66 protein-coding genes, 3 tRNA genes, 1 other RNA gene, 1 pseudogene and 1 riboswitch (1 of these 72 cut by a window edge) are annotated in these 53,197 nt (G+C 57.4%); of the genes and pseudogenes, 35 read left to right on the top strand and 36 right to left on the bottom strand.

Annotated elements, in window-relative coordinates; genetic code table 11:
• Positions 1–493: the 3' portion of a ceramidase domain-containing protein gene (locus tag J7394_RS20335; protein ID WP_209255810.1), read on the top strand. The gene continues 164 nt to the left of window position 1, outside the view; 493 of the gene's 657 nt are visible here — the last part of the coding sequence; the start codon falls outside the window, past its left edge; it ends in the stop codon at positions 491–493.
• Here the strand turns inward: J7394_RS20335 and J7394_RS20330 are convergent.
• On the bottom strand, positions 484–1,047 hold the full coding sequence (locus J7394_RS20330; protein WP_209255806.1) for a DUF4202 domain-containing protein: 564 nt from the start codon (positions 1,045–1,047) through the stop codon (positions 484–486). The two genes, J7394_RS20335 and J7394_RS20330, sit on opposite strands and share 10 nt — an antisense overlap.
• A 146-nt stretch (positions 1,048–1,193) precedes the next feature.
• On the bottom strand, positions 1,194–1,352 hold the full coding sequence (locus J7394_RS20325; protein ID WP_170460730.1) for a hypothetical protein: 159 nt from the start codon (positions 1,350–1,352) through the stop codon (positions 1,194–1,196).
• A 220-nt stretch (positions 1,353–1,572) separates the two neighbouring features.
• Between J7394_RS20325 and gatC the strand changes: the two genes are divergently transcribed.
• From gatC to rnpB, 5 genes are all read left to right on the top strand, one after another.
• Positions 1,573–1,860, top strand: coding sequence for an Asp-tRNA(Asn)/Glu-tRNA(Gln) amidotransferase subunit GatC (gatC, locus tag J7394_RS20320; protein WP_170325838.1), 288 nt, complete (start codon positions 1,573–1,575; stop codon positions 1,858–1,860).
• Positions 1,861–1,863: 3 nt separating this feature from the next.
• Positions 1,864–3,351 (top strand): Asp-tRNA(Asn)/Glu-tRNA(Gln) amidotransferase subunit GatA, encoded by a 1,488-nt coding sequence (gene gatA, locus J7394_RS20315; protein ID WP_209255804.1) that lies wholly within the window; start codon positions 1,864–1,866, stop codon positions 3,349–3,351.
• A gap of 38 nt (positions 3,352–3,389) precedes the next feature.
• Positions 3,390–4,091, top strand: a complete 702-nt coding sequence (locus J7394_RS20310) for a hypothetical protein (RefSeq protein WP_209255797.1) — start codon at positions 3,390–3,392, stop codon at positions 4,089–4,091.
• Positions 4,042–4,758, top strand: coding sequence for an N-acetylmuramoyl-L-alanine amidase (locus J7394_RS20305; RefSeq protein ID WP_247748330.1), 717 nt, complete (start codon positions 4,042–4,044; stop codon positions 4,756–4,758). Before J7394_RS20310 ends, J7394_RS20305 begins: the two co-directional genes overlap by 50 nt.
• Positions 4,759–4,884: 126 nt before the next feature.
• An RNA gene (rnpB, locus tag J7394_RS20300) (RNase P RNA component class A) lies at positions 4,885–5,284 on the top strand.
• A 9-nt stretch (positions 5,285–5,293) separates the two neighbouring features.
• Here the strand turns inward: rnpB and J7394_RS20295 are convergent.
• From J7394_RS20295 to J7394_RS20285, 3 genes are all read right to left on the bottom strand, one after another.
• Complete coding sequence (locus tag J7394_RS20295) at positions 5,294–5,626, bottom strand: GYD domain-containing protein (RefSeq protein ID WP_209255793.1); 333 nt, start codon at positions 5,624–5,626, stop codon at positions 5,294–5,296.
• 76 nt (positions 5,627–5,702) lie between these two features.
• A complete protein-coding gene (locus tag J7394_RS20290; protein ID WP_209255791.1) occupies positions 5,703–6,524 on the bottom strand; it encodes a DUF2182 domain-containing protein in 822 nt (273 codons plus the stop codon).
• Between the two features lie 12 nt (positions 6,525–6,536).
• Positions 6,537–7,172, bottom strand: coding sequence for a DUF1326 domain-containing protein (locus J7394_RS20285; RefSeq protein WP_170643081.1), 636 nt, complete (start codon positions 7,170–7,172; stop codon positions 6,537–6,539).
• 279 nt (positions 7,173–7,451) lie between these two features.
• Between J7394_RS20285 and rpmG the strand changes: the two genes are divergently transcribed.
• Positions 7,452–7,619 (top strand): 50S ribosomal protein L33, encoded by a 168-nt coding sequence (rpmG, locus tag J7394_RS20280; protein ID WP_037309480.1) that lies wholly within the window; start codon positions 7,452–7,454, stop codon positions 7,617–7,619.
• Between the two features lie 208 nt (positions 7,620–7,827).
• On the top strand, positions 7,828–8,334 hold the full coding sequence (locus J7394_RS20275) for a hypothetical protein (RefSeq protein WP_170374852.1): 507 nt from the start codon (positions 7,828–7,830) through the stop codon (positions 8,332–8,334).
• 131 nt (positions 8,335–8,465) lie between these two features.
• On the opposite strand, the gene nrdF is transcribed toward J7394_RS20275, so the two are convergent.
• From nrdF to J7394_RS20250, 5 genes are all read right to left on the bottom strand, one after another.
• Complete coding sequence (gene nrdF, locus J7394_RS20270) at positions 8,466–9,437, bottom strand: class 1b ribonucleoside-diphosphate reductase subunit beta (protein ID WP_209255789.1); 972 nt, start codon at positions 9,435–9,437, stop codon at positions 8,466–8,468.
• Positions 9,438–9,505: 68 nt separating this feature from the next.
• Positions 9,506–11,629: a class 1b ribonucleoside-diphosphate reductase subunit alpha gene (gene nrdE / locus J7394_RS20265; protein ID WP_209255787.1), complete on the bottom strand. Its 2,124-nt coding sequence runs from the start codon at positions 11,627–11,629 to the stop codon at positions 9,506–9,508.
• Positions 11,611–12,024 (bottom strand): class Ib ribonucleoside-diphosphate reductase assembly flavoprotein NrdI, encoded by a 414-nt coding sequence (gene nrdI / locus J7394_RS20260; protein WP_209255826.1) that lies wholly within the window; start codon positions 12,022–12,024, stop codon positions 11,611–11,613. The genes nrdE and nrdI overlap by 19 nt, the downstream gene beginning before the upstream one ends.
• 15 nt (positions 12,025–12,039) lie before the next feature.
• Positions 12,040–12,261 carry a glutaredoxin-like protein NrdH gene (gene nrdH / locus J7394_RS20255; RefSeq protein ID WP_170460749.1) on the bottom strand — a complete coding sequence of 74 codons (222 nt, stop codon included), beginning with the start codon at positions 12,259–12,261 and terminating at the stop codon, positions 12,040–12,042.
• A gap of 84 nt (positions 12,262–12,345) precedes the next feature.
• A riboswitch (cobalamin riboswitch) is annotated at positions 12,346–12,538 on the bottom strand.
• An 88-nt stretch (positions 12,539–12,626) separates the two neighbouring features.
• On the bottom strand, positions 12,627–14,504 hold the full coding sequence (locus J7394_RS20250; protein WP_209255786.1) for a DEAD/DEAH box helicase: 1,878 nt from the start codon (positions 14,502–14,504) through the stop codon (positions 12,627–12,629).
• Between the two features lie 237 nt (positions 14,505–14,741).
• Here J7394_RS20250 and J7394_RS20245 point away from each other — a divergent pair, with 237 nt between their 5' ends.
• A complete protein-coding gene (locus tag J7394_RS20245) occupies positions 14,742–15,194 on the top strand; it encodes a hypothetical protein (RefSeq protein ID WP_209255784.1) in 453 nt (150 codons plus the stop codon).
• A 1,334-nt stretch (positions 15,195–16,528) separates the two neighbouring features.
• Here the strand turns inward: J7394_RS20245 and J7394_RS20240 are convergent.
• Positions 16,529–16,666 (bottom strand): entericidin A/B family lipoprotein, encoded by a 138-nt coding sequence (locus tag J7394_RS20240; protein WP_170374868.1) that lies wholly within the window; start codon positions 16,664–16,666, stop codon positions 16,529–16,531.
• Positions 16,667–16,786: 120 nt separating this feature from the next.
• On the bottom strand, positions 16,787–17,131 hold the full coding sequence (locus tag J7394_RS20235; RefSeq protein ID WP_209255782.1) for a helix-turn-helix transcriptional regulator: 345 nt from the start codon (positions 17,129–17,131) through the stop codon (positions 16,787–16,789).
• A gap of 321 nt (positions 17,132–17,452) precedes the next feature.
• On the opposite strand from J7394_RS20235, the gene J7394_RS20230 reads away from it, so the two are divergent.
• From J7394_RS20230 to J7394_RS20205, 6 genes are all read left to right on the top strand, one after another.
• A complete protein-coding gene (locus tag J7394_RS20230; RefSeq protein ID WP_170460761.1) occupies positions 17,453–18,085 on the top strand; it encodes an ATP-dependent Clp protease proteolytic subunit in 633 nt (210 codons plus the stop codon).
• 133 nt (positions 18,086–18,218) lie between these two features.
• Positions 18,219–19,487 (top strand): ATP-dependent Clp protease ATP-binding subunit ClpX, encoded by a 1,269-nt coding sequence (gene clpX, locus J7394_RS20225; RefSeq protein WP_170374874.1) that lies wholly within the window; start codon positions 18,219–18,221, stop codon positions 19,485–19,487.
• Positions 19,488–19,651: 164 nt separating this feature from the next.
• The gene (locus J7394_RS20220) at positions 19,652–20,017 is read left to right on the top strand and encodes a RidA family protein (protein WP_170664822.1); all 366 of its coding nucleotides are present in this window, start codon (positions 19,652–19,654) and stop codon (positions 20,015–20,017) included.
• Between the two features lie 79 nt (positions 20,018–20,096).
• The gene (locus tag J7394_RS20215; protein ID WP_170374878.1) at positions 20,097–20,480 is read left to right on the top strand and encodes an NADH:ubiquinone oxidoreductase subunit NDUFA12; all 384 of its coding nucleotides are present in this window, start codon (positions 20,097–20,099) and stop codon (positions 20,478–20,480) included.
• A gap of 13 nt (positions 20,481–20,493) precedes the next feature.
• A complete protein-coding gene (gene mlaD / locus J7394_RS20210; protein WP_170468107.1) occupies positions 20,494–20,946 on the top strand; it encodes an outer membrane lipid asymmetry maintenance protein MlaD in 453 nt (150 codons plus the stop codon).
• Entirely contained in the window at positions 20,943–21,311 is a 369-nt protein-coding gene (locus tag J7394_RS20205) for a DUF2155 domain-containing protein (protein WP_209255780.1), read from the top strand. The genes mlaD and J7394_RS20205 overlap by 4 nt, the downstream gene beginning before the upstream one ends.
• Here the strand turns inward: J7394_RS20205 and aat are convergent.
• The 4 genes from aat to J7394_RS20185 form a co-directional block, all read right to left on the bottom strand.
• The gene (gene aat / locus J7394_RS20200) at positions 21,266–21,898 is read right to left on the bottom strand and encodes a leucyl/phenylalanyl-tRNA--protein transferase (protein WP_209255778.1); all 633 of its coding nucleotides are present in this window, start codon (positions 21,896–21,898) and stop codon (positions 21,266–21,268) included. The two genes, J7394_RS20205 and aat, sit on opposite strands and share 46 nt — an antisense overlap.
• A 48-nt stretch (positions 21,899–21,946) precedes the next feature.
• Positions 21,947–23,296, bottom strand: a complete 1,350-nt coding sequence (gene accC, locus J7394_RS20195; protein WP_170460778.1) for an acetyl-CoA carboxylase biotin carboxylase subunit — start codon at positions 23,294–23,296, stop codon at positions 21,947–21,949.
• Positions 23,297–23,305: 9 nt separating this feature from the next.
• Positions 23,306–23,800 (bottom strand): acetyl-CoA carboxylase biotin carboxyl carrier protein, encoded by a 495-nt coding sequence (gene accB / locus J7394_RS20190; protein ID WP_209255776.1) that lies wholly within the window; start codon positions 23,798–23,800, stop codon positions 23,306–23,308.
• Between the two features lie 151 nt (positions 23,801–23,951).
• The gene (locus J7394_RS20185) at positions 23,952–24,488 is read right to left on the bottom strand and encodes a LuxR C-terminal-related transcriptional regulator (protein ID WP_170460784.1); all 537 of its coding nucleotides are present in this window, start codon (positions 24,486–24,488) and stop codon (positions 23,952–23,954) included.
• Positions 24,489–24,677: 189 nt separating this feature from the next.
• Here J7394_RS20185 and J7394_RS20180 point away from each other — a divergent pair, with 189 nt between their 5' ends.
• The 5 genes from J7394_RS20180 (at position 24,678) to J7394_RS20160 (ending at position 30,582) form a co-directional block, all read left to right on the top strand.
• Positions 24,678–25,970: a helix-turn-helix domain-containing protein gene (locus J7394_RS20180; RefSeq protein WP_209255774.1), complete on the top strand. Its 1,293-nt coding sequence runs from the start codon at positions 24,678–24,680 to the stop codon at positions 25,968–25,970.
• Positions 25,971–26,047: 77 nt separating this feature from the next.
• Positions 26,048–26,428: a response regulator transcription factor gene (locus J7394_RS20175; protein WP_209255773.1), complete on the top strand. Its 381-nt coding sequence runs from the start codon at positions 26,048–26,050 to the stop codon at positions 26,426–26,428.
• Positions 26,425–26,733, top strand: a complete 309-nt coding sequence (locus J7394_RS20170; protein WP_209255772.1) for a hypothetical protein — start codon at positions 26,425–26,427, stop codon at positions 26,731–26,733. Before J7394_RS20175 ends, J7394_RS20170 begins: the two co-directional genes overlap by 4 nt.
• Entirely contained in the window at positions 26,733–29,411 is a 2,679-nt protein-coding gene (locus J7394_RS20165; protein ID WP_209255771.1) for an ATP-binding protein, read from the top strand. The genes J7394_RS20170 and J7394_RS20165 overlap by 1 nt, the downstream gene beginning before the upstream one ends.
• Positions 29,412–29,439: 28 nt before the next feature.
• Positions 29,440–30,582 (top strand): FliM/FliN family flagellar motor C-terminal domain-containing protein, encoded by a 1,143-nt coding sequence (locus J7394_RS20160; RefSeq protein WP_247748328.1) that lies wholly within the window; start codon positions 29,440–29,442, stop codon positions 30,580–30,582.
• A 1-nt stretch (position 30,583) separates the two neighbouring features.
• Here J7394_RS20160 and J7394_RS20155 read toward each other — a convergent pair whose 3' ends face one another.
• From J7394_RS20155 to J7394_RS20140, 4 genes are read right to left on the bottom strand one after another with little or no spacing between them, the layout of a single operon-like run.
• Positions 30,584–31,015: a TIGR01244 family sulfur transferase gene (locus J7394_RS20155; RefSeq protein WP_209255770.1), complete on the bottom strand. Its 432-nt coding sequence runs from the start codon at positions 31,013–31,015 to the stop codon at positions 30,584–30,586.
• Between the two features lie 9 nt (positions 31,016–31,024).
• The gene (locus tag J7394_RS20150) at positions 31,025–31,456 is read right to left on the bottom strand and encodes a DUF6691 family protein (protein ID WP_209255766.1); all 432 of its coding nucleotides are present in this window, start codon (positions 31,454–31,456) and stop codon (positions 31,025–31,027) included.
• On the bottom strand, positions 31,456–31,875 hold the full coding sequence (locus J7394_RS20145; protein WP_170468083.1) for a YeeE/YedE family protein: 420 nt from the start codon (positions 31,873–31,875) through the stop codon (positions 31,456–31,458). The genes J7394_RS20150 and J7394_RS20145 overlap by 1 nt, the downstream gene beginning before the upstream one ends.
• 30 nt (positions 31,876–31,905) lie before the next feature.
• The gene (locus tag J7394_RS20140; RefSeq protein WP_170678338.1) at positions 31,906–32,769 is read right to left on the bottom strand and encodes an MBL fold metallo-hydrolase; all 864 of its coding nucleotides are present in this window, start codon (positions 32,767–32,769) and stop codon (positions 31,906–31,908) included.
• A 235-nt stretch (positions 32,770–33,004) separates the two neighbouring features.
• Here J7394_RS20140 and J7394_RS20135 point away from each other — a divergent pair, with 235 nt between their 5' ends.
• The gene (locus tag J7394_RS20135) at positions 33,005–33,220 is read left to right on the top strand and encodes a hypothetical protein (protein ID WP_170468079.1); all 216 of its coding nucleotides are present in this window, start codon (positions 33,005–33,007) and stop codon (positions 33,218–33,220) included.
• Between the two features lie 9 nt (positions 33,221–33,229).
• Here the strand turns inward: J7394_RS20135 and J7394_RS20130 are convergent, their stop codons facing one another.
• The gene (locus tag J7394_RS20130) at positions 33,230–33,448 is read right to left on the bottom strand and encodes a hypothetical protein (RefSeq protein ID WP_170468076.1); all 219 of its coding nucleotides are present in this window, start codon (positions 33,446–33,448) and stop codon (positions 33,230–33,232) included.
• Positions 33,449–33,612: 164 nt separating this feature from the next.
• Here J7394_RS20130 and J7394_RS20125 point away from each other — a divergent pair, with 164 nt between their 5' ends.
• Positions 33,613–33,879, top strand: coding sequence for a DUF2312 domain-containing protein (locus J7394_RS20125; protein WP_209255764.1), 267 nt, complete (start codon positions 33,613–33,615; stop codon positions 33,877–33,879).
• A gap of 16 nt (positions 33,880–33,895) precedes the next feature.
• On the opposite strand, the gene J7394_RS20120 is transcribed toward J7394_RS20125, so the two are convergent.
• Positions 33,896–34,771 carry a hypothetical protein gene (locus J7394_RS20120; protein ID WP_209255762.1) on the bottom strand — a complete coding sequence of 292 codons (876 nt, stop codon included), beginning with the start codon at positions 34,769–34,771 and terminating at the stop codon, positions 33,896–33,898.
• A 488-nt stretch (positions 34,772–35,259) separates the two neighbouring features.
• Here J7394_RS20120 and J7394_RS20115 point away from each other — a divergent pair.
• Positions 35,260–35,334 (top strand) — tRNA-Gly (locus tag J7394_RS20115).
• Between the two features lie 37 nt (positions 35,335–35,371).
• Positions 35,372–35,446 (top strand) — tRNA-Gly (locus J7394_RS20110).
• A 119-nt stretch (positions 35,447–35,565) separates the two neighbouring features.
• On the opposite strand, the gene J7394_RS20105 is transcribed toward J7394_RS20110, so the two are convergent.
• A complete protein-coding gene (locus J7394_RS20105; protein WP_050602861.1) occupies positions 35,566–35,805 on the bottom strand; it encodes an Lrp/AsnC family transcriptional regulator in 240 nt (79 codons plus the stop codon).
• Positions 35,806–35,959: 154 nt separating this feature from the next.
• On the opposite strand from J7394_RS20105, the gene hisB reads away from it, so the two are divergent.
• Together hisB and hisH are read left to right on the top strand one after the other, a co-directional pair.
• Positions 35,960–36,547 carry an imidazoleglycerol-phosphate dehydratase HisB gene (hisB, locus tag J7394_RS20100; protein ID WP_209255760.1) on the top strand — a complete coding sequence of 196 codons (588 nt, stop codon included), beginning with the start codon at positions 35,960–35,962 and terminating at the stop codon, positions 36,545–36,547.
• Positions 36,548–37,186, top strand: coding sequence for an imidazole glycerol phosphate synthase subunit HisH (hisH, locus tag J7394_RS20095; protein ID WP_209255758.1), 639 nt, complete (start codon positions 36,548–36,550; stop codon positions 37,184–37,186).
• Between the two features lie 4 nt (positions 37,187–37,190).
• Here the strand turns inward: hisH and J7394_RS20090 are convergent, their stop codons facing one another.
• The gene (locus J7394_RS20090) at positions 37,191–37,592 is read right to left on the bottom strand and encodes a DUF2147 domain-containing protein (protein ID WP_170374923.1); all 402 of its coding nucleotides are present in this window, start codon (positions 37,590–37,592) and stop codon (positions 37,191–37,193) included.
• A gap of 123 nt (positions 37,593–37,715) precedes the next feature.
• On the opposite strand from J7394_RS20090, the gene hisA reads away from it, so the two are divergent.
• Positions 37,716–38,435 (top strand): 1-(5-phosphoribosyl)-5-[(5-phosphoribosylamino)methylideneamino]imidazole-4-carboxamide isomerase, encoded by a 720-nt coding sequence (gene hisA, locus J7394_RS20085; protein ID WP_209255756.1) that lies wholly within the window; start codon positions 37,716–37,718, stop codon positions 38,433–38,435.
• Positions 38,436–38,440: 5 nt separating this feature from the next.
• Here the strand turns inward: hisA and J7394_RS20080 are convergent, their stop codons facing one another.
• The gene (locus tag J7394_RS20080) at positions 38,441–38,887 is read right to left on the bottom strand and encodes a DUF302 domain-containing protein (RefSeq protein WP_247748327.1); all 447 of its coding nucleotides are present in this window, start codon (positions 38,885–38,887) and stop codon (positions 38,441–38,443) included.
• A 118-nt stretch (positions 38,888–39,005) separates the two neighbouring features.
• Between J7394_RS20080 and hisF the strand changes: the two genes are divergently transcribed.
• From hisF to J7394_RS20065, 3 genes are all read left to right on the top strand, one after another.
• The gene (gene hisF, locus J7394_RS20075) at positions 39,006–39,767 is read left to right on the top strand and encodes an imidazole glycerol phosphate synthase subunit HisF (RefSeq protein WP_209255754.1); all 762 of its coding nucleotides are present in this window, start codon (positions 39,006–39,008) and stop codon (positions 39,765–39,767) included.
• Positions 39,764–40,081 (top strand): phosphoribosyl-ATP diphosphatase, encoded by a 318-nt coding sequence (locus J7394_RS20070; RefSeq protein WP_209255752.1) that lies wholly within the window; start codon positions 39,764–39,766, stop codon positions 40,079–40,081. Before hisF ends, J7394_RS20070 begins: the two co-directional genes overlap by 4 nt.
• A gap of 72 nt (positions 40,082–40,153) precedes the next feature.
• Positions 40,154–40,720: a hypothetical protein gene (locus tag J7394_RS20065; RefSeq protein WP_209255750.1), complete on the top strand. Its 567-nt coding sequence runs from the start codon at positions 40,154–40,156 to the stop codon at positions 40,718–40,720.
• Positions 40,721–40,722: 2 nt separating this feature from the next.
• On the opposite strand, the gene J7394_RS20060 is transcribed toward J7394_RS20065, so the two are convergent.
• The 4 genes from J7394_RS20060 to rlmB all read right to left on the bottom strand — a co-directional run bounded on the left by J7394_RS20060 (position 40,723) and on the right by rlmB (position 43,011).
• Entirely contained in the window at positions 40,723–41,193 is a 471-nt protein-coding gene (locus J7394_RS20060; protein WP_209255748.1) for a CoA-binding protein, read from the bottom strand.
• A gap of 197 nt (positions 41,194–41,390) precedes the next feature.
• Positions 41,391–41,843 (bottom strand): YHS domain-containing (seleno)protein, encoded by a 453-nt coding sequence (locus J7394_RS20055; RefSeq protein ID WP_247748326.1) that lies wholly within the window; start codon positions 41,841–41,843, stop codon positions 41,391–41,393.
• Between the two features lie 100 nt (positions 41,844–41,943).
• A complete protein-coding gene (locus tag J7394_RS20050) occupies positions 41,944–42,225 on the bottom strand; it encodes a hypothetical protein (RefSeq protein ID WP_170480654.1) in 282 nt (93 codons plus the stop codon).
• Between the two features lie 9 nt (positions 42,226–42,234).
• Positions 42,235–43,011, bottom strand: coding sequence for a 23S rRNA (guanosine(2251)-2'-O)-methyltransferase RlmB (gene rlmB, locus J7394_RS20045; RefSeq protein ID WP_209255746.1), 777 nt, complete (start codon positions 43,009–43,011; stop codon positions 42,235–42,237).
• A gap of 116 nt (positions 43,012–43,127) precedes the next feature.
• Here rlmB and J7394_RS20040 point away from each other — a divergent pair.
• Positions 43,128–43,211: transfer RNA gene (locus J7394_RS20040), tRNA-Tyr, on the top strand.
• Positions 43,212–43,242: 31 nt separating this feature from the next.
• On the opposite strand, the gene J7394_RS20035 is transcribed toward J7394_RS20040, so the two are convergent.
• From J7394_RS20035 to J7394_RS20005, 7 genes and pseudogenes are all read right to left on the bottom strand, one after another.
• Complete coding sequence (locus tag J7394_RS20035; RefSeq protein ID WP_170664835.1) at positions 43,243–43,476, bottom strand: hypothetical protein; 234 nt, start codon at positions 43,474–43,476, stop codon at positions 43,243–43,245.
• A 615-nt stretch (positions 43,477–44,091) separates the two neighbouring features.
• Positions 44,092–44,955, bottom strand: a complete 864-nt coding sequence (locus J7394_RS20030; RefSeq protein ID WP_209255744.1) for a hypothetical protein — start codon at positions 44,953–44,955, stop codon at positions 44,092–44,094.
• Between the two features lie 51 nt (positions 44,956–45,006).
• Positions 45,007–45,162 carry a hypothetical protein gene (locus J7394_RS20025; RefSeq protein WP_209255742.1) on the bottom strand — a complete coding sequence of 52 codons (156 nt, stop codon included), beginning with the start codon at positions 45,160–45,162 and terminating at the stop codon, positions 45,007–45,009.
• Between the two features lie 283 nt (positions 45,163–45,445).
• A pseudogene (locus J7394_RS20020) lies at positions 45,446–46,018 on the bottom strand (class I SAM-dependent DNA methyltransferase); the annotation flags it as partial.
• A 78-nt stretch (positions 46,019–46,096) separates the two neighbouring features.
• Positions 46,097–46,360, bottom strand: coding sequence for a restriction endonuclease subunit S (locus J7394_RS23160; RefSeq protein WP_209255740.1), 264 nt, complete (start codon positions 46,358–46,360; stop codon positions 46,097–46,099).
• 589 nt (positions 46,361–46,949) lie between these two features.
• A complete protein-coding gene (locus J7394_RS20010; RefSeq protein WP_209255738.1) occupies positions 46,950–47,375 on the bottom strand; it encodes a hypothetical protein in 426 nt (141 codons plus the stop codon).
• On the bottom strand, positions 47,356–47,937 hold the full coding sequence (locus tag J7394_RS20005) for a hypothetical protein (RefSeq protein ID WP_209255736.1): 582 nt from the start codon (positions 47,935–47,937) through the stop codon (positions 47,356–47,358). Before J7394_RS20005 ends, J7394_RS20010 begins: the two co-directional genes overlap by 20 nt.
• Before the next feature lie 1,283 nt (positions 47,938–49,220).
• On the opposite strand from J7394_RS20005, the gene J7394_RS20000 reads away from it, so the two are divergent.
• The 4 genes from J7394_RS20000 (at position 49,221) to J7394_RS19985 (ending at position 53,110) form a co-directional block, all read left to right on the top strand.
• Positions 49,221–49,613: a hypothetical protein gene (locus J7394_RS20000; protein ID WP_209255734.1), complete on the top strand. Its 393-nt coding sequence runs from the start codon at positions 49,221–49,223 to the stop codon at positions 49,611–49,613.
• A 292-nt stretch (positions 49,614–49,905) separates the two neighbouring features.
• Complete coding sequence (locus J7394_RS22935) at positions 49,906–51,705, top strand: caspase family protein (RefSeq protein ID WP_247748325.1); 1,800 nt, start codon at positions 49,906–49,908, stop codon at positions 51,703–51,705.
• A gap of 142 nt (positions 51,706–51,847) precedes the next feature.
• A complete protein-coding gene (locus J7394_RS19990; RefSeq protein ID WP_209255732.1) occupies positions 51,848–52,279 on the top strand; it encodes a hypothetical protein in 432 nt (143 codons plus the stop codon).
• A 27-nt stretch (positions 52,280–52,306) separates the two neighbouring features.
• The gene (locus J7394_RS19985) at positions 52,307–53,110 is read left to right on the top strand and encodes a hypothetical protein (RefSeq protein ID WP_209255730.1); all 804 of its coding nucleotides are present in this window, start codon (positions 52,307–52,309) and stop codon (positions 53,108–53,110) included.
• The last annotated feature ends 87 nt before the right edge of the window (positions 53,111–53,197 follow it).

The following is a 53,197-nucleotide window of genomic DNA, read 5'->3' as shown; positions in this document are numbered from 1 at the left end:
GATTCTCGCCACGATCGGGATCGGCAGCTATCTGTTTCACACCCACGCGCAGGTCTGGGCTGCGATGGCCGATGTCGCGCCGATCCTTCTGTATATTCTGGTCTATATCTTTGCGATCAATCGGGACGTCTGGCAGATGCGTCCTCTGCCCGCCACGATGGTGACCGCGCTTTTCATTCCCTATGCCGCCGCGACCCTGCCGCTGTTTCAACTGGTTCCGGGGTTGGGGGGCTCCGCCGCATACGCTCCGGTGCCGCTGCTGATCCTGATCTATGCGTTTCTGCTGCGCAATCGCACGCCGGAAACGGCCCGAGGGCTAGCGATTGGCGCGTTTATCCTGATCGCCTCGATCACCTTCCGCGCTTTGGATGAACCACTATGCATGCAGCTTCCGCGGGGCACACATTTCATGTGGCACATCCTGAACGCAACCATGCTGGGCTGGATGATCGAGGTTTATCGTAGGCACCTAACCCGCGCGTCTCAGTCCTGAAACGCAGCAGCCAGGTTTTCGGGCAGATCGAACTCTTGAAGAACCCGCGCGCGGCCCTCGGCTGACATCTTCCGGGCGGTCTTTTCGACAATGCTCTGAATCTTTTCGGCCGAGTGTTTTGCGGCGAAAGGCGCAAAATACCATTTCAGGAATACAAAGCAGATGACATCCTCAAGCGCCTGAACCTCATCATCGCGCTTGATGCCTTGTTTGCGTAGCATGCGTCCGGTCGCGTCGACGTCGTCCGCGTCGTAACCGGCCTGTTGCATCAGGCCCATGACAACCTCGGCGTGATGGACACCCTGCGCTTTGCGCCATGCCAGATATCCGGCGCGGCCTTCGGGATATTCACTTCGCGCTAGCTTCCAGCGTTCGACATGCTGGCCACGGGCGGCAATCTGCAACATGTCCGAGGCGTCAGGGAACAGCCTGTCCATCTCGGTGCTCATGCGCTGACCATAGATCAGCTCGACCGGTTGGCCGTCTTCGATGTTGGGGTCTTGCCTGTTGGCCGCATCAATCGCGTCCAGAACGGCTTGCTTGCGCGCGCTCATCTTCTGCTCCGTTGGTTCTTGCCGAACCAACCTTGCGGTTCGGCGCATCACTCGGTCTACCGTAGCGGGTCGCGCCGAAAAGAGCAGCAGTCATTTGTTGCCGTCCGGGCCGGGCAGTTATCGCCCGACCCGGGGCAGGGGGTCTATCACTTGTTTGTCTTGACCTGATCCTGGCTGACAACCTCGGGGGCAGGTGTGGGGAAAGTCAGATCAGGTGTCAGGGTATTCATTGTCGGGCCAAACGCCTGTGCTTGCGACGCGACAACAGTGGTGGCCACTACAAATGCAATCAGGAAGGGTTTCATGTCTCTACTCCGGGTTTTGGCTGTGCCGTGAAATAGAAATGAACAGTTCAGTTCAGTTTTTCAAGGGTAAAAATGAACTAATCGGTTTACTTTTTTTGCGTGGGAGGTATGCAAAATGGAAAAGGCACCGCGTCAGATGATGCCAGGGCAGACCCTATCGCGCTCTTGCGACCCGGACCCCGGACGGGTAAATGCCCCCTAACGCATATGAGGTTTTCCGATGTCGATTGACCAAAGCACCGCCGCCAAGGTGGCCAAACTGGCCCGGATCAAGGTCGAGGATGACGCGCTGCCCGCGCTGGCGTCCGAGTTCAACACCATCCTTGGGTTCATCGAGCAACTGAACGAAGTGGATGTCGAAGGCGTCGAGCCGATGGTCTCGGTCGAGCCGATGCGCCTGAAACGTCGTGAGGATGTGGTCACCGACGGAAACCAGCAGGACAAGGTTCTGGCCAACGCCCCCGATGCGCGCGAAGGCTTTTTCGCAGTCCCCAAAGTGGTGGAGTAAGACATGAGCGACCTGAACAAACTGGGCCTGGCCGAGGCCCGCGATGCGCTGCGCAAGGGTGACGTGACCTCGGTCGAACTGACCGAATCCTGCCTGAAGGCCATTGATGACGCCGACGCGCTGAACGCTTTTGTCCACAAAACGCCCGAGATCGCGCTGGAACGCGCCAAGGCTGCAGATGAGCGGATCAAAGGTGGCGACGCGCCGTCGATGTGTGGTCTGCCGATCGGCATCAAGGATCTGTTCTGCACCAAGGGCGTGCCCTCGCAGGCGGCATCCAAAATTCTGGAAGGCTTCAAGCCCGAATATGAATCCACCGTGTCTCAGCAATTGGCTGACGCCGGCGCTGTAATGTTGGGCAAGCTGAACATGGACGAATTTGCCATGGGCTCGTCCAACGAGACATCAGTCTATGGCAATGCGGTCAGCCCGTGGCGCCGTGGCAATGATGATGCGCAACTGACGCCGGGCGGCTCGTCGGGTGGCTCGGCGTCTGCTGTGGCGGCGGACCTGTGTCTGGCCGCGACCGGCACCGATACCGGCGGTTCGATCCGTCAGCCTGCCGCTTTTGTTGGCATCACCGGTATCAAGCCGACTTATGGCCGTTGCTCGCGCTGGGGCATCGTCGCCTTTGCCTCCTCGCTGGACCAGGCCGGCCCGATGACCAAGAACGTGCGCGACGCGGCGATCATGCTGGAAACCATGTGTGGCCATGACGCCAAGGATTCCACCAGCGCCGAACTAGCTGTCCCGAATTTCGAAGCGATGCTGACCGGAGACATCAAAGGAAAGAAGATCGGTATCCCGAAAGAATACCGCATGGACGGTATGCCTGCCGAGATCGAAAAACTCTGGGCAGATGGCGCTGAGATGCTGAAGGCTGCAGGGGCCGAGATCGTCGATATCTCGCTGCCGCACACCAAATACGCGCTGCCTGCGTATTATGTGATTGCGCCTGCCGAGGCGTCCTCGAACCTCGCCCGCTATGATGGCGTGCGTTATGGTCGCCGCGCGCAGCTGTCGCAGGGCGATGGCATCACCGAGATGTACGAGAAAACCCGCGCCGAGGGCTTCGGGCACGAGGTGCAGCGCCGCGTGATGGTCGGCACCTACGTGCTGTCGGCGGGCTTCTACGACGCCTACTACAACCGCGCCCGCAAGGTCCGTACCTTGATCAAGAAGGACTTTGAGGATGTCTTCGCCGCGGGTGTCGACGCGATTCTGACCCCGGCTACCCCGTCCGCATCCTTCGGTCTAGGCGAGATGACCGAGGCCGATCCCGTTCAAATGTACTTGAACGACGTCTTCACCGTGACTGTGAACCTTGCCGGTCTGCCGGGGATCTCGGTGCCTGCAGGGCTCGATAAACAAGGGCTGCCGCTGGGTCTGCAACTGATTGGTCGGCCCTGGGAAGAAGGCGACCTGCTCAATACCGCCTTTGCGTTGGAAAACGCCGCTGGTTTTGTGGCAAAACCGTCGAAATGGTGGTAAGCCTCGGGCCTGAAAGACATCAGACACGGAGGCGCAGCATGCGCTCTTTGCCTCTCATCGCGGCGATCTCGCTGATCGCCGCCTGTGATACGGTCACACCGATTGGCGGAACCGATTTCAACACGCCCGAGTATCAGGCCCAGCGTGAGGCTCAACTGTCCGGGCAGGGCAGTGTCGTAAACCCGCTGCTTGCCCCGGTGGATGTTTCGGAACAAGCTCTGGGCGCCCCTGGTTCGGCATCGAACGCAACCGTTGCGACGGGTGCCAATGCCGATATTGCCAATCAGACTGCGGCGGCTTTGGCCAGCACTTCGGCGCAGCCAACGGTCACTTCGGTGCCCAACAATACAGGCATCTCCGACGAACAGGATTTCGGAGCCGTGTCCGAGCGCCGCAGCATCGAATCCGACGCCGCCCGTATCGAACAGAACCGCCAGACCTACGAAGTGGTCGCCCCAACAGCCGTTCCTGAACGCGGTACTGACGGGCAGCCCAACATCGTGCAATACGCGCTCAGCACATCCAACCCGGTGGGCACCCAGCTTTACAGCCGCGCGGGGTTCAACCTGCAGGCCAAAGCACAACGCAACTGCGCGCAATTCCCCTCGCCAGATCAGGCCCAGATCGCTTTCCTGTCGAACGGAGGGCCACAGCGCGACCGCAAAGGACTGGACCCGGATGGCGACGGCTATGCCTGCAGCTGGGACCCGAGCCCGTTCCGCAGTGCCATCAACAACTAAGCCTGCGCCGATCTGGCATCCTTCGCCGAATTTCGGCTCCCGCCGCGATGGCCTGACGCCGACGCTGATTGTCCTGCACTACACCGCGATGGATAGCGCTCAGGCGGCGTTGGAGCGCCTCTGCGACCCACAAGCCGAGGTCTCAGCACACTACTTGATCGGTTCTGACGGCACACTCTGGCAGATGGTGCGCGAAGAGGACCGTGCATGGCACGCGGGCGTAGGCGAGTGGCACGGTCAGACCGACATCAACTCGCGCTCCATCGGGATCGAGTTGGACAATACCGGCAAACATCCTTTCTCGGATATGCAAATGGCAACGCTGGAAACCCTCCTGCCTCAGATGATGTCGCGCTGGGCGATTCCGCCCGAGGGCGTGATCGGCCATTCTGACATGGCCCCCGGCCGAAAAAGCGACCCCGGAGCAAAGTTTGATTGGCAGCGGCTCGAACGTCAGGGGCTGGCCGCCGCAGTTGGAACCCAAACCGCCCCGGAAGACATCTCGTACGACAACTTCCGCACAATGGCCCGCGCGGCAGGTTTCACCGCAGATGTCCCGAACGAGACGCTTCTGGCCGCCATCCGCTTGCGATACCGCCCTTGGGGCACCGGTCCGCTCTCCCCAGCCGATTTCAAGGCGCTCAGCCCGGCCCCACGCGAGACCTGATCCGCTCTTCATCTGGCCAAAAATATCCAGGGGATGAATTGGCCAAAGACCAAGAAGGGGCTGGCCCCTTCCTCCACCCTATCCACCCTTGACGCGACCGGGAACACAGCATACCCACCCCTCTGCGCGGAGGGCCGGATGGCCGCTGGGGTCGCAAGACCCGAGAGGAAAGTCCGGACTCCACAAGACAACGGTGCCGGGTAACGCCCGGGCGGGGCAACCCGACGGAAAGCGCCACAGAAATCAGACCGCCTGCGGCTTCGGTCAAAGGTAAGGGTGAAACGGTGGGGTAAGAGCCCACCGCGCTGCTGGCAACAGCGGCGGCAAGGCAAGCCCCACCGGGAGCAATGCCAAATAGGGTCCCCGCGCGGGATGGTCGGCGTCTGCCGATACCACCGCTAAGCGCGTCTTGGCCGAGAGGGACCGGGTTGGCAGCTTGAGCCGTGCAGCAATGCGCGGCCTAGAGGAATGGTCATCGAAGGGGGCAACCCCGGAACAAGATCCGGCTTACAGGCCCTCCGCGCGTATCCTATTGTCAGTTGCCGGGTGGCGTATAGGCCCCGACCAGTTTCGCAGCCTTTTTCTGAACCGCCACGAAGTCCTTGGCTTTCCAAGCCCTTACGGTTTCTATGTTGGATACCGCGCCCGAGGCGGCAACCGCCATACCCACTGCAACTGCGTCCGTCTCGTCTGGTGCTTCGCTGATGACAACCACGTCGTTATCCCCCGTCGTGATGTAGAACGCCAAAAGCTTAGCACCGACCTTCTTCAACAGCGCTTTGACGGCGTCCGTCCGATCGGATGGTTTGCCAACCATCCCCTTAACGCCTTTTTGGGAATAGGATGCATAGGTGATAAAAATAGGCATGGATGCCTCCTGACTGAAGTTGAGGGACCTTTGATTGGGCCGGTCCTTAGGCCTGAAATCCGATCCGAGGCATGTGCTAAGGCACGGCCACCAGCCAGACGCCAAGAACGATCAGCACCACACCAGTTGCGGGCGCTAGCCACATGGCGCGCGGCATCAGTTTCTCCAACGCGACGTAAATGGCGATGCCGACAATCCAATAGAGGTTCATCACGCCGCCCACGAACAGCAGCAGCATCAGGGCCCAGCAGCAGCCCAGACAATAGGCTCCGTGCAGCGCGCCGGTGCGGAATGCGCCGTAGGCGTGGGGTCTGTTGTGATCGGCCAGAAAACGCGCCGGGCTGCGGCAATGGCGCAGACAGGCGGTTTTGAGGCTGGACAGTTGGTACAATCCCGCTGCGATCATAACGCACCCGGCCGCCGTCCGAGAGCGGATGGTCATCATCGGGCCATCGGACAGCCCAACCACTTCCAGCAGCCATTGTGCGCCGGTCGCCAGCACACTGAACAAGGCCCAGGCCACCAGATAGCCGGCCAGAAAAAACAGGCTCAGCGGCGCCGTATTGGCCTTGTCCGGCCCGACCCGTTTCAACGCCATGAACAGCAGAACAGTGGGGGCGGCGCTGGGCGTCATCATCGCGATCATCATCACCCACCACATTAGGAAGATCAGCACGGCATAAGGCACCGTCCAATGTACCTCGGTCGCCATCTGCATCGGATTGCCAATCGGGCGGGCCATCCGGGTCATGTCCACAGCGGTCATGTTCATGCCGATCCCGGCAATCGTGTACCACGAGGCCGCCAGAACGATCAGCGCGACACAGACCAGAACAACGCCACGGTCATGCCGAAGCACCCGATCGACCAAATGGCTCGGTGGTGGGGATTCAGTCATTGGACACCCTGCCTAAGCGCCCAGAACCCCATGTCCTGAGATGTTGAGATGCGCCAGATGCGCGTGGGTCGCATCAAAGGCCAGGCTGATCGCCGCGCCCGTGGTTTGGGCCGAGCCCGAGGCCGCCTCGGCGGTGCGATATTCGAACCCGTTAGGCAGATGGAACGCCGCACGATGCGGATCTCCCGTCACGATATTGGGGATCGGTCTGACTTTCACATCGAAAACACCGGTTACTTTCGCATAGCCGGTCCGGTCCTCGCGGCTCCAGTCCAGTTCGATCGGAACGTACAGAGTTTCGTGTTTCTTTGGTGCCATCGCGCTGAAGACGTACCACATGGTCGCCATTTCATCGGTGTCTTCGCCGGACATGATCGCCTGCAAGGCAGCGCGCTGATCGGCAGAGGCGCTTTCATCAATGATCAACTGCATTTGACCATTGCCTTCATGGATCGGGCCGGGCCAGTGATACACGCCCGCTGCCCGCACACCGGCAAGATCCGTGTCGCCGTAGTGGCCGGACTCGATATCAAAGACCACGACAGCTTCGCAATTTCCATGGGTGGGTAGAACACTGAACTGGCAAGGGCAGCCGAAGTTGCAGTTACAATTGGCCAGCTCTTCGGCCTGCAGTTTCCATTCTGTCATGATTAACCCCCAAACACGCTTAAACGTAATCTGCCATTTTAGGGTCGCGCCTGATATGGATGCCTCGAAGGCCGGGCTTGGCGCCGACTTTTGGGTCTTCCGAATTGAGCGACCATATCACGAAAGCGTGATAGCGCCAAATCCGGTGCGAGTTAGCAACTAAGCTTTTGTGCGCCTCACTTGCGGAATCCGGTTGACTCGGGCGCGCGACGGGGTAAAAGCGCACGCTCATAGGAATTCAACCGGAAGGCCCTGCCTTTTCGGACGCAGGAGATAACCATGGCGAAGCCGACGACAATCAAGATCCGCCTGAACTCGACCGCGGGCACGGGCCACTTCTACGTGACCAAGAAAAACGCGCGTACGATGACCGAGAAAATGACCATTCGTAAATACGACCCGGTCGTTCGGAAGCATGTCGAGTACAAGGAAGGCAAGATTAAGTAATCTGCCGTTCCAATTGGACATTTTGAAAAGGGCTCTGAGTTGTCAGAGCCCTTTTTCTTTCGGACGCGTACGCTGGTGCGGCCATGCGAAGGGAACAGGTCCGTTGCAGGGACGCATCAGCGCCAGGCCCCTTCGCACCTGCCGCGGCTTGCTTTTTACATCTCGCTACCGCTACGGTTTAGCAAATCGCCACAAAATGTTGACCGCCATGAAAAAAATCTTGCTACCGACAATCGCCGTTTTGACCCTCGCGGCTTGTGAAGACCCCTTCAATCGCCAAGGTGTCGGGTTCACCGGGATTGATGGTGAACCGCGCACGGTGTCCGATGTTCCGGGAGCCGTCGCCTTCTTACCGCCAGCGACCAATGTCCCGGCCGAGCTTGCGGAATTGCCGACTGTCTCAGTCCTATCCGACAAGGTCGGGATCGATAAGATTGCCGGTGTGGCGATCGAAAACGGCGGTCAGTCGCCTGCAAACGCGGTGGAACTATCGGGAAGCAGTCAGAACCTGTATCTGAGCACGGTGAATGTGAACGGCACCCTATTCGGTGTCGTTCGGACTCGCTCCAACAGCACTCGGGTCGATAACTCTGTGGGGGCGGCGTTTGGTAGAGAAACCGAACGCTTTACCGGTTGCCTGCCTGCAGGAGATGTCTACAGCAAGGGCTCATCCGATCGCAGCTCGGGCTTTGCGGTGCCGTTGAACTGCAGCTGACCGGCGGTTAGTTGACGTGAAAAAGGGCGGGGATCTCCCCGCCCTATTCATTTGAACCGATAGCCATCCGTCCCAACCAGAGCAGCGTTAGCCATGCCAGTTCCGCACGATGGTCAGAGTGTCCTTTGCCATCAGAAATCCCAGTCTTCGTCCTCGGTCGCAACCGCTTTGCCGATGACATAGGAGGAGCCGGAGCCCGAGAAGAAATCATGGTTCTCGCTATCCGGGCTGAGGGCTGCCAGAATCGCCGGGTTCACCTCGGACACTTCCGGCGGAAAAAGGGCTTCGAACCCGAGGTTCTGCAGTGCCTTGTTGGCGTTGTAGTGGAGGAATACCTTCACGTCCTCGGTCAGGCCGAGCTCGTCATAGAGTTCTTCGGTGTATTGGTTTTCGATCGCGTAGAGCTCGAACATCAAACCAAAGGCATAGTCCTTCAACTCCTGCTGTTCGGCCTCGGACAGCTTCTCGTAGCCGCGCTGGAACTTGTAGCCGATGTAGTAACCATGCACGGCCTCATCCCGAATGATCAGGCGGATCAGGTCGGCGGTATTGGTCAGCTTGGCGCGGCTGGACCAGTACATCGGCAGGTAGAAGCCGGAATAGAACAGGAAGCTTTCCAGAAACACCGACGCGATCTTGCGTTTCAGCGGATCGTTGCCCGGAGCGTATGTGTTAAGGATCGCCTCGGCCTTGGCCTGCAGATGCGGGTTTTCCTCGGACCAGCGGAACGCCTCATCGATCTCCTTGGTCGAACAGAGCGTCGAGAAGATCGAGGAATAGCTGCGCGCGTGCACTGCCTCCATAAAGGCGATGTTGGTCAGCACGGCCTCTTCATGCGGAGTGACGGCATCCGGCATCAGGGCAGGGGCACCGACCGTGTTCTGGATCGTGTCCAGCAGGGTCAGGCCAGTGAAGACGCGGATGGTCAGCTGCTTTTCATGGTCCGTCAGCGTGGCCCAGCTTTGGATATCGTTGGACAGCGGCACTTTCTCGGGCAGCCAGAAATTGACCGTCAGGCGGTTCCAGACCTCAAGGTCCTTGTCATCCTCCAGCCGGTTCCAGTTGATGGCGCGGGGGATCTTGGTTTGGATCATGTCTTTCATGTCGTTTCTCCGCTCAAGCGCAATCCGAAAAGTGGGCACCGGTTTTCGGATCAAATTGCGCGATAAATTTAGAGTGCGCAGGATACGCAGCCCTGCACCTCGGTCCCTTCAAGGGCCTCTTGGCGCAGACGCACGTAATAAATGGTTTTAATACCTTTCTTCCACGCGTAGATCTGCGCGCGGTTGATGTCGCGGGTCGTGGCCTCGGCCGGGAAGAACAGGGTCAGAGACAGGCCCTGATCGACGTGTTCGGTTGCCGCCGCATAGGTGTCGATCAGCGCCTCTGGGCCGATCTCATAGGCATCGCGGTAGTATTCGAGGTTGTCATTGCTCATGAAAGCCGCCGGATAGTAGACGCGACCGATCTTGCCCTCTTTACGGATTTCGATCTTCGAGACGATGGGGTGGATCGAAGAGGTCGAGTTGTTGATATAGCTGATGGATCCGGTTGGCGGCACCGCCTGAAGGTTGCGGTTATAGAGGCCGTGTTTCATCACATCGGCCTTTAACGCTGCCCAGTCGTCGCGCGTGGGCAGGGTCATGCCGTCGAACAGAGCCTTGACGTGCTCGCTTTCGGGCAGCCAGTCACGGGTGGTGTATTTGTCGAAGAAGGTGCCCGAGGCGTAGTCGGAGTCCTCGAAGCCCTTAAACGACGCCTTGCGTTCCTGCGCCAGATCGCAAGAGGTGCGGATCGCGTGGTAGGCTACGGTTGCGAAGTACACGGACGTGAACTCGACCCCCTCGGGCGAGCCATAGTGGATATGCTCGCGGGCAAGGAACCCGTGCAGGTTCATCTGCCCCAGACCAATCGCGTGACTTTCATCATTGCCCCGACGCACCGAGGGGACCGAGTCGATTGCCGACATCTCGGACACCGCCGTCAGCGCGCGGATCGCAGCGCCAACAGTACGACCCAGATCGCCGCCATCCATCGTCTTGGCAATGTTCAGCGAGCCGAGGTTGCAGGAGATATCCGTGCCCAGATGGGAATAGCTAAGGTCATCGTTGAACTCGGACGCTTCATTGACCTGCAAAATCTCGGAACACAGGTTCGACATGTTGATCCGGCCCGCAATGGGGTTCATCCGGTTCACCGTGTCTTCGAACATCACGTAGGGGTAACCGGATTCGAACTGAATCTCGGCGATGGTCTGGAAGAATTCACGCGCATTGACCTTGGATTTCCTGATGCGCTTGTCATCGACCATCTCGTGATATTTCTCGGTCACCGAAATTTCCGAGAACGGCACGCCGTAGACTTTCTCGACGTCATGGGGCGAGAACAGGTACATATCAGCGTTCTTTTTCGCCAGCTCGAACGTGATGTCAGGGATCACCACGCCAAGGCTCAGCGTTTTGATACGGATTTTCTCATCCGCGTTTTCGCGTTTGGTGTCGAGGAAGCGCATGATGTCCGGGTGGTGTGCGTTCAGATACACCGCACCCGCACCTTGCCGCGCACCCAGCTGGTTGGCGTAAGAGAAGCTGTCCTCCAGCAGTTTCATCACCGGGATCACGCCCGAGGATTGGTTCTCAATGCCCTTAATCGGCGCGCCGTGCTCGCGGATATTGGTCAGCAGCAGCGCCACACCTCCGCCGCGCTTGGACAGTTGCAGGGCCGAGTTGATGCCGCGTCCGATGCTCTCCATGTTGTCCTCAAGCCGCAGCAGGAAGCATGAGATCAACTCCCCGCGTGAGGCTTTGCCGGCGTTCAGGAAGGTGGGGGTGGCGGGCTGGAAGCGACCGTCGAGGATTTCCTCCATGAAGGACAGGGCCAGCGCCTCATCGCCGCGCGCCAGCGCCAGCGCGGTCATGACGACGCGGTCCTCATAGCGTTCCAGGAACCGCTGCCCGTCACGGGTTTTCAGCGTATATGAGGTGTAATATTTGAACGCGCCCAGAAAGGTCGGGAACCGGAACTTCTTGGCATAGGCCGCGTCCCAGATCTTGCGCATGAAGTTCTTGGAATACTGGTCCAGCACAGCCTCTTCATAGTAGCCCTCGGACACCAGATAGCCCAGCTTTTCATCAAGCGAGTGGAAGAACACGGTGTTCTGGTTGACATGCTGCAGGAAATACTGCCGCGCGGCCATACGATCAGCATCGAACCGAATCTTACCCTCACCATCGTAGAGGTTCAGCATCGCGTTCAACGCGTGATAGTCCTGCTCGTTTACGCTGCTGTCGAGCATAGGTGTCTCCCTAGTTTTTCCAGCCCGGCGCGGACGCGGGCGATGTCGGTCTCTGTTCCGGCCAGCTCGAATGTGTAGAGCAGCGGTACGTTGCATTTCTGGGCGATGATGCGACCGGCCAAAGCGTAGGTCGCACCGAAATTGCGGTTGCCTGTGCCGATCACCCCAACGATCCCGGCACGTCTGTCCGGGTCGTTCAGGAACCGGATCACCTGTTTCGGAACCGCCCCGCGCCCGTCGCCATCGGCATAGGTGGGGCTGATCAGCACATAAGGGTGTCCGGGGTCAGGCAGCGGGTCCATCCCGTTCGGAATGCGGAAAGAGGTCAGGCCCAGCCGCGAGACAAAGCGGTGGGTGTTTCCGGATTTCGATGAGAAATAGACCAGCGCCGGGATCGGCGCGGCCATGGGTCAGGCCAGTTGGGCGATCATGTCCGGGCGGAAACCCGACCAGTGATTACTGCCCGCCACAACGACAGGGGCCTGACGATAGCCCAGCTCGGTCACATGGGTCATGGCGCTGTCGTCCTGGGTCAGGTCGATGACGTCATAGGTGATGCCTTTTGCATCCAGCGCGCGGGTGGTGGCGGTGCATTGTACGCATGCGGGTTTGGAATATACGGTAATGCTCATGACGTCCTCTGTCCTTTTAATGAATGCCGAGGACGCTGCGGGCAAAATGACCCCTGAACACGCCCCCGAACCCTCCGTTCGCGGTTTTCTTTCTTTGCTTGCGGCAGGTCTCCTGGCTCGCGGATTGATGTTCGGACTGGCCTTCCCAAAAGCACGCTTTCAGTGGCGTATTCAGCCGAACTCTCCGCTTACAGTTGCGGGGGCAGCGCCGGTTTTTCACCGGTTTCCCTCTTAGCTTTCAACAGGAATCGAAAGAACCGAAGCAACACCATATTGGGGTTGGCGGCGGTAAGTTGTCAACATATAGCGTGGCGAAGAAAATGAATTTCTTCGCTTGCACAACCTGCCGAGGGCGCTGTGGCAGTTTATTTTTTCCGTTTGGGCACCGCGTTGCCACCCTTCATCGTAACCGCACGTGCGCGGTTTTTCTTGCTGCTTGGCTTGCCTTTGGGCGGAGGCGGGCCTTTGGGGCGGCGCGCTGGTTTCTTGTGCTGATCGCCCGAGGGGGCCTCATCCGGTTTGGGCCGCGTCTCTAGCTTGGGCTTCTCGGCCGGTTTCCGGCGCGGTTTTGCGGGCTGAGGCTCGGCCGCGCGGGCCGGACGTTCAGCGCGTTCGGGGCGCTTCTTGCCTTTGAAGTCGCGCTTGGGACCTTTGCGGCCACCACCGACAAAGGCGGGCGGCGCGTCCAGTTGCACAAGGATCTTGGAGCCTTCGACCGTCATCTCGGGGCCGATGGCCTTCAGGAAACCTGCGACACTGCTTTCGCGAATCTCGATATAGCTTTCGGTGTCAGCAATGCGGATCGCGCCGATATCGTCTTTGGTGATCTTGCCCGCCTTGCACAGCATGGGCAGCAGATAGCGTGGCGAGGCGTTTTCGTTGTGCCCCTCCGACAGCGAAAACCACACGCTTGGGCCAAAGGGCACGTTCGGCTTTGGCGCGGCATCTTGTGCGTCGCTCAGTTCCTCTGGGGCGGAGTGCTTGCGCCCGTATTGACGCAGATAGGCCGCCGCCAGTTGCTGCGGTGAAAAGCGCGAGACCAGATCATCGACCAGAGCACTTTCGCCCTCGGTCACATCCACGGTCCAATCGTCCGAGCTGAACATCCGCCGCATGTCCTGCGCCTGAACCTCATCGGCTGACGGCGCAGACCCCCAATCGGCGGTCAGCTTGGCGAATTTCAGCAGGCGTTGCGCCTTTTTGAACGATGCGGGCGGGACGATCAGCGCGCTGACGCCTTTCCGCCCGGCGCGTCCGGTTCGGCCCGAGCGGTGCAGCAGCGTTTCATGGCTGTTCGGTAGTTCCGCGTGGATCACCAGATCAAGGTTCGGCAGGTCGATGCCGCGCGCCGCCACATCGGTCGCCACACAAACGCGGGCGCGCCCGTCGCGCATGGCTTGCAGCGCGTTCGAACGTTCGCTTTGCGTCAGCTCTCCGGACAGGGCTACGACCGAGAATCCACGATTCGACAGCCGCGCCGTCAGGCGGCTGACCATGGCGCGGGTGTTGCAGAAGATGATGGCGTTGGGGGCCTCGTAGAAGCGCAGCACGTTGATGATTGCGTTCTCACCATCGCGCGGGGCCACATTCATCGCGCGGTATTCGATATCGGCATGTTGCGTGCGCTCGCTGACGGTGCTGACACGCTCGGCATCGCGCTGGTAGCGGGCGGCGAGGGAGGCGATGGCGCGGGGAACCGTAGCGGAAAACAGCAGGGTCTGACGTTCGGACGGGGTCTGTTCCAGAATGAACTCAAGATCTTCGCGGAAACCCAGATCGAGCATTTCGTCGGCTTCATCCAGAACCACGGCGCGCACGGCGGTCAGGTCTATCGACTCGCGCATGATATGGTCGCGCAGTCGGCCCGGTGTTGCGACCACGATATGCGCACCACGGGCCAACGCCCGCCGCTCGTCTCGCATATCCATGCCGCCGACACAGGACGCAATGAACGCCCCTGCATCCGCATAGAGCCACGCCAGCTCGCGTTTGACCTGCATCGCCAATTCGCGCGTTGGTGCAATGACCAGCGCCAAAGGCGCGCCAGCTTTATCAAATACATCGACGTCGCCCAGTACGGTGGGGGCGATGGCAAGGCCGAAGCCAATAGTTTTCCCTGACCCGGTCTGTGCTGAAACCAACATGTCGCGGCCCTCCAAATCGGGCGCGGATACGGCGGTTTGGACAGGGGTCAGCGTGTCATACCCTTTGCGATCAAGGGCGTCTTGAAGTGTCTGTTTCATAGCTCGGCTCTTTGGGATGCTGCGGTCACCCTCAGAGCGTCTTACACGCGGATGATCGTCGAAGGGCACTCCTTACCGAGTGGGACGCCGGATGTATAGTGCGGAAAGCGGGCTGTGCGATCAAACGCTGCATGAACGCTTGATGAAGGTTCCTTCAGGAAAGTTGTAACCCGCCGTACGCCTCCCAATCTGTTGACCACGGCCAGAGATGGCACCGATTTCAGGGAGAAAGAGACCATGACCAGATTTATGACTGCCGGAGCAGCCGCTCTGGCCACGAGCCTAGCCCTTGGCACTGCCGCTGTCGCCGAAACCACGCCTGATCTGCGCGGTATTTGGACGGCCAGTCAGACTACAGTTTCGCCGTCGAATTCGGCTACCGGCGATGCTCCGCGATTTAACCAGTCGGAATGGGTGCTCGAAATTCAGGCTCAGAACGACAATGTGTTCTGGGGACCGAGTATGTGGCGTCGCAATGCCATGGATGACTGGACGATGTACGAGGCCACCGGTTCCATCAGCCAGGATGGCTCGGGAAAGATCGGGATCGTCGAAAGCTCGGCCGAGCCGGCGATTGGCGTGAACGCCTTGATCGACGCGCGCTACGAGGATGGGCGAATTTATGCGGATTTCCGTAGCCTGCGGACTGGAACTACCTACAGCACCGTTCTGGAACGTCAGGTGAACTGAAGCGTTTCTGGCCCGGCCGGACTGTAGGGGGTACAGACTGTCGCCTGATTTTGACGACGACAGAATAGTAGGTAAACCGTCCGGGTCGGAACGCTTCTCAATATCGGAATACTCGTCTCCATAGGGAGGAGGCGGACCGGACGGTGATTTCGCCGCTCGCGACGGGATCCAGAATATAGCGGGTTTACACGCGGTGTTCCTCGGCCCGGGTTACTCGGATCTCGCGAACCTTCAGCGCGCAGTCGCGCACGGTGAAAATTCGCCGTCCGGTCCAAGCTCCATTACAGAATGGAATCCTATCCGCAGTATGCCGCAGATTCTGTTGGTAGGATTTGTCCAGTTGACCTTTTGCGAGCATATCTGCTCTGCCTCCGCGACCGACGTCAGCAGGGCTGGCGTTTTTTAAAGCGTCGGTTAAGGATCAATACCGGGCGCAAGCCTCACTCTAAATACCGTCTTGTGCATATGCTCGACAGCGCAGGTGTATAGTAGGGAACTTAGCCCTGTTTCGGTCCGAACGATTCGGCTCTGCGGAAGGTGCGGCGTTGTCAATTCCTGTAGTTTGCGATCAGTTTATCGTCTGTTGCCGTTTGCGCCTGCAGCAAATCGCAACATTCCGGTCAGAATTTGGCGAAAAGAGTTTTGCAATTCTAACCTTACGTGGTTGTCGAGAAATCCGGAGTTATCCACAGTACCTTCCCGGCAGATATCAACAACTTATCCCCGTCTGATTTCCATGCTGCAGTGCTATTTTCTTGCCCGATAACGGGTGCAATGCAAGATTGGTTTCACCGCTGGAGTTCCTCGGATCAGAAGGCGGGATGCAAAGGCCAAGGGGGTCTGCGCAGGGAAGGTGGATCTTAGGATTGACGTTCTTTTGCAAGGGCTTACCGGTGGGTGGTGTATTGAGTTGAGGCTTCGTGCCTTGGGTCGACGGATCATCTTCTCAAATGGGCTTTGTGCGTCGCGGCGACTTTCGGGTTTGTGGCGACGGCTGCGGTTCCTTCGGGGGCCGGGGCAACTGGTTCGAAGTGGTCTTAGGACAAACTTCGTCCGGGTAAGGCGTCAGGGGTTGCCCGCAAGGGCGCATGCAAAGACCGCGTCTGCGCACCTGACGCCTTTTCCCTTGCTGGCTTCATGCAGGCTACCACCCCCCCCCCCCCTCGTCAGAATGGGAACGGGGCTCTTTCGCATGTGCAAAAGAGCCCCGTGTTAACGTCAGATGATGCAATGCCGCGTCTATGCACCTGTGCTTATATAGTAGCCAGTTCAGCCCACTGCATCAACAACATATTGCGTGCGTCATCCTGCAATCCGCAAGATGAAGGCGTAAATCAGAGGTTTTCCTGCACGTCCGAGGCTGCGTTTTGGATCGCATCGCCCGCTTTTTCGATGTCTTTGCCCGCGCCTTTGGCGGTTTCACAGGCGGTCAGTGCAAACAGGCTTAGGCCAATCAGAATTGCGCGGATCATGTTTTTCTCCTTCATGCTCGATCAGGCCTTCGGTAGCAGTATCTTACTGAGGAGGCTAGCACTTTTGCGGTTTACCGGGGGTCGCGCTGCGTCTACGCCTGCGGCCTGCCGGGCGAACTGTTAGTGCCCTGTGTTTTCGCTGCAGAACAGCTCATATACGGTTTCCAGCATCCGACGGGGCTTGTCATCGGCCAGTCGGTAATAGATCGCCTTGCCGTCGCGGCGGGGCGTCACCAGCCCCTCCAGTCGCAAGCGCGACAACTGCTGCGACACTGCGGCCTGGCGGGCGGACAACAGGGTCTCAAGCTCGGTTACAGATTTCTCTCCCGACGCCAGATGGCACAGGATCATCAGACGCCCTTCGTGGCTAATCGCCTTCAGAAAATTCGCCGCCCGCGACGCGTTTTCGACCATGCGGTCAAGCTCTGCCGAAGGGGTGTCCTGAGTGATTTGGGGGAGTGCCATCTTTGCTTGTTCCTTACGATCCCTCTGAGGGTGGTGCCAGCCTTTTCCATTTATCGGATACGTGCATCCAATTTGCTTGTTTTGCACTTTTACGCCCATATGCATGAATCAAAATACTGTGATCAGAGAAGCCGTAAGCCAAAAGCACCACTTTCGGCCCCTGCGCAGGGTAGGTCCAAGGCAAAGGCCGCCGTGTCCTGCGAACAGTTTGCAAGGTCGTTCTTGTCGGCCCCCCTTGCAGCCCCCCGGTGGCGACACTAAGACTCGGGTAACTCTTGTTGGGATAAAGTCCCGATCCATAGCAAAGCAGGCAGGTTCCGAATGTTCGATCCAGTAGATACCTATATGAATACGCTCGTGCCCATGGTCGTTGAGCAGACCAGCCGGGGGGAGCGTGCCTATGACATTTTCTCGCGCCTGCTCAAAGAGCGGATCATCTTCATCAACGGTCCGATTCACGACGGGATGAGCCATCTGATCGTCGCGCAGTTGCTGCACCTAGAGGCGGAAAACCCGAACAAGGAAATCTCGATCTACATCAACTCGCCCGGCGGCGTGGTGACCAGCGGTTTGTCGATTTACGACACAATGCAGTACATCAAGCCGAAATGTTCGACATTGGTCATCGGTCAGGCGGCCTCGATGGGCTCGGTTCTGCTGGCCGGTGGCGAGGCGGGCATGCGCTTTTCGCTGCCCAACAGCCGGATCATGGTTCACCAGCCCAGCGGCGGATATCAGGGTCAGGCCAGCGATATCATGATCCACGCGGCCGAGACGCAGAAGCTGAAAGATCGCTTGTATGACATCTACGTGCGTCACACGGGTCAGACCAAGAAGGCGGTTGAAAAGGCTCTGGATCGTGACAACTTCATGAGTCCCGAAGAGGCCAAGGATTGGGGCCACATCGACGAGATCGTCGAAAACCGTGCCAAGATGGATACGGAAGAGGCCTAAGAAACGCGTCCCGCGCGCCAAGTGCGGGGCCATTTTGAGATTGTAGCCGCCAGAGCGCTGGCCTAAGCTGCACGAACATGCGCAAGCGCGCCCCAAAGGTAGGGGCGCAGAGACGAAGCCCGAAAGGTAGATCATGGCGACGAATTCAGGCGGTGACGGCAAAAACACGCTCTACTGCAGCTTTTGTGGAAAAAGCCAGCATGAGGTGCGCAAGCTGATCGCAGGCCCGACCGTTTTCATCTGTGATGAATGCGTCGAGCTGTGCATGGACATCATTCGCGAGGAAACAAAGGCCAGCGGTCTGAAGTCCTCGGACGGGGTGCCGACACCCAAGGATATCTGTGAGGTTCTGGACGACTATGTGATCGGTCAGGCCACAGCCAAGCGGGTTCTGTCGGTTGCGGTCCACAACCACTACAAACGTCTGAACCACGCCCAGAAAGCGGGCAGCGATATTGAACTGGCCAAGTCGAACATCCTGCTTATCGGCCCGACCGGTTGCGGCAAGACGCTGCTGGCCCAGACGCTGGCGCGTATTCTGGATGTGCCGTTCACCATGGCCGATGCGACGACGCTGACCGAAGCTGGTTATGTGGGTGAGGATGTTGAGAACATCATCCTGAAGCTGCTCCAGGCCAGCGAATACAATGTTGAACGCGCACAGCGCGGCATCGTCTACATCGACGAGGTCGACAAGATCACGCGCAAGTCCGAAAACCCGTCGATCACTCGGGACGTCTCGGGTGAGGGTGTTCAGCAGGCGCTGCTGAAACTGATGGAAGGCACCGTCGCCTCGGTTCCGCCTCAGGGCGGCCGTAAACATCCGCAGCAGGAGTTCCTGCAGGTGGACACCACCAATATCCTGTTCATCTGTGGCGGTGCTTTTGCTGGTCTGGATCGGATCATCGCCCAACGCGGCAAAGGCTCGGCGATGGGCTTTGGCGCTGACGTACGCGACAATGACGAGCGTGGCGTTGGCGAAATCTTCCAGGATCTTGAGCCGGAAGACCTGCTGAAATTCGGATTGATCCCTGAATTCGTTGGCCGTCTGCCGGTTCTGGCCACGTTGGAGGATCTGGATGAGGACGCTCTGGTGACCATCCTGACCAAACCCAAGAATGCACTGGTCAAACAATATCAGCGTTTGTTCGAGCTGGAGGACGCGGAACTGTCCTTTACCGATGAGGCGCTGAAATCGATCGCCAAGAAAGCAATTGAGCGTAAAACAGGCGCTCGGGGGCTGCGTTCGATCCTCGAAGATATCCTGCTGGATACGATGTTCGAACTTCCGGGCCTCAAGAATGTGACCGAAGTGGTTGTAAACGAAGAGGCCGTGACCTCTGACTCTCAGCCGTTGATCATCTATGCGGATGCAGTGCCAGAGTCGGCGTCAGCTGGCTAACGGGTTAGGGGGCGCTGCCCCCGCCGCCTTTCAGGCGACTCCCCCGGGATATTTCCAGCCAGATGAATTGAGGATCCTATACTTCATCTGGCCATAAATATCCCGGAGCGCGAGGCAGAGCCTCGCATAAATTCATGATATTCAAATTCTCGGAGAAATGAACCGTGACCGCAATCAAGCGTATCTCTTCAGGTGGTGAATTCGAGGGCAAGGTCGGCTATTGCCGCGCCGTGGTGGCCGGAGGGTGGGTTCACGTTTCCGGCACTGTTGGACAGGGTGAGAGCGTCGTCGATCAATGCAGATCAGCATTGGACGTCATCGGAAAAGCCTTGGAGGAAGCTGGTGCAGGTTTCGCCGATGTTGTTCGCGTGACCTACATGCTGCCCGACCGGACCGAATTCGAGCCGTGCTGGCCCGTGTTGTCCGAGGTTTTCGGAGCCAATCCACCGGCTGCGACGATGATTGAATGCGGTCTGATCGACCCCAAATACCGGATCGAGATCGAAGTGACCGCTTTATTGCCGCAGTGACGCAGTCACGCGGCGGGTACTGGACCTTGGCGCGCCTTTGGGTCATACCTTCTCGGGACCGAATTGGCGGAGGCGGATCATGGGCATCCTGAACACTCTTTTGCGGGCCGTAACCTGGTGGAACGGGGCAACCCTTAACACACAGATTTTCACTGCGCGTAAAGGTGTTAAAGTTGGCGAGGACAATGAAGGCAACGTCTTTTATAAAACCGCCGATGACAGCAAACGCTGGGTGATTTTCAACGGTGAGGCTGAAGCCAGCAGGGTTGATCCCGATTGGCACGGGTGGCTGCACCGTACCTGGGATGAGCCGCCGACAGACAAACCGCTGGCGCACAAGGCCTGGGAAAAACCGCATCAGGAGAACCTGACAGGCACCGCGCTTGCTTACACCCCTGCGGGGTCCTTGCGCCGGGCAGAGCCTGTTGAGCGTAAGGACTACGAGGCCTGGAGCCCGGAATAAGACGAGGCGAGCAATGTCGACCCACAACTGGACCGAAGTATTCGTCGGCGGTGCCGTCTTGGCCTGCGCCGTCGCGTTTGGTGTATATGCCAGTCAATCCACCGGCCTGTCGCAAGGCAGTGCCGGATATGAGCTGGGCGCGTCCTTCCGGTCGCTAGAAGGTGTCAACGTTGGAACCGATGTGCGCCTTGCGGGCGTCAAAATCGGGACCGTTACCGACGTGACCCTGAACCCCGAGACCTACCGCGCTGATACGACATTTTCGGTCGCGGATGGTGTTCTCGTGCCCGATGACAGTGCCATCGTGATTTCCTCCGAAGGGTTGTTGGGGGGCAATTTCGTTGAGGTAATGCCCGGCGGGTCTCCGTTCTATTTTGAGCCCGGCGATCAGATCGAAGATACGCAGGGCGCGGTCAGCCTGATCTCGTTGCTGGTGAAGTTTGTGGCCGGGGACGGCAGCGAATGATACGCGCTCTGGCATTTGCGTTGGCGCTGGCCGCGACATCCGTGACGGCTCAGCAAACGGTTCAGTCCGGGCCCGGCGCTATGTTGCGCGGCTTGGATAAGGTCAACGGTCAGACCGTGGATGTTGAGCTGCAGACTGGTGAAACACAGGCCGTCTTTGGTCTGGATGTCGCCTTGGGGGATTGCCGCTATCCGGTCGACAACCCCACCGGGGATGCGTTTGCTTTCCTGACCATCTGGGAACAGGGCAAGGCGGAGCAGTTGTTTGACGGCTGGATGATCGCGACCTCTCCGGCACTGAATGCCTTGGATCATTCGCGCTACGACGTTTGGGTGATCCGCTGTATCACTCCATCGGCGGACTGAGGCACCTCGGCGGCAAAGTCGGCGCTATCGCCAATCGCTTCTTCCAGCGCTTTTCTGTAGTCACTGCGGGGGATTTCGATCGCGCCGAGTGAGGCCAGATGGGCGGTCAGAAACTGAGTATCGAATAGCTGAAAACCGGTCTGTCGCAGGCGGTCCACCAGATAAGCCAGCGCGATTTTCGAGGCGTCTGTGCGACGTGAGAACATGCTCTCGCCAAAGAACGCAGCGCCCAAGGCCACTCCGAAAACGCCTCCGACAAGCTGGTCATCTTCCCATACTTCCAGAGAGTGTGCTTGGCCTGCGTTGTACACCTGTCGATACAGGTCGCGCAGCTCGGCGTTAATCCATGTGTCTGCACGATCGGCACACCCATCGACGACGCCTTCAAAATCCTGATTGATCGAGATGGAAAAGCCGCATCTCCGTATCCGCTTTGCAAGGCTGCGCGAGATGTGGAAACCGTCCAGCGGGAAAACCCCGCGGAATTTGGGGTCGACCCAGAACAGGTCCGGGTCATCGCGATGCTCGGCCATCGGGAAGATGCCGATCGAATAGCCATGCAGCAAGAGTTCTGGTGACAGGCTCATGAGGAACATCCAAGGGCCGGACGGCGCATGCCAACCGGCCCTGTGGGGTTAGTCGGCCATATTCTCCGCAAGCCAATGCTCCAGCCAGTGGATATTGTAGTCGCCGCTATGGATGTCCGGCTCCTGCAACAGCGCGTGGAACAGAGGCACTGTGGTGTCGATGCCGTCTACGATCAGCTCTCCCAAAGCGCGTTCCAGGCGGGCCAGAGCCTCAGCCCGGTCACGGCCCTGAACGATCAGCTTGGCAATCAGCGAGTCGTAATATGGCGGGATTGAGTAGCCGTCATAGAGCGCGGAATCCATCCGCACGCCCAAACCACCCGGTGCGTGATACGCGCTGATCTTGCCGGGGCAGGGCGAGAAGTTGGGCAGTTTTTCTGCGTTGATCCGAACCTCGATGGCGTGGCCGTTGATCTCAAGATCATCTTGTCCGAACGACATCGGCAAGCCCGAGGCCACGCGGATTTGTTCGCGCACCAGATCGACGCCGAAGATACCCTCGGTCACCGGGTGTTCAACCTGCAGGCGGGTGTTCATCTCGATGAAGTAGAACTCGCCTTTTTCGTACAGGAACTCGATGGTGCCGGCGCCGATATAGTTGATCTTGGCCACCGCGTCGGCGCAGATTTTGCCGATCTTGGCGCGTTCTTCGGGGGTGATGCAGGGACCGGGGGCCTCTTCGAACACCTTCTGGTGACGACGCTGAAGCGAGCAGTCGCGCTCACCCAGGTGGACGGCGTTGCCTTTGCCGTCACCGAAGACCTGTATTTCGATATGGCGCGGCGTGGTGAGGTACTTTTCGATATAGACCTCATCGTTGCCAAAAGCGGCCTTGCCTTCGGCGCGCGCGGTCATGAAGGCGCTTTCCATTTCATCCGCACTCATCGCGACTTTCATGCCGCGCCCGCCGCCACCGGCTGTTGCTTTGATGATGACGGGATAGCCGAATTCCTCACCGATGCGCTTTGCGTCTTCCAACGTTGGAACGCCACCGTCGGAGCCGGGAACACACGGCACACCCAGCGCCTTCATCGTGTCCTTTGCGGTGATCTTGTCGCCCATCACGCGGATATGTTCGGCGGTGGGGCCGATGAAGGTGATGTCGTGGTCTTCGACAATCTGCACGAACTCAGCGTTCTCGGATAGGAAGCCATAGCCGGGGTGGATCGCCTGCGCGCCGGTGATCTCACAGGCCGAGATGATCGCGGGGACAGACAGATAGCTTTGCGGGCTGGGCGGGGGGCCGATGCAGACCGATTCGTCCGCCATGCGCACATGCATCGCGTCGCTGTCGGCGGTGGAGTGGACGGCGACCGTCTTAATCCCCATCTCGCGCGCGGCGCGGATGACGCGCAGGGCGATCTCGCCTCGGTTGGCAATCAGGATCTTGTCGAACATGGGCCCGCCTTACTCGATGATGACCAGAGGGGTGCCGAATTCCACAGCGTCGCCATCGCCGACCAGAATGCGTTTCACGGTGCCCGATTTGGGCGCGTGGATGTGGTTCATGGTTTTCATCGCTTCGACGATCAGCAGCGTGTCTCCTTCGGAAACAGACGCACCGACCGAAACGAAAGAGGGCGCGCCGGGCTCGGGCTGCATGTATACTGTGCCGACCATGGGCGAGGTCACAGCGCCGGGATGGCTGGCCGGGTCTTCCACATCTGCGGCGGGGGCTGCTGCAGGGGCCGGCGCGGCAGCGACAGGAGCTGCGGCTGCAGCCGGAACGGCGACCTGAACCGGAGCGGCAACCGCCTGTGCTGCGCGGCTGACGCGCACGTTCAGGCTGTCTTCCTCGCCATATTCGCGTTTGACCTGCAGCTCGGTCAGGTCATTTTCGCGCAGCAATTCGGCCAAGGCTTTGATGAACGCCACATCCGCTTCGTGTTTGGTATCTGTCATGAGTATCCTCGAAGGTTCCCCTTTGGCCCGTCTGTGTTTGCGCGGGCTTCGATCTGATTACGCAGCGTTATAAGCCAAGCGAGCAGCCATGAAAAGCGCCGTTTAAGCCTGAAAACAGGGGGTTTGGACGGTTTATTGCGAGTGGTTGTACCTACAGGGGCATACCAGAGAGCTTTGCGACCAGTTCCGGCAGTTTGCGAGCGCCAAATTTTTCCAGCAGTCGGGCGCGGTAAGCCTCGATCGTACGGTAGCTCAGGCCAAGCTCCATGCCGATTTCCTTGGCCGACAGGCCGCGGCAAGACAGGATCGCCACTTCACGCTCGCGCACGGTCAGTTCCACCAGCGGCCGCTCCTCTGAAATGTCGGAAAAGCTCCAGATTCCATGGCGAAACGGGTCGTCAGGGGTCAGCGAGCGTCCGCGCGCGCGGCACCAAAACAGGTCTCCGTTCCGACGTCGCATCACCCGTTCATCGGTGTAATAGCCGGTATCGCGCATCACTTGCAGGCTGCGCTGTCCGATTCTCTCCCAATCCGCGACCGAGGGGTAGAGATGCAGCAAGGGCATGTTGTTGTATTCGGCTTCATCCCCGCCAAAGGTCCGCGCAAATTGCAAATTGCACCGTCTGATGATGCGGTTTTCCAATTCGACAAGGCCGATGGGTGCATATTCAAAAGCTGGATCGCTCATACCCATATGGTGGCGGTAAATGCAGGAAATGAGAAGGGGCGAAGCGCGTCTGGCGGTGCGGCCGAGGGCCGTACGTTGTTAATCTTGTCAATTCGCTCTGAAAACTGATGCATAACACCAAGAAAATGATAGGATAAACTGAAAATACGGCCAACCAAAGATAGCTGAACGTGACTGAGGACCTTGACCATGCGGGATTTGCTGACCGGTAGCCGGATCCGCGAAAGACGGCAGATCGCGGGTCTGAGGCAGGCAGAGCTTGCGCGACAGGTGGGGATCTCGGCCTCTTACCTAAACCTGATCGAACACAACCGCCGCCGGATCGGGGGCAAATTGCTGGTCGATATTGCAGGGGCGCTGGCAGTTGAGCCCTCCGTTTTGACGCAAGGGATCGAAGCGACCTTGATATCGGCTTTACGCGAGGCGGCGGCTGATGCGGTGGGCCAGCAGGCCGAGATTGAAACGCTTGAGGAATTTGCAGGCCGCTTTCCCGGCTGGTCGGGGGTTTTGGCGCAGATGCACCGGCGTGTCGTGTCGCTGGAACGGACGGTTGCAACGCTTTCGGACCGATTGACCCATGACCCGCATCTGGCAGCCTCGATGCACGAGGTGCTGTCCACCGCAGCGGCGATTCGGTCGACCGCAGCGATTCTGGCCGACCCTCAGGATATCGACGCCGAGTGGCAGGACCGGTTCCACCAGAACCTTCATCAGGATGCCGAACGACTGGCCGACAGTTCAAAGGCGCTGGTGACCTACCTAGACGAAAGCGATACGGCGAAAGACCCGCGTGGCGCACCGCTGGAAGAGGTCGAGGTGTTTCTTGAGGCGCGCGGCTACAGCTTTCCCGAACTCGACGCTGGTCAGGGGGCAGATGTCATTGATCTAGGCGGTCTGAATACCTCCGCTGCACGTAACCTTGCAGGGGAATGGCTTAGGCAGAGTGAGGCTGACGCCAAGGCCATGCCGCTTGATGCCCTCAAAACCACGCTGGCAGATGGTGATCCGAACCCTCTGGAACTGGCGCGGCGATTCTCGGTCGATCTGCCGACAGTGTTCCGACGCTTGGCTGGCCTGCCTGAAGGGGTGTTGAGCCGACCGGTGGGGCTGGTGATCTGCGACGGCTCGGGCAGTATCCTGTTTCTAAAGCCTGTCCCCGGCCTGTCACTGCCACGCCACGGCGAGGCCTGCCCGCATTGGCCGCTGTTTTCTGCGCTGAACCGGCCTCTGGTTCCGATCAGACGGCAGGTCGCGCAGCAGGGGCGTGCTGCTGCAATGTTCGAATGTCATGCTTATGCCTGGCCGCACGGCGTGTCCGGATATGAACAGGAACCATCGTATCGCGCGGCCATGCTGATACGGCCACTAGTTGATGCCGAACCGAACGCAGAGACGACACGGGTCGGTCCAAGCTGCCGGATTTGCCCAAGCGGCGATTGCGGTTCTCGTCGCGAGCCGTCAATTCTCAGCGAAGGCTTTTGACAGGTTCCCGAACAACCGCTTAATCTGGCCAAGACCGGTTCCGGGGTGGAGGCCAGTCATCGGGAGGATATACACAAATGAGCCGTAAGGTTCTGTTGATTGAGGATGAGCCCAACATCGCCGAGGCCATCCGGTTCTTGCTGACTCGTGAGGGGTGGCAGGTCGAGACACACGGCGATGGTGCGGATGCGCTTCAGGTGATTCAGGGCGCGCAGCCCGATCTGGTGATTCTGGACGTGATGCTACCCGGCAAGAGCGGGATGGACATTCTGCGCGATCTGCGCGCCTTGGACGACATGAAGGACCTGCCGGTTCTGATGCTGACCGCGCGCGGGCAGTCCAGAGATCGTGAGATGGCCGAGAATGCGGGTGTCAGCCGCTTTATGACCAAACCGTTTTCCAACGCCGAGGTGCTGACCGCCGTGCGCGATCTGCATGCGCAGGCGACGCAGTTATGACGTCGTCCGAGGGTCAGGACCGCACGTCGCGCGGTGCGCGGCCCTCTTTGTTTCTGGAACGGCAAAGCTATCGTCGGCGTAGGCTGGCGGATTCGGCTCGGTTACTGCCATTTCTGGGTGGAGCACTACTGGTGCTACCGCTGCTGTGGCCGGATGCCGAGTCTGAATCCGGTGGTGTGCCGCTGTCGTCGGCGATCTTCTATATTTTCGCCTGCTGGATTGGTCTGATTCTGATCAGCCTGTTTTTTGGCTTCGTTGCCCGGCGCTCTGGCGTGGATGACAGCCACGGGTCGGACGCGGGCTGATGGCAACGCTGAACGTCCTGATTCTGGTCTGTCTGGGCTATGTCGTTCTTTTGTTCGGCGTCGCCTTTGCCGCAGACAGGATGGCGGTGGCCGGGCGGGGCAAATGGCTGCGCTCCCCTTTGATTTACACGCTGTCGCTGTCGATCTACTGCACAGCCTGGACTTTTTACGGCGCGGTCGGCAACGCGGCGCGGTCGGGGTTGGAGTTCGTGACTATCTACCTCGGGCCGACTCTGGTGATGATCAGCTGGTGGTGGGGACTGCGCAAACTGGTGCGTGTGGGGCGCAGCCAGCGCGTGACATCAATCGCGGACCTGTTGTCCTCGCGCTATGGCAAGTCGAACACGCTGGCGGTGTGTGTCACGATTTTGGCCGTGATTGGTGGCACGCCCTATATCGCGCTGCAATTGCAGTCGATTACCCTGTCTTTCTCGATCTTTGCCGAGGCCGACCCCTCGGGTCTCTACCGCGAAGGCTCAAGCGTGTTTTGGGTGGCGGCTGGGCTGGCGATGTTTGCGATCCTGTTCGGCACCCGCAATCTGGATGCCAATGAACGCCACCATGGCGTGGTCACTGCCATTGCGGTCGAGTCGGTGGTCAAACTGTTTGCGCTGGTGGCTGTCGGCATCTTCGTCGTCTGGGGCGTTGCCGGTGGCTTTGGTCCAATGATGGAGCGGATTGACGCCTCGGAGATTGGCAAATGGCAAGTGGATGCTGGTCGCTGGACGACCTTTATTTTCCTGTCCGCTGCCGCCTTTGTGTGCTTGCCGCGCATGTTCCAGGTGATGGTGGTTGAGAATGATGACGAGGGCCATCTGCGCACCGCCGCCTGGGCCTTTCCCTTATACTTGCTGCTGATGAGCCTGTTTGTTGTCCCCATCGCCGTTGTCGGGCTCGATATGTTGTCGGAAGGGTCCAACCCGGATCTGTTCGTTCTGACCGTGCCGTTGTCGCAGGGCAAGGACGGGCTGGCGATGCTGTCCTTTATCGGGGGATTCTCGTCGGCGACCTCGATGGTGATCGTAACGGCAATGGCCCTGTCGACGATGGTGTCGAACCACGTCGTGATGCCGATCTGGCTGAACACGCACGAGCGGGTCGGGTCCGTGCCCGGAGACGTGCGCAACATCGTATTGATGGCGCGACGTATCTCGATCGCTGCGATAATGGCGCTGGGCTATTTCTACTACAGCCTGTCGGGCGGCGGCGCGGCGCTGGCTTCGATCGGGTTGGTAGCCTTTAGCGGTATTTCGCAAATCCTGCCCGCGATGGTCGGCGGATTGTTCTGGCGCGGAGCCACCAGAACCGGTGCCCTGGCAGGTTTGACCGTGGGTTTTGTTCTATGGATCTACACGCTGCTTCTTCCCGGAATGGGGGCGGCATGGATGCCCGAGAGTGTGCTGCTGAACGGACCATTTGGTATTGCATGGCTGCGACCTCAGGCCCTGTTCGGGATCGAAGGTATCGACCCAATGGTGCATTCGGTCATGTGGTCGATTTCCCTGAATACGGTGGTGTTCTGCGTCGCATCCCTGCTGAGCTTTCCCAGCCCGTTGGAGCGGCTTCAGGGCGCGCAATTTGTCAATGTCTTTGACCACTCGGTCGCGCCGCGCGGTTGGACCGGGTCGGTTGCGCAAAGCGAAGACCTGATGATCATGACCCAGCGCATTCTGGGCACGTCGCCCGCTCAGGAATTGTTCCAGCGCGAGGCCGAGCTTCAGGGCGGGCGCTCACCATTGCCCGAGCCGACACCCGGGTTTCTGGCCCGACTTGAGAGGGAGCTCAGCGGCTCAGTAGGGGCGGCCACCGCGCATGCGATGATCGGGCAGATCGTGGGAGGAGCCTCGGTTTCGGTCGAGGACCTCCTGGCCGTCGCTGACGAATCTGCGCAATTGTTGGAGTATTCCAGCCAGTTGGAAGAGAAATCGGCCGAACTTAGCCGCACGGCACGCCAATTGCGCGATGCCAACGCCAAGCTCACCCAAATATCTGAGCAGAAAGACAGTTTCCTCAGCCAGGTCAGTCATGAATTGCGCACGCCCATGACCTCGATCCGGGCGTTTTCCGAGATTATGCGCGACACCGAAGGGCTGAGCGGTGAAGAACAGACCCGCTATGCCGCCATCATTCACGACGAGGCGCTTCGCCTGACACGTCTGCTGGACGATCTACTCGACCTCAGCGTTCTTGAGAATGGGCAGGTCAGGTTGAACCTCGGCGACGATACGTTGCGTTCGGTTCTGGATCGGTCGATCTCCAGCGCGCTGGCGGGCACGGATCAGCGGTTGGTTGTGCGGCGCAGCAAGGCATCCGAGCGTATCCCCTTGCAAACTGATCTCGACCGCTTGGGGCAGGTGTTTATCAACCTCATCTCCAATGCGCGGAAATACTGTGATGCCGATGAACCCGTTCTGACGATCTCGGCGCATGATGTGGGCGGGCAGCTGGTTGTGGATTTCATCGACAACGGCAGCGGAGTGCCGCCAGATGCGCGGTCAATGATTTTTGAGAAATTCGCCCGGGTCGGAGGGGACAAGGCCGGCGGTGCCGGGCTGGGTCTGGCGATTTGCCGCGAGATCATGCACCGTTTGGGCGGCGATATCACATATCTGCCGGGGCAGGGCGGTGCGGCGTTCCGCGTCAGCCTGCCTTTGGCCTACCGGCAGGCCGCGCAATAGTTCGGTTTAAAGAAGTTCGTAACCTCTGATGGGTTACACCAAGATTCACGACAAGAAATCGGATGGTACCGAAGCCATGGCACACACGGCCGGCGCCGCTTTGGCGCGCAAATTGTCAGTGGGGCAGGGGGATCTGGGGGATCGGCCCCGCTCGATCCTGCGGGCGTTGCGCTTGGGCTTTGCGCGGGCCGCAGGTGAGCGTTTGAACCTTCCGCTGGCTGTTATCGGGGCAAAACAGGCAGATCGGGCGCAGGCCGGGCTTGCGGCCACATTGGCCGAGGATTGGTTGCTGCTGAAATTTACGGGGCCAGAGGGGGTTGCTGCGGCCTGTCTGGATTTGAACTGCGTCTCGGCCATCGTTCAGACCCAAACCATTGGTGAGGTTACACCGGACGCGCCCGCCGAGCGGGGCTTTACGGATACGGACGCCGCCATGGCCGCACCACTGGTCGAGGATGCATTGCGCCGAGCTGTCGGTCTGGTCGATCCGGCAGATCAGCAGGGTTTGACCGGGTATGAGTATGCCTCAAGGGCGGCGGATTTGCGTGGCCTGATCTTGTCGCTGGTGGCAGATAGCTACCGCGTTTTTGACCTGACTGTGGAACTTGGAGGCGGGTTGCGTCAGGGCCAGATCACGATTGTGCTGCCTGATCCGCCCGCGCCCGACGAAGCCGAGATAGAGCTGGATATCGACACGGGCCGTCGGCTGGAGCAGTCATCAGGCGTTGTCCGGGCCGAACTGAACGCCGTGGTGTGCCGGATGAGGTTGCCTTTGGCGCATCTGTCCGCGCTTGAGGTGGGCAGCCTGTTGCCTCTGACCGGCGCGCGGTTGGACCGGACTGAGGTTCTGACCATCGAACGTACTCGCGCCTCAGTCGGTCGTCTGGGGCAATCGGGCGGGATGCGCGCGGTTCGGCTGAATGAAAACGTACCGCTTCCAGCGCTGGATGCGTTGGAGACCGCTGAATTCATAGAAAGTCGACCGGCCAGTGTCCGGGGCGATATGGCTGACACAGGCGTAGATATCCTGTCCGATCCTCTCGATCTGGTCGCGAGCCCCTCCGTTGCCGATCCGGTCGACGAAGACCTGAGTCTTGTTGAGCCCGATCGAATGGTCGCGGAAATCTCGCAACTGGCGGGTCTCGATGGCCCGGAGGATAGGGAGGTCTGATCTAGTCCGACGTGTTACGCAACTGATCCAGTGTGGGACGTAGTTGCTCCAGTTGATACCCAGCATTGGTTGTAGCTGTCAGAATCTCATCCGTACTCATCTGGTCGCATTGACCCAGAGCCCAAACAACCGAACAACGCGTGCCGGACGCGCAATATGCCAGAACCGGGCCAGAGCAATTTTCGGCCATATCGCGTTGCTTGGCGACATTTTCGGGTGTCATGGTCTGGTGGGTCAGCTCCAGCACCTCGTATTCCAGCCCTGCTGCGCGGACCGCGTCTCCGATCGCATCGGATTGCATGATCTCGGGGACCTCAGCATTGGGTCGGTTGCAGATAACCTTGACAAAGCCGGCCTCGGCAATGGCGGGCACGTCCTCGACAGTGATCTGCGGGGACACGGCGTAGCGGGGGGTTATTGGTCGAATCTCCATGCCAATTGATTAGGCTGGGTTGGCCGCCCTGTCCAGTTGCGCGCGCAGCCCCGGCGCCAACCGCATCCCAGCCGCCATCGCTACCAGAAAGACGGCGCTGCTGGTCCCGCCATAGGACAGCGCCGCCATTGCCGGACCGGGACATAGACCGACCAATCCCCAGCCTGCGCCAAACAGGATTGAGCCGAGGATCAACCCTCGGTCAAGTTTGGGCCGAGCAGGTGCGGGAAATGTGCCGCCAGTCAACGGTTGGCGGGTCTTGGTCATGCGCCACGCGACCAACATGGGCAGAATCGCGCCTCCCATGACGAAGGCCAGCGTCGGGTCCCATGCGCCGAAGATATCCAGCCAACCCTGAACCTTTTGGGTGTCCGTCATCCCCGACAGCAACAGTCCCGCGCCAAACAGCGCGCCCGAAATGAAAGCGATCAACAATCGCATCAGATCACCCCCAAGCCGTGGCGGAACAGGGCCAAAACCACCGCTCCGGCAGCGATATAGATTAGGGTCGCAACAATCCCGCGCAGAGAAAACCGAGAGATGCCGCAGACCCCATGACCCGATGTGCACCCGTTGGCCAGCCGCGTGCCAATGCCAACGAGCAATCCGGCGACGACCAGAAGGCCCAGATTTTCTGTCAGGTGAGTTTGAGGCTGTTCGCTCATCAGACGGCTCATGATCAGCGGCATACCGATCAGCCCCAAGACAAATACCAGTTTCTCGCGCCTTGCCGGGCCGTCGATCAAACCTCCCAGAATGCCACTGGCCCCCATAATCCGGCCATTGCCCAGCAGGTAAAGCGCAGCGCCGCAGCCGATCAGGATGCCGCCACAAAGGCCCCATATCCAGTCCGGGTTCATTCTATGTCCATCCTATAGTGTTGGCGCAGGTCACAGCTTGTTGATCGGCAACTTCAGGAAAACATCGCCCTGTTCGTCGGCCGGGGGCATCTGGCCCGCGCGCATATTGACCTGAAGCGACGGCAGAATCAGCCGGGGTTTGGAGAGGGTCGCATCGCGTGCGTCCCGCATTTCAACAAACTCTTCGATGCTGCGACCTTGCCCGATATGGATGTTCAGCGCCTTTTGCTCACCCACCGTGGTCTCCCACGCATACTCATCGCGGCCCGGGGCCTTGTAGTCGTGCCCCACAAAAATGCGGGTCTCATCGGGCAGAGACAGGATTTTCTGGATTGAAGCAAAAAGCACCTCGGACGAGCCGCCCGGGAAATCGCACCGTGCGGTTCCGAAATCGGGCATGAACAAGGTGTCGCCGACAAAAGCGGCATCGCCGATCACATAGGTCAGGCAGGCCGGCGTATGACCGGGTGTGTGCAGCACATCGCCTCGCATCTGTCCGATGTGGAAACTGTCGCCCTCGCGGAAGAGGGCATCAAACTGGCTGCCATCTCGCTGGAACTCGGTCCCTTCATTGAAGATTTTGCCAAAGGTCTCCTGCACCTCGACGATGTGATGTCCGATCCCGATTTTGCCGTCCAGTTCCTGCTGCAGATATGGCGCAGCCGAGAGGTGGTCTGCATGCACATGGCTTTCCAAAATCCACTCGGTCTTAAGGTCTTTGGCGTGTACATAAGCGATGATCTGGTCGGCAGAGCTTGTCCCCGTCCGGCCCGAGGCATGATCGAAATCCAGAACGCTATCGATAATCGCACAAGCGCGGCTGCTGTCTTCGTGGACGACGTACGAGACCGTAAAGGTCTGGTCGTCGAAGAACGCTTTCACTTTTGGCTTCATGGTTTCCTCCACTTAGACGACATATAATAAAAACAGAATATGATACAAGAGCCAGTTCGGTTTTTGATGTCCGTCAAGGCACGACATATGAAATTTGCCTAAACTTTAACCCAGACGCGCAGATTTGCCGAACAGGCTATTTTAGCGGGCAATAAATCGCCATCGTTTCCGGTAGCATCTTCGTGTCGTATCCGCGTTACCTATATCGGGGATACTGACAATTGGGAGGATCACAATGACGACAGATAACCTCTATTTCGAAGCGCAAGAGCTAGAGCAAAAACTTCAGAACGCGTGTCTGGATACCCGATTGGCGCTGCAGCCCAGTTTCAGCAAAATTGTAGATCGCATGCGTCAGCAGGGAATGCATGTTCCGTCGCGCATGCGCCGACTGGATGCGGCCCTGTGCGAGGACGCGATGGAAGCGCGGTTTGACAATTTGCCGATCTGATCGGTTGGGTTATCCCAGCGATATACCCAAGATGACCAGCATCAGTCCCATGACCGACAGAAACAACGCCCCCAGGTTCCAGGGCAGAACACCCTGAACAACAGCGCGTAATTCGTCATCTGAAAGGCCCGCTTTGCGGGCCTTCATGACACGCAGAATACACCAGATCAAACCGACAAGACCGGCCACTGACAGGGCGGCGCCGCCCCAGGTGATGATTTCGAACATGGTTGCCTGCCTTTGCTGGTGCCGTGTTTTTGCGCTTAGCGGATCAGCGCCCTGCCGACAAGCCCGCCCATGGGATTGGGTGCTTGCGACCCGCGCACCGGCGATGTATCCGGCACCATGCCCGATGTCTCAGCATCGCAATTCAGCCTCTGGGAGAGACCTACATGGAAGACATGACCGAAGATCAGGCCGCCGCCAACTACCGCGTGACAGCAGGCGAGTTGCGCCAGTTCATCGAACGGATCGAGCGTCTGGATGCCGAAAAGAAGGATCTGGCCGAGCAGCAGAAAGAGGTCATGGCCGAAGCGAAAGCGCGCGGTTACGACACCAAGATCATGCGCAAATTGGTCGCTCTGCGCAAGCGCGACAAGGACGATATCGCCGAAGAAGAAGCGGTTCTCGAAATGTATAAGGAAGCTCTGGGTATGTAGTGCGATGCAGCCCGTTTCAGGGCTGCAACACCCTTACGCCCGGCATGGTGCGTAGTGCCGCAAGATCCTGTTCGTAGATCTCGGAAAACGCGCTGACCACGTCTGAAGTCCAGCCCGGAATCTCCAGCTCTTCCTCGATCTTCGCGGGATCGGCATGTTCATCAAACAGATGGGTCAGGCTTTCCCGCAGCATGTCCCGATCCTGCCAGGCAATTTGTTCCAACAGTTGTGTCAGCTCTGCGCGGCCCGCGTCCGTCAGCACTGAAGCAAGGAACGCGTATTCATGTTGCAGGGCGGCCTTGTCCGGCAGTCTGGCAAGCGTTCTAAGGATATCGCCCCAGATAAGCGGAGTATCCTCGTTGGCCCAGAGCGTGATCTGAACGTTCGGAGCCATTTCCCGCAACTCGTGGACCATGGTCAGCCAGTTCAGGCTGCTCAGGTCGGTGTTCCCCAGGACGGCTTTCCGCCGCTCTTCGGGCAGTGACATCAGCAATTTCGAGATGAAGCTCGCCGGGTTGACCAGCGCGAAACTCAGCTCGATCTGATCCGCCCCTAGAACACGGTCCAGGAATGCAATCCGCTCGGCCGCGTTTGGATAGAATTGCCCGTGTAGAATCGCGGCTCGTCTGGGGCCAAGAACCTTGTCGCTGGACAGGATAACGCGATCACAGGTGGTGCGGTCGGGAAGAACCTCATTCAAGCCCATCAGGACATCTGGCAGGGGCACTCCGGTCGTCATGGAATCCGAGGCGACTTTCACGAATTGCCGCCCCTGCGCCAAGTCCAGAGGGATGACCCGCTGCTGGTTCAGAACCGATGCGTTCGCCATAAGGGTTTCGATCAACCGGTCGTTGTCGGAAAAGGCTACGCCTGCGTGGATAACAACCTGCATCTTCGTCCTGTTTTTGCCGGGCTCCTTTCTCCGGTGTTACATCCTGCGCCTTCATCGGTAAATGCCGTAACTAGGAAGCAGTTGGTTAGCTGCTAGAGTCGTTATGGATAAAACGAATTTTGGCGCCCGTCTGCACAGGTCAGCTTGGACCACGCCTGCTTCGAATGCGGTGCCTTCTGTTGGCAGATCCCGGCGAGATTGCCTATCCAGTCAAAACCTGCCACTCATACATAGGGGAGGGGGCCTCGGCCAATGGATCATCCTCGGGCGGGCAGAGCAATCCCGCGAAAACAATCAGCGCCGCCAACAGTGCCGTCTTCATTTCTGCCAAAGCCCTTGATTTCATCACGCGTCCCTTCGCCTTGTAAGCCTCATTAGTCCTTCAACGCATTAGCTCCGAAATTCCGTCGAAAGATTTTTGCAGGTTTTTGTCTTTTTCCGCTTGCAGGCTCGCGCGGGAATTTATACATCCCTCCTCACTCAACGGCGCGGGCGTAGCTCAGGGGTAGAGCATAACCTTGCCAAGGTTAGGGTCGGGCGTTCGAATCGCCTCGCCCGCTCCATTGAGTTAAGGTCTTCGGACCAACATATGTATCTGATGCGGGCGTAGCTCAGGGGTAGAGCATAACCTTGCCAAGGTTAGGGTCGGGCGTTCGAATCGCCTCGCCCGCTCCAGATGCAAACCTTCCCAACTGGTCGATTTCGATATGAACGCGGCGCGTCAGCGTTTGGCGCTGGCCCGGATATCTTTCGTGACCGGGCCGATTCTGGCGCGCTATGAGGCCAAGTTCAGATTAGAACGCCTTGAACGTCATCGTGGTCAAGGATCGTTCGATGTTTGGAATTACCAGAAGATGTTCGTTGATGAAGTGGCCCACATCCTCAGTCTCTGGGATATAGAGCTTCAGCAGCAGGTCGTATTCGCCGCTTGTGGAATAGAGTTCCGAGTGAATCTCGCGCAGGGCGATCTCTTCGGCGACCTTATAGGTGGTGCCGGGTTTGCAGCGGATCTGGATGAAAACGCAGGTGGACATGTGCCGGGCCTTTTGACTTGAGTTTCCGGCAGGCTGGCACGGCCCGGACCTGTGTGCAATCCCCTGCAACAGTTTGAAGCGATCGCGACACGGCCTCTGGATCAACCCGCCCAACCCCGTCTATAAGCTCCCTCGAAGCAAAAGGAATTCGCCCATGCGCAGCGCAAAGATCAGCCGTCAGACCGCCGAGACCGAGATCTCGGTCGAGATCAGTCTGGACGGCACCGGCCAGTATGACAACCAGACCGGCGTTGGCTTCTTTGACCACATGCTGGATCAGTTGGCGCGTCATTCGCTGATCGACATGACGATCCGCGCCAAGGGCGACTATCACATCGACGACCACCACACGGTCGAAGACACCGGCATCGCGCTGGGTCAGGCTCTGACGCAGGCACTGGGCGACAAGAAAGGCATCCGCCGCTACGGCGAGTGCCACTTGCCCATGGACGACGCGCAGGTGCGTTGTGCGCTGGACCTGTCCGCGCGCCCGTTCCTGATCTGGAACGTGGACCTGCCAACCCAGAAGATCGGCACCTTCGACACTGAGCTGGTGCGCGAGTTCTTTCAGGCGCTCAGCACCCATGGCGGCATCACGCTGCACATTGATCAACTGCACGGTTTCAACAGCCACCACATCGCGGAGGCTGCCTTTAAGGCCGTTGCCCGCGCCCTGCGGGATGCGGTCGAAACCGACCCGCGCAAGGCGGATGCGATTCCGTCAACGAAGGGTGCGCTTTAAATGCTCACCGCGATCATCGACTACGAGAGCGGCAATCTGCACTCGGCCGAAAAAGCCTTTCAGCGTATGGCGAAGGAACTTGATGCGGGTGAGGTCGTTGTGACCTCGGACGCGGATGTCGTCGCGCGCGCGGACCGGCTGGTGCTACCCGGGGACGGAGCTTTTCCGGCCTGCGCCGCCGAGCTGCGTGGCCACAAGGGCATCTATGACGCGATGGTTGAGGCGGTCGAACAGAAAGGTCGCCCCTTCCTCGGTATCTGCGTCGGGATGCAGTTGATGGCCTCAAAAGGCCATGAATATACCGAAACCGATGGTCTGAATTGGGTCGCTGGGGACGTGCTGCGGATCGAGCCTTCGGACGCTTCGCTCAAGGTGCCGCATATGGGCTGGAACGATCTGGTTTTGGATAGCGATCACCCGGTGTTTAATGGTGTGAAATCCGGCGATCATGTCTATTTCGTCCACTCCTACCATTTCCGTGTCACGGATCCGGCGCAAAGGCTGGCTTATGTGGACTATGGGCAGGACGTCACAGCCGTGATCGGCCGCGACACGATGCTTGGGATGCAATTCCACCCCGAGAAAAGCCAGGATGTTGGCCTGCGTATGATCGGCAACTTCCTGACTTGGGCGCCCTAGGGCGTTACTGAATGCGGGTCCAGGTCTGCCCGCGGCAGACCAATCCGCCTGCGACGCAGCCTTTGACCGTCAGCTGGTTCTGGCTGTCCAGCGTCATTTTGGAGTTGTAGGTCTTGTCGCGATCCGGGGCCCAGATCTTGCCGTTATCATAGCTGCCGCTGCCTTCTGCGACCATGTCCCAGATGATCTGTTTGCCCAGGTTTTCATAGTCCAGAATCTGATCGCCATTGCCATCAAAGGCGCTGTCGATTGTACCGCAAATTGCGCTGCCGCATTCGCTGATCGACACGTGCAGGTACCCACCTGTGTCGCCGGGTTGCGTTTTCCACAGCCCATCCGCCGGATCTGCCGCCATCGCGCCTGTGGCCAGCGATGCAAAAGCAATCGAAAGTGCAAGTTTCTTCATGATAACCTCCCTGATTTGGGTTCACTCTGGCCCGGTACCGGGCTTCGGGCAAGATTGACTTTACGTCGCTAACCCGCTTGTGCGATACGCCGCCCGTGTAACATTCAGATAAGGCCGCCCGACATGATCCTGTATCCCGCCATCGACCTGAAAGACGGCAACGCTGTTCGCCTGCTGCGCGGAGAAATGGACAAAGCCACCGTTTTCAACGAGGACCCGGCCGCGCAAGCCCGTGCCTTTGTTGAAGCGGGATGTGAGTGGCTGCACCTTGTCGACCTGAACGGCGCCTTCGCGGGCGAGCCGGTCAACGCCGCTCCGGTCGAGGCGATCCTGAAGGCCTGCAACGTGCCCGCTCAGTTGGGTGGCGGTATCCGGGACATGGCCACCATCGAGACTTGGATTGAAAAGGGTTTGGCGCGGGTTATTCTGGGCACCGTTGCGGTCGAAAACCCCGATCTGGTGCGCGAGGCCGCAAAAGCCTTCCCCGGCAAGGTCGCAGTGGGCATCGACGCCCGCAACGGCATGGTTGCCACCAAAGGCTGGGCCGAGGAAACCGATGTGCAGGTCACCGATCTGGCCCGCAGCTTCGAAGATGCTGGCGTTGCGGCAATCATCTATACCGACATCAACCGCGACGGCGCGATGCAGGGCCCGAATATCGAAGCCACAGCCGCGCTGGCCCAAACCGTCTCCATTCCGGTCATTGCCTCGGGCGGCGTCAGCTCATTGGACGATTTGATCGCCCTGCGCGATTGCGGAGTTGAGCTGAACGGCGCGATCTCGGGAAGGGCGCTGTATGATGGCGCGATTGACCTGGCTGAGGCCATTCGCGCCCTGAGCTAAACGCCTTACTGCGCGGCAGCCGAGGTCAATTTCTTCAACGCGCCGCGCATTTTCTCGATCACGGGCGAGTTTTCGACCTCGTCGAGCTCATCCATCGTCTCTTTCGGGTCTTCATAGGCCAGCCAGACCTGCCCGTTCGCGTCCTCATAGGCCTGCACTTTTAGTGGCAGGAACAGGCCTGCACGCGGGTCGATCTGCATGGCCGGCGTCCCCAGCGCGGGGTTGCCGAAGATCAGCACCTGATTGGGCGGGATTGGCGTGCCGACCTTTTCGGCCCCTGCGGCGTGGTCAATGCGTGCAAAGACGGTCGCGCCCGCGTTGCCCACAGCGGCTTCGAGGGCGTCCAGCGCCTCGGGCACAGATTTTGCGGTTTCTACTTTGATGATATCGTCAGCCATTGCGGCAACTGCTCCTGCAAAAAGGAAGGTGGTGGTCAGAAAGAGGTTTCGCATCTTATTGATCTCCTGATGAATTTGGGGACAGTTTTCACAGGTTTGAGAGGGGTGGCAATCACAAGTCTGGCATCGGCGGGGCTTTGCCGGTAAGGGTGCGGGCAACAAAGGAAAGCGCATGCTGAAAACCCGTATCATTCCCTGTCTGGATGTCGCCGATGGCCGCGTGGTCAAAGGTGTGAATTTCGTGGGCCTGCGCGATGCAGGCGACCCGGTGGAATCGGCCAAGGCCTATGACGCCGCCGGCGCGGATGAGATCTGTTTTCTGGACATTCACGCCACGCATGAAAACCGCGGCACCATGTTCGACGTGGTTCAGCGCACGGCCGAGCAGTGCTTTGTTCCTCTGACAGTAGGTGGTGGCGTGCGTACCAAGGATGACGTGCGTGCCCTGCTGCTGGCTGGGGCTGACAAGGTCAGCTTCAACTCGGCCGCTGTCGCCAACCCGGATGTGATTGCCGAGGCGGCAGACCAGTTCGGCAGCCAGTGTATCGTCTGCGCGATCGACGCCAAAACCGTCAGCCCCAGCAAGTGGGAGATCTTCACCCATGGCGGCCGCAAACCCACCGGCATCGACGCGGTTGAGTTCGCGAAAACAGTGGTTGCTAAAGGTGCCGGAGAAATCCTGCTGACCTCGATGGATCGGGACGGAACCAAGTCAGGGTTCAACCTGCCGCTGACCCGCGCAATCAGCGATGCGGTGGATGTGCCTGTGATCGCATCGGGCGGGGTTGGCAATCTGGACCATCTCGTCGAAGGCGTAACCGAAGGTGGGGCGAGCGCCGTACTGGCGGCCTCGATCTTCCATTTTGGTGAATACACCATCCGCGAGGCCAAGGAACACATGGCCGCCGCCGGTATCCCGATGAGGCTGACATGAGCATCCTGCACGATCTGGCCGCCACAATCGAGGCGCGCAAAGGGGCAGACCCGGAGAGCAGCTGGACGGCAAAGCTGCTGGCCAAGGGTCCAGAGAAATGCGCTGAGAAATTCGGCGAAGAGGCCGTTGAAGCCATCATCGAAGCCGTCAAGAACGACAAGGACGGGCTGACGGCCGAGGCCGCCGACGTGCTGTATCACCTGCTGGTCATGCTGGCCGCGCGCGACGTTGCGCTGGACGATGTGCTGGAGGAGCTAGCGCGGCGTCAGGGCCTGAGCGGTATCGCCGAAAAGGCCGCACGCCCAAAAAGTTAAGCTCAGTCTTCCGTCTGCGCCGAAGCGGTTCTATGATCATGTTTCACGGTCTATCGGTCGAGGGACATCACAATGATCAGAGCTTTGGCCTGCGTTCTGGCCCTCGTGACTTTGGGCGCCTGTGCGGCCCCGCCACCGTCTACCGGAGATGAGGTGCAGAGGCTTGCTTCGGAAATCCAAAACCTCGGCCCCGATATCGACCCGGCTGAGGCCAACCGGGCCGCCCGCATTGCATATTCCTACACCGCGCAACTGGTGCAGGAATACGAGATCACCGACCCTCCGTTGATCCACAATGCCAAGGTCAATAAGGGCCTGCGCCCGCGTGGCTTATGCTGGCACTGGGCCGAAGATATTGAGCGGCGGCTGAAGCAAGAAAACTTCCAAACGCTGGACATGCATCGCGCCATCGCCAATGCCGACAATCCGCTGCGAATCGACCACAGCACAGCCATTATTAGCGCGCGGGGCGAGTCGCTCTATGACGGCGTGGTTTTGGACCCGTGGCGTTATGGCGGGGTTCTTTTCTGGTCTCCGCTGCAGGAAGACACAAGATATGACTGGGTCCCGCGTGAAGTTGTTCTGGAAAAGCGCAGGCAAGAACAGGTGGCCCGTCTCAAACCCTACCAGGCGCAGTGACGTTATAGTTTGGATGAAATGATGCCGGTGCTGAAGCCACCCATGCGCAGCTCTCCGAACAGGCGTTGATATTCGATCTTCGGGCAGCGATTCATCACTACATCCACGCCGCGCGCCTCAGCCTTGGCGGCGGCCTCGATATGTTCAACACCGATTTGCATCCAGATGGTGCGCAAGGATGGGAACGCCTCCAGCGCCTCATCCACGATCGGAGGCACAGCCTCAGAGCGGCGGAAGATATCCACCATATCAACATCTTCCGTGATGTCTGACAGGCTGGCGCGCACGGTTTGACCGAAAAGCTGCTTTCCCGAATGGCCGGGATTGACCGGGATCACGGTAAAACCTTTCAGCGACAGATAGCGGGCCACGTAGAAACTCGGCCGCACCTCGTTCATGGACACCCCGACCACGGCAACGGTCTTGTTGCGCTTCAGAATGGATCTCAGGAACTCATCAGAATAGTCAGCCATATCGCTACCCTATGCGAGGGCCGGAAAAGAAAAAAGCGCCCAAGAAACCTTGGGCGCCAGTTGTTGGAACGAGGGACAGTGAAATGACCCGCGGCAGTTCCGTTCCGCGGTCACTGTGACATTTAGGCATGTTTTGGTTAAAAAAAAGAGGGTGCGCTCATTTTTGTGATGACTTTTCACAAGCGGCGGAGGATCGCCTATTCCCGATACAGAATCTCAGGCCAGTTCCCTTCGGCCTGATGGATGTATTCCACCTGATCTTCACGCCATTTCCGCTCAATTTCAGGCGAATACGTCAAGTAAAGGCGACCATCCACAACCTGCCAGGCCCCGGGATCGGTTCCCTTGAGGAGACCCTGCGCCATCGCATAGGAACAATACCCCCCGAATTGAGGGGCAAAGGCCCGCGGATTCGCCTCAAACAGCGCGCGGTTTGCGAGAGACGCGAAATGCCATTCGGCTCCCTTCCACGTCACTGAAATCTCGGGACGGCCCTGCACGGGTATGTCACCCTGAAAATAGGACACGGGATCGTATCCCGCCATCGCAGCCCCCTCGGGCGCGAAATACACGGGCACGGGCTGCGCAACAGCGGCAGAAGCGATAAGAGTGGCGCTTAGCGCGCCAATGAGAGCGTGGCGGATTGGCATAGGTATAACGGAATCATGGACTCAGCGTCTCAATCTGCAACGTTTTGCGCTGCGAGACACCCCAGATGACGTGGTTGTGAACACCCCGAAAGCGCGAAGGTCAGTCAAAGATATCCTCGATCACATCCCAGGCCTCATCCATCACGCGCGAAAACAGGGTTTTCTTCTTTTTCTTGCGCTTGGATTTCGGCGGGGCGGTGTGGGATACCGCATGTTTTCTAGGTGCGCTTTCGGTAACCTTGCGCTTGGGCAGCATTTTGAGGTCATGCAACGGCGCGCCGCAGCTGGAACAGCTCAGCTCATGCCGCTGCTTTCCCTTCAGGACAAGGGCCGCTCGGGTCCCACAATAGCAGCAGGTGGCGATTTTCGATGGGCCAGAGATGACGCGCTCCTATCCTGTGTACCGTGAGGCATATAGGGCGATCGCCGCCGCATTTGAGACGTTCAAAGATCCAAAACCACCGGCTGCGTCAATTTTCACCAATTTGTCCACGGTTTCCTTGGTCTTTTGCCGCAATCCGGGGCCTTCTGCACCCAGCACCAGCGCCACCGGACGATCACGGTGATCGCCTATCGCAGCCTCGATCGTATCCTCGGCCTCGCCATCGAGACCCAGCACCAGATAGCCCATGCCCTGCAACTCGACAATCGCCTCGGCCAGATTGCGGACCCGCAAATAGGGCTGACGCTCCAAAGCGCCGCTTGCGGTTTTGGCCAGCGCCCCAGTCTCAGGCGCGGAATGGTGCCGAGTCCCGATCACAGCACTGGCGCCCAGCACCTCGGCCGAGCGCAGAATCGCCCCGACATTGTGCGGGTCTGTCACCCGATCCAGCAAAATCACGCGAGGGTGTTCGCGCCCGATACAGTTTTCGGTCAACCCGCCCCATTCCAGCGGCTTGACCTCAAGGGCGGCACCCTGATGGACTGATCCCTGATCAATCGGAGCGTTGAACTTTCTTGGATCGACCATCTCGGCCTCGGTGCCCGCAAAATCAATGGCTTCTGCCAGCTTGTCACGGGCGTTTCGGGTCACAATCAGGCGCAATTTCTGCCGTTTCGGGTTCATCAACGCATCGCGCACGGCGTGCAGGCCAAACAGCCAAACCGTTTCCGAAGCCGCTGCTTTGCGCGCCTGTTCCTTTTCCACGACCCACTTGGGTTTCTTCATTTTATTGGCCTCCGGGCCGGGCGTTCGATTTCCTGCGTCAAAGCGGTATTTTCCTGTTGACGCTCCTTTGGTGCGCTAGTAATCACGCCTCCACGTCAGGTGCAACGCCTGACAGTGGGCGACAGGCCGCAAGGTGTGGCAGGGGACTGTAACTCCCTCGCGGAGACGCACGCCTGGTTCGATTCCAGGGTCGCCCACCACTTTCTCTAGCAGAAAATTTCGGCAAATCTATCAGTGTAGACTGAGAAGCACTTCGATATCGCGGCGGCTCAACCGACGTAGAAGCGCCCTGTCTTCAGCCAGAAGAGACTCACCGCTTTCGATCTGTTTCTCAAGAAACGCGGCGATTTCGCTTGTGGGCTGATAGTAGAGGTCGATCTGCTGTTTACTCAGATCTTCAACCAACTTCCGGAGGAGTTGTTTTTGCTTCTCCGAATCAAGATCTTTGCGCTTTTCTTCCAGCATGGCCGTTCGCTTCGTTTGTTCACACCCAAATTGTAGGGCGGTGAGAGCGTTTGGCAAAGGCGTGCCTAGCGACTCCTATTGAAGTCTTTATTAGATCGGTGAGCATGACACAGAGCCCAAAAGAAGACGGGGCGCGCTGGAAACAAAACGCGCCCCTATCTCAGGGAGGAGAAACCGATCTCGCGTTCGAAACACACCATGAACGCTAACTCGTTACAATTCTGACTATGGCGGCTTTCGGTTTTGTGTTCAGTGATGCTGTTCACACAGCGCATAGAGTTTTCAGTTTTTTCGAACGCGCCAAGCTTTGTTGTCACCAAGCGCGCTTGATCTTTGTTTCAACAGGTTGGCATGAATCGACTATTTACGCAGGGCAACATACTGTTTTTGCTTGAAAGTGGTGCCCCCACACTTTCCCGAACTTCTCGGAGTACCGTAAAAAGTATATTATTATCATATAGATAGTTCGGCATTGCGAGTCTGGAGTTGGTCCGGGTGTGCTTTTCGGGCCACTGTTGGTGTGCTGCGAGAAAGTCACAAAATACCCCGACCTGTAACTTCACGACCATCACAAAAAGCATTGCAAAGTAGATGACGCCGTCAGCCTAAAGGCTGCTAAGGGTTTTTCGCGCTGACCGCTTTATCTCCATGCCACCAAGCAAGCAGCTTCTCTTTCAAGCTGTCCGCGCCGTCCTTGGTTCCGTCCCATAGGTAAATGACGCCATCGCGACCGTTGTCGTATATTCGATCTATGTGCGTCTCAGCCCAAGCGTAGTTTCCCGCCCAGTCTATGTCTGGGATTTCTATGCTATTGAGTTCTTCAAGAGTAGGCATACTGGACTTCGCGGTGTCGAGCGCATTTCTTGGGGCCTCTTTAACTTCGGTCCATACCTCGCTTGTAGAGGGAACCTCGATTGAGCAAACGGTGTTTTGGTTTTCGTCGGCTTGAAAAGTCGGATCGAAGGCCTCGCTTAGCGCGTTCAAGTCCTTGATGGTCTCGCACAGGTCGTAAATCTCTAATGCAGTAACGGACACGACAACGGCAGTGCCGACATAGGGTATGGATTGTCCTGCGACCGAGCCTGCGCTTCGACCCGCTGCAACCGCAGCCCGTTTTGTAACTGAAGCGCTTGTAGCGAGAACCGCGGCCTTAGCAGTAGTTCGCTTGCCTTTATGTGTAACCATTGCCTGCGCAGAGGCCCCTTTGTTTGCCAACTGGCTTGAAAGGGAACTCACGTCTGACCTCAGTTTTCTGTTTAGTTGTTTTTGCTTGGCTACGTCGGCCTTGAGTTTTTTGGTTTCGGTGAGGTGGCGTGATGCGACGGACTGTTTTCCGGTGATCGCCTCAAACGCGTTAGATGCCAAGTTGAAGACCGCGCCTCCAGCCATGATTAGTACACTAAATGCTAGAGATGCGGCGAATAGCAATGGCGAGAGCAGCAGCCATGTGTTTCTAATAATCCTGAAAGTTTTTTTCATTTCTCTAACGATTGATGGCTTCGTTTGTTTCTCTCAAAGCGGGGCGAAATACTAGGAGAGCATCGCAATGAGAACCGCGAGAAATATACCGCCCAGTATCGTCAGCTTTATCGCAGCGACTGCCCCATCAGCCCGTGCTTCCCATTTTGTCTTGGGGCGGTTCACGGCGTGGTTCCATCCTAGGTCGTTGTCATCTTGGTCAGACATTTTTCGTGTCCTTCGCGTAGGTTTTGGGGGAGATTTCCTGCAACAACAATATCCCGATGATTGCGATAATCGGTGTGAAAAATATGCTTATCAAAGGCCATAGCCCAAGAGGCTTGCCGCTCGACTATCCGGTCGCTCAAGTTTGATGATGCTACCCCATGGGGGGCTTGCGGGAGCCTCTCTATCCATCTTGCAGCCACTGGATTTTGTAGCGAAAATAAAATTGAAATGGTAGATGCGGTGCGAAGAAAACACTATGGGTTTCCCAGCGTATTCAACCAATTCACTTAGTAACCCCGTCCAATTCACTGGCGACGCTTCGGAACTGGTCGAGCGCGGCCTCAAGGTTTTCGACTATCTCTGCCGCCAAGATGTTTGGTTCGGGCAAGTTGTCGATGTCTTCAAGGCTGTCGTCTTTCAACCAGAATAAGTCGAGGTTAAGTTTGTCTCGGGCCGCGAGTTCCCCATAGTCGAATTTGCGGAACCGCTCGCATCCTTTGCGGTCGCGGTAACACTGCACGAACTCATCGAAATCACTCTCCGACAAGCGTTTGGTCTTCAGCGTTTTGTGGATGTTCATCCGGTAGTCGTAGACCCAGAGGGCCTTGGTTTGGACTTCGCGAGATGCTGGGCGTTTGTCGAAGAACAGGACGTTCGCCTTCACCCCAGGACTATACCAGATGCCCGTAGGGAGCCTTAGCAGCGTGTGGAAACTGAACCCCTCAAGCAGCCGCTTGCGTATACCTTCGCCGGCCTTTCCAGCCTCGAAAAGGACATTGTCAGGGAACACCACACCGGCTCGGCCATTGGTGTCCATGACGGTCATGATGTGCTGCAGGAAGTTGAACTGCTTGTTTGAGGTGGTGAATTTGAAGTCGTCGCGTTCGTAGTTTTCGCGCTCGGTCGAGACCTGACCATCTTCTCCGACAACAGTTTAACTGGACTTCTTGCCGAAAGGCGGGTTCGTGAGGATTACATCGTAGCGGTGGCCACTGTCACCCGATAGGGCAGGCAAGGGCGCTATGCGAATTGGTAGCTCTTTCATGCTAGCCTGCGTGAGCTTGAGGCGAGTCGTTCCAGATACTCGACCTCTGTAGTCCACTACATTTAGTTGATGGCAGAGAAAGGCATTTTCGATTGCGGCGTTGCCTCTGAGAATGTGAGCATGGTTGTTCACCCAATACTTGCCAGAAACCAAGTAGGCTTTGTCTTTATAGGGGTCCTAAAACGGGGCTGCGTCTTCCCCCAAAAGCACGGCGGGGCCATCGAAAATGAAGTCGTCAATTTCGCCAACCTGACCAGTGGCTCCATAATATGGGAAACGTGCTTCAGATGCAGCCAGTCGCTGACTTCGTTCCACCCCCGCTGACCAATATCCATTTTGATCAATCTAATTAGCAGTTTACATTGATGACTGAATTGAGACCAAACAAAAGTTTCGCACTAAATCTCAAGCTCTCGATCCAGAATCTGCTGCCTGTGGTGGCTCCCGACATCTCAGTAAAGCGCCAAGTCTTCCCTAGGCACACTCGCCAAAAACTCAAGCTCCCCGCTCTCCCAACCGTCCTCAAACGCTTGGTTCAACCGCCATTTCTCGGAGTCCGACTTGGTGCAAGGATAACAAAGCCCGACAATACTCTTGTAGATATGCCGCGCCCTATTCACCGGGCTCACCAAACTAGTCCAACAACAGATTGCCGACCGTCGTCAATTTCAGATGATTGCGACAAGGATGTTGCTGATCGCAAACGGAATACCGTACGTACTCTTAAATCGGTTCAGTGGCCTTAATCCTTTGGCTTGGGTCCGCTTCCAAGTAGCCTGCGCAACAAGTCATTGGAGGCATCTGGATCAATTTGCATCGCTGTTTCAAAGTAATAGCGTGCTTCCCGGGTCAACCTGTCCGATCGCTGAGCAGGCGTTTCGCCGCCAGCACTATGCGATCTGGTCTGCTCATTTTGTTCGGGCTCATCAAATGGAACAATACCCAAAGCTGCGCAATGCCGGTAGATAGCTTCGGCAATGAACGAGTAGCTGGTTTCTTCTGTGAGTTCTGGAGCCAATTGGCCGAGCGCTAACTTCGCGTCTGGAAGCAACGAAGCACATGCGGCCTCCGTTACATCTGCAATGGTCAGCGTTTCATCTGCGAAAACCGGCGCAGACATCAAAAGACAAGCAATGAATGGACAAACTCTAACTTGATCGTACCGCATCCACGATTTCCTCAAGATGCGCTCTGTATAATCCCTCGAGCGTACCGTCTGAACCTATCAAAACCAAATTAAAGTCCCAACGACGCAGTAGACCAAATTGAGCAAGCACCAACAAAACGTTTCTACACGTTTCGAATGACATAATCTGCGTGAAAATCCGTTGGAGAGATTGTTGGTCGAAGCGCGGTTCACCACTCTCCGATTCATGAAGCACATAGTTTATCTGTGGATCGCTGAACTTTGCGCGTTTCAACCTTTGCAACGAAAGCCCACCCACGGTGTATCCATTGCGACACGATGCTTCCATGGCGGCCATATCGTCATTGTGTCTTCTTAAGAAACCTTCCAAATCACCCGGAATCTTCATTTTGCTGTACTTCAAAACGTAAAAGAACTCGGCGATTTGCGCGACTGCATCACTTCTCAGCGTCTTGCGATCCTCTCGATCAAGTAAGGCAACATCATCAAGGCCACAGTGCGCAGCGGCGTGTGCCTCTACACCAGCATAAAACTTTGCTCGAGCTTCGCGCATTGCCGAAAGGCAAACGAGTCCTGGTTCCATGGTTCACAGTCGCTATTGTTGGGATTCGACACTAACCAAAAATTGGTAAGCTTACCAGAAACTTGTAATCGCCCAGATCGGTGCAACATCTTGGTTTTCCATATAGTGGGCGGGAGCGGTCCCTAAATCTATGGTGCGTAGTCAATTCGCACATTTTCCAGCGCAACTGAACGAAAAAAACGACAGATGCTCGCATAGAAGTCTTCAGATGATTTCGGCTTACCAAATTTTGGGACGGTTTCCGAAAACCGAAACTGCTTACCAGAACTAATGAGTACTACCATCCAATAGCTCTCGGATCTTGAGATTACAAGATCAGCGCATTGCTGTTCTTTTAAGATGAGGGAAAAAGGCAATGTTCAAGATTACGACAGCACTTATCAACTTGGCCAAGATTGCAGCCCTATCCGCGACCATATTCGCAGCGGAGATGAGTCCCAACGCAAACGCATGGTACAATCCCTATGAGACAAACAGTTTAGCTATCACATCTCGGTACTCGACTGAAATGGAGCTTCCTTTCATCGACGCTGCCAAGCCCGATTGGGGTCCCGAACTGATGGGCTGGTATCCCCTATATTGGGTTCTACGAGTTGTTTCCTTCTAGCCGCAATGGGGTTGTCGCGGCTTCAACGAGTGTGGTGTGTTCGACACTTGTTCGGTAGACAAGCTTTGGAACTTCAAACAATGTGACACCTCTAAGATCGAAGTATACGGTTTAATGCCCCTGAGCGCCCCTGTGCTCAGGGGCATTCCGTTTTGGGAATAGGGTCAAGGGTTTTCTTTGAATACTCTCAGCAAATTCGGTTCAGTTAGTTTCTCAATCTCCGCCGAATGCAATTTCATTCCCGCCAATTTCCATCAGCAAACGAGTTTTGGAAGAAGACAGCCTTAGATATCGCGAAGGCCATCTATGCGAAACCCAACACCATAACTAGCGATAAATGAAAAACTCAGAATGCTCCGTCCTCGATCGCAGTTTAGGCGCTGCGAAAGTTCAACAATCTGTGGCAAACTCGTGTCCCGTACATCAATGAAAATCTGCATTGGCTTCACGCCCTCAGGAGTTTAAGCAGCTGATTTTCAGCATCTTTCGTGCTTTCGGTCTCAAACACCGACTTCATTAAGGCTTTCAGGTGACTTGGGCTTACCAAAATTTGGGATGGTTGCTGAAAACCAAAATCACTCACCAGAACTTATGATTCGTACCATCCAATAGCTCTCGCATCTTGAGGATACGAGATCAGCGCGGTGCTGATCTCTTAGACAAAAGGAAAAAGACAATGTTCAAGATGATGAGAGCACTTATGGACCCGGCAACGCTTACGGTCGTTTCTACAACCATCTTTGCAGCGGTGATGAGTTCTGCAGCAAATGCTGGAGATGGGCTTGACCGAGAATTCGACCTCATCAATGATTCACGGTTCACAAGTGTGACGGAGCTTTACATCTCCAATATTAATGACCCGATTTGGGGCCGCAACTTGATGGGCGAGTATCCTCTGCATGCAGGGTACTATGGTGAATTCGAGCCAGACTTTCCCAATGGTTATTGTCGGTTCGACTTGCTGGTAGTGTTTGACACTGGTTATGTGGATAAGCTGTGGGACATCAACTTGTGCGAAGTGCCAGTGATTCATGTGGACGGCTATGGGTTTTCCATCGTCTATGCGTGAATCAATTTGCCCGTAAAGCCTCCGAGCGCCCCTGCGCTCGGGGGTATTTCATTTTTTGAGACCAACTGAGCTTAGTTCCTTGATAATTGACAAGAACTCAAACCAACTATTTCTTTTCCTGTCGCGACTAGAAATGGCAACGGATTGCTCAACACCCTCGCAATCCCCTTGACCAATATTGCTCGAAACAGAGACGTAAATAGTCGCTTTTGACAGATTTCGGCTAAACTGCGATCATCGTAAAAACCAAAGTTCACTATTGAAGCCAGATATTTGCAAGCGCAACAAGACTATGAGACGAGTTGTTTTAGTCAACGGCATTAAGGATTGCCGCATTTATCTGCGAGTGATAATCGCTGTGTGTCTTTTGCTTACAACAGCGTTCTCGGCCAATGCCAAACGTGTGGCCCTTGTAATTGGTAACTCCAAATATGAACAAGTTGCGAAACTCGCAAATCCTGAAAATGATGCTCGGGATATTGCTTCGGCGCTTAGACGAATAGGGTTTGACGTCACCGAACAGTACGACCTTGACTACCGACAATTGCGGCTTAGTTTGCGCGACTTTTCAGAAACTGCAGCAGATGCCGACGTTGTTTTGATCTATTTCGCGGGTCATGGCATCGAGATCGACAACACCAATTACCTGATTCCGGTCAATGCTGAACTGAGAAGTGATAGGGACATTGAGTTCGAGGCTGTAAGGCTTGAGACAGTAGTGAATGCAGTCTCGCCAGCAAAAGGCCTGAACATTGTTCTTGTGGATGCATGCCGCAACAACCCGTTCCTCACCCGTATGGCTCGAAGCACCGCATCCCGCTCAATCGGGAAAGGCTTGGCTCGGATCGATCCAAGTGGCGTTCTTGTTGGGTATTCCGCCCGTGGAGGTACATTAGCGCTTGATGGCAAGGGGCGTAATAGTCCCTACGCAACTGCGTTACTTGAGCATATCGAAGTCCCAGGGCTGGAGCTTGGCAAGCTATTTCGAAAGGTAAGAGATTCGGTTTTCAACCAAACCAAAGGTTACCAAGAGCCATTCACCTACGGTTCGTTGCCTGGATCCGATATATTTCTAGTTCCAGCGGCTTCGTCAGTAAATCAAAGTGACCTCATACCCAGACTACAAGAAAGCGAGAAAAATCAACTCGACAAGCGTGAAGCTTCTGCTGAGCGCGTCTTGAGCGAAGCGTTAAAGCTTGAGGACGAGAAAGTACGGCTTAACGCACTTGATGTGATCGCCCGGTTATACCCGAAAACACAAGCCGGACTTGCGGCAAAGTCAGCTGTGGCAGCACTTACTCCAGAAATAGAAACTGTGGAAAACCCGATTGTTCAATCCGATACTTCGGTCACGGACAAAGCAGTCTCCGACGATCGCGAAAATGAAACTGCGTCAACTATTGCTCAAAACTCTGAACAGAAAGCCGAGCTAGATCTTAATTTGGGGCCGAATGAATATCGGGCAGTGCAAAGCGGCTTGAGATTTCTTGGTTTCTCAGTGGGCCCGGTTGATGGAATTTTTGGCACCCGTTCACGCGCTGCCTTACGGGAATTTCAGAGTGAAAATGGTGAAGCACAAACTGGTTACCTGACGGAGGAGTCCTATGCCGTTCTGAAACGCAATGCGCAATCTGAAACACGAAACTCGGAGGGCCAAGAAAATCCCAATACAACATCGCCTTCTTCACCTCAGGTGCAACCACATGAAGAAGCAGCAAGCGGTTACAACGGTGAGTACATAATTGACATTCGAAGGCGTCCGGACCCTCTGGGAACTGATGCTGGCTCAAGTGTTACTACTATGTTGTGGCTGCAGTACCGAAAAACCAGTAATGGCTTCCAGCTGATTAGGGCCGTTGACCGATCGTTGGGGGGCGACCAGAGATCAAAGAAATACCGAGCTTCCCTGAATGAAAGCGGTCAACTGCGGATCTCAGGCAAAACAAATTATCTGTTTAACAGTGTAATTGTTGTTCCCTTTTCAATCTCTCTAAATCTGCCGACGGATTTCAGCCGCGGCCGATCGCTTCAAACAACGCAGGGCCGTTTCGACAAAAACTATTTTGTCGATGTCAGAATAACCAGACAGTAGTTCAGCAGACGGATCTGAGTCGGTTGCGACTGTCGATGTTACACTGAATGGCATACCGCCTGGAACACAGTATTCCATCAACAACGGAGTGTCGTTCCTTGCGGCGCTGCCGGGTCCGGATCTTACTCTCACGGGTCTCAGCTTGGCCGACTATGAAAATCTGGTTGTCCGGCTGCCCGATGATTTTTCAACCACAACCCCAATCACCGGCAGTGCGACCTTCACTACGGATGAGGCTTTGCTGGCCGGTGAAACGGATACTGGCCCAGATGACGGGATCGAAACGGGAACCTTCACGGTCACAGTAAACTCTGAGCAAGACGTTGAAATCACCGCTCAAGACATCACTGTAATTGAGGATCTAGGCGCGCCGATCCCGCTCAATCTCGACGTTGATATTACGGATATCGACGGGTCTGAATCGATCACCTCTTTGACACTGGATTTCGCCAATCTGCCCACCGGAGATACTGTGCTCAGCGATAGCACGGTTCTGAATGCGGGCAACACTCAGTGGACCGGAACAGTGGCCGAGCTGCAGAGCTTGGCCGTAGCCAGCTTGCCGACGCATTAGTCCGGCGTCATCGACATAACTGTCACCGTGGACACCGACGAAGGTGATCCCAACGTCACGACCGAAAGCTTCCAACTGAACGTGACGCCCGTTGCCGAGCCGACAATCATCCTGTTGGTCGACGACAGCACGCCGAACGTGGACGAGCTTGGGCCGGATAATTTCATCGTTGATGAGGACAGCTCGTTCCTTCTTTTGATCGACGCGGAAACGCCAGACCAAGACGGCTCCGAGGCGCTGACTCAGATCGTGATCGAAAACATGCCTGCGGGGTGGGTTGCTGACACCGGAGGGGTGGTCGATCTTGCGTTGTTCGAACAGGGTGCGGCCCAGATCACCTCGGCTACGCTGTCGGGGACGACGCTGACAATAGCGCTGGCACCGGGCATTACAGATTTCGATGGGGCCTTGCGGGTCACTCCATTGGAGAATGACGACAGAGATGTCGAAACCATCGTCGGAGGGGAGTTGACAGCTACGGTAACGTCCGTGGATCAGGCGGCGACACTGCCAACAGATACACAAACGGCAACAGACAGCGTTGACGTAGACGTAGACGCAATTGTTGACGATCTGAGCTTTGCGGTAGCTGACATAACAGCACGAGAGAACGTCAATGGTCGACGTCGGATTGATGTCGACATTTCAGGTACAGCGTTTGAGGACAACGATGGGTCCGAAACTATATCAGCGCTCGATCTGACGATCAGCGTTGTCACGGCGAGCGACGTATTCGACCCTTCAGACACCAGCCAACTGCAACTGCGCGTCAGCGACTCAGCCTTGGCTGGCTGTCCGTCGTCAGGGATTTTGGGACAGGTGACGGCGTGAGCTAAGAGAGGGTCTGGCGCATCTGGTTCATGTGATTATGCGGCGGATTTGCGGTGAAGCAAGCGTCGCGTTTCGATGGTCTTTAGT

Source organism: Ruegeria sp. R13_0 (assembly GCF_017743995.1).
Classification (GTDB): Bacteria; Pseudomonadota; Alphaproteobacteria; order Rhodobacterales; family Rhodobacteraceae; genus Ruegeria.
Note: the sequence above shows the minus strand (reverse complement) of the source record. Positions and strands in the feature narration are given on the sequence as shown.

Bases quoted from the DNA above. Each gene is read 5' to 3' on its own strand.
- J7394_RS20330 (WP_209255806.1), bottom strand. From the start codon at position 1,047: ATGAGCGCGCGCAAGCAAGCCGTTCTGGACGCGATTGATGCGGCCAAC.
- J7394_RS20325 (WP_170460730.1), bottom strand. From the start codon at position 1,352: ATGAAACCCTTCCTGATTGCATTTGTAGTGGCCACCACTGTTGTCGCG.
- gatC (WP_170325838.1), top strand. From the start codon at position 1,573: ATGTCGATTGACCAAAGCACCGCCGCCAAGGTGGCCAAACTGGCCCGG.
- gatA (WP_209255804.1), top strand. From the start codon at position 1,864: ATGAGCGACCTGAACAAACTGGGCCTGGCCGAGGCCCGCGATGCGCTG.
- J7394_RS20310 (WP_209255797.1), top strand. From the start codon at position 3,390: ATGCGCTCTTTGCCTCTCATCGCGGCGATCTCGCTGATCGCCGCCTGT.
- J7394_RS20305 (WP_247748330.1), top strand. From the start codon at position 4,042: ATGCCTGCAGCTGGGACCCGAGCCCGTTCCGCAGTGCCATCAACAACT.
- J7394_RS20295 (WP_209255793.1), bottom strand. From the start codon at position 5,626: ATGCCTATTTTTATCACCTATGCATCCTATTCCCAAAAAGGCGTTAAG.
- J7394_RS20290 (WP_209255791.1), bottom strand. From the start codon at position 6,524: ATGACTGAATCCCCACCACCGAGCCATTTGGTCGATCGGGTGCTTCGG.
- J7394_RS20285 (WP_170643081.1), bottom strand. From the start codon at position 7,172: ATGACAGAATGGAAACTGCAGGCCGAAGAGCTGGCCAATTGTAACTGC.
- rpmG (WP_037309480.1), top strand. From the start codon at position 7,452: ATGGCGAAGCCGACGACAATCAAGATCCGCCTGAACTCGACCGCGGGC.
- J7394_RS20275 (WP_170374852.1), top strand. From the start codon at position 7,828: ATGAAAAAAATCTTGCTACCGACAATCGCCGTTTTGACCCTCGCGGCT.
- nrdF (WP_209255789.1), bottom strand. From the start codon at position 9,437: ATGAAAGACATGATCCAAACCAAGATCCCCCGCGCCATCAACTGGAAC.
- nrdE (WP_209255787.1), bottom strand. From the start codon at position 11,629: ATGCTCGACAGCAGCGTAAACGAGCAGGACTATCACGCGTTGAACGCG.
- nrdH (WP_170460749.1), bottom strand. From the start codon at position 12,261: ATGAGCATTACCGTATATTCCAAACCCGCATGCGTACAATGCACCGCC.
- J7394_RS20250 (WP_209255786.1), bottom strand. From the start codon at position 14,504: ATGAAACAGACACTTCAAGACGCCCTTGATCGCAAAGGGTATGACACG.
- J7394_RS20245 (WP_209255784.1), top strand. From the start codon at position 14,742: ATGACCAGATTTATGACTGCCGGAGCAGCCGCTCTGGCCACGAGCCTA.
- J7394_RS20240 (WP_170374868.1), bottom strand. From the start codon at position 16,666: ATGATCCGCGCAATTCTGATTGGCCTAAGCCTGTTTGCACTGACCGCC.
- J7394_RS20235 (WP_209255782.1), bottom strand. From the start codon at position 17,131: ATGGCACTCCCCCAAATCACTCAGGACACCCCTTCGGCAGAGCTTGAC.
- J7394_RS20230 (WP_170460761.1), top strand. From the start codon at position 17,453: ATGTTCGATCCAGTAGATACCTATATGAATACGCTCGTGCCCATGGTC.
- clpX (WP_170374874.1), top strand. From the start codon at position 18,219: ATGGCGACGAATTCAGGCGGTGACGGCAAAAACACGCTCTACTGCAGC.
- J7394_RS20215 (WP_170374878.1), top strand. From the start codon at position 20,097: ATGGGCATCCTGAACACTCTTTTGCGGGCCGTAACCTGGTGGAACGGG.
- mlaD (WP_170468107.1), top strand. From the start codon at position 20,494: ATGTCGACCCACAACTGGACCGAAGTATTCGTCGGCGGTGCCGTCTTG.
- J7394_RS20205 (WP_209255780.1), top strand. From the start codon at position 20,943: ATGATACGCGCTCTGGCATTTGCGTTGGCGCTGGCCGCGACATCCGTG.
- aat (WP_209255778.1), bottom strand. From the start codon at position 21,898: ATGAGCCTGTCACCAGAACTCTTGCTGCATGGCTATTCGATCGGCATC.
- accC (WP_170460778.1), bottom strand. From the start codon at position 23,296: ATGTTCGACAAGATCCTGATTGCCAACCGAGGCGAGATCGCCCTGCGC.
- accB (WP_209255776.1), bottom strand. From the start codon at position 23,800: ATGACAGATACCAAACACGAAGCGGATGTGGCGTTCATCAAAGCCTTG.
- J7394_RS20185 (WP_170460784.1), bottom strand. From the start codon at position 24,488: ATGAGCGATCCAGCTTTTGAATATGCACCCATCGGCCTTGTCGAATTG.
- J7394_RS20180 (WP_209255774.1), top strand. From the start codon at position 24,678: ATGCGGGATTTGCTGACCGGTAGCCGGATCCGCGAAAGACGGCAGATC.
- J7394_RS20175 (WP_209255773.1), top strand. From the start codon at position 26,048: ATGAGCCGTAAGGTTCTGTTGATTGAGGATGAGCCCAACATCGCCGAG.
- J7394_RS20170 (WP_209255772.1), top strand. From the start codon at position 26,425: ATGACGTCGTCCGAGGGTCAGGACCGCACGTCGCGCGGTGCGCGGCCC.
- J7394_RS20165 (WP_209255771.1), top strand. From the start codon at position 26,733: ATGGCAACGCTGAACGTCCTGATTCTGGTCTGTCTGGGCTATGTCGTT.
- J7394_RS20160 (WP_247748328.1), top strand. From the start codon at position 29,440: ATGGGTTACACCAAGATTCACGACAAGAAATCGGATGGTACCGAAGCC.
- J7394_RS20155 (WP_209255770.1), bottom strand. From the start codon at position 31,015: ATGGAGATTCGACCAATAACCCCCCGCTACGCCGTGTCCCCGCAGATC.
- J7394_RS20150 (WP_209255766.1), bottom strand. From the start codon at position 31,456: ATGCGATTGTTGATCGCTTTCATTTCGGGCGCGCTGTTTGGCGCGGGA.
- J7394_RS20145 (WP_170468083.1), bottom strand. From the start codon at position 31,875: ATGAACCCGGACTGGATATGGGGCCTTTGTGGCGGCATCCTGATCGGC.
- J7394_RS20140 (WP_170678338.1), bottom strand. From the start codon at position 32,769: ATGAAGCCAAAAGTGAAAGCGTTCTTCGACGACCAGACCTTTACGGTC.
- J7394_RS20135 (WP_170468079.1), top strand. From the start codon at position 33,005: ATGACGACAGATAACCTCTATTTCGAAGCGCAAGAGCTAGAGCAAAAA.
- J7394_RS20130 (WP_170468076.1), bottom strand. From the start codon at position 33,448: ATGTTCGAAATCATCACCTGGGGCGGCGCCGCCCTGTCAGTGGCCGGT.
- J7394_RS20125 (WP_209255764.1), top strand. From the start codon at position 33,613: ATGGAAGACATGACCGAAGATCAGGCCGCCGCCAACTACCGCGTGACA.
- J7394_RS20120 (WP_209255762.1), bottom strand. From the start codon at position 34,771: ATGCAGGTTGTTATCCACGCAGGCGTAGCCTTTTCCGACAACGACCGG.
- J7394_RS20105 (WP_050602861.1), bottom strand. From the start codon at position 35,805: ATGTCCACCTGCGTTTTCATCCAGATCCGCTGCAAACCCGGCACCACC.
- hisB (WP_209255760.1), top strand. From the start codon at position 35,960: ATGCGCAGCGCAAAGATCAGCCGTCAGACCGCCGAGACCGAGATCTCG.
- hisH (WP_209255758.1), top strand. From the start codon at position 36,548: ATGCTCACCGCGATCATCGACTACGAGAGCGGCAATCTGCACTCGGCC.
- J7394_RS20090 (WP_170374923.1), bottom strand. From the start codon at position 37,592: ATGAAGAAACTTGCACTTTCGATTGCTTTTGCATCGCTGGCCACAGGC.
- hisA (WP_209255756.1), top strand. From the start codon at position 37,716: ATGATCCTGTATCCCGCCATCGACCTGAAAGACGGCAACGCTGTTCGC.
- J7394_RS20080 (WP_247748327.1), bottom strand. From the start codon at position 38,887: ATGCGAAACCTCTTTCTGACCACCACCTTCCTTTTTGCAGGAGCAGTT.
- hisF (WP_209255754.1), top strand. From the start codon at position 39,006: ATGCTGAAAACCCGTATCATTCCCTGTCTGGATGTCGCCGATGGCCGC.
- J7394_RS20070 (WP_209255752.1), top strand. From the start codon at position 39,764: ATGAGCATCCTGCACGATCTGGCCGCCACAATCGAGGCGCGCAAAGGG.
- J7394_RS20065 (WP_209255750.1), top strand. From the start codon at position 40,154: ATGATCAGAGCTTTGGCCTGCGTTCTGGCCCTCGTGACTTTGGGCGCC.
- J7394_RS20060 (WP_209255748.1), bottom strand. From the start codon at position 41,193: ATGGCTGACTATTCTGATGAGTTCCTGAGATCCATTCTGAAGCGCAAC.
- J7394_RS20055 (WP_247748326.1), bottom strand. From the start codon at position 41,843: ATGCCAATCCGCCACGCTCTCATTGGCGCGCTAAGCGCCACTCTTATC.
- rlmB (WP_209255746.1), bottom strand. From the start codon at position 43,011: ATGAAGAAACCCAAGTGGGTCGTGGAAAAGGAACAGGCGCGCAAAGCA.
- J7394_RS20035 (WP_170664835.1), bottom strand. From the start codon at position 43,476: ATGCTGGAAGAAAAGCGCAAAGATCTTGATTCGGAGAAGCAAAAACAA.
- J7394_RS20030 (WP_209255744.1), bottom strand. From the start codon at position 44,955: ATGAAAAAAACTTTCAGGATTATTAGAAACACATGGCTGCTGCTCTCG.
- J7394_RS20025 (WP_209255742.1), bottom strand. From the start codon at position 45,162: ATGTCTGACCAAGATGACAACGACCTAGGATGGAACCACGCCGTGAAC.
- J7394_RS20010 (WP_209255738.1), bottom strand. From the start codon at position 47,375: ATGCGGTACGATCAAGTTAGAGTTTGTCCATTCATTGCTTGTCTTTTG.
- J7394_RS20005 (WP_209255736.1), bottom strand. From the start codon at position 47,937: ATGGAACCAGGACTCGTTTGCCTTTCGGCAATGCGCGAAGCTCGAGCA.
- J7394_RS20000 (WP_209255734.1), top strand. From the start codon at position 49,221: ATGTTCAAGATGATGAGAGCACTTATGGACCCGGCAACGCTTACGGTC.
- J7394_RS22935 (WP_247748325.1), top strand. From the start codon at position 49,906: ATGAGACGAGTTGTTTTAGTCAACGGCATTAAGGATTGCCGCATTTAT.